Annotated in this window: 50 protein-coding genes and 4 pseudogenes (2 of these 54 running past the window's edge); 32 read left to right on the forward strand and 22 right to left on the reverse strand. The window is 69.4% G+C overall.

Annotated features, from left to right (window positions below; all coding sequences use genetic code 11):
- From DEW08_RS02560 to DEW08_RS02600, 9 genes and pseudogenes are all read left to right on the forward strand, one after another.
- On the forward strand, positions 1–525 hold the 3' portion of the coding sequence (locus DEW08_RS02560; RefSeq protein WP_245986088.1) for a chemotaxis protein CheW. The gene continues 9 nt to the left of window position 1, outside the view; 525 of the gene's 534 nt are visible here — the last part of the coding sequence; its start codon lies beyond the left edge, outside the window; it ends in the stop codon at positions 523–525.
- 301 nt (positions 526–826) lie between these two features.
- The gene (locus tag DEW08_RS02565; RefSeq protein WP_245986090.1) at positions 827–1,918 is read left to right on the forward strand and encodes a CheR family methyltransferase; all 1,092 of its coding nucleotides are present in this window, start codon (positions 827–829) and stop codon (positions 1,916–1,918) included.
- Positions 1,915–2,520: a chemotaxis protein CheW gene (locus tag DEW08_RS02570; protein WP_109324230.1), complete on the forward strand. Its 606-nt coding sequence runs from the start codon at positions 1,915–1,917 to the stop codon at positions 2,518–2,520. The genes DEW08_RS02565 and DEW08_RS02570 overlap by 4 nt, the downstream gene beginning before the upstream one ends.
- A gap of 27 nt (positions 2,521–2,547) precedes the next feature.
- On the forward strand, positions 2,548–4,224 hold the full coding sequence (locus DEW08_RS02575) for a methyl-accepting chemotaxis protein (protein ID WP_109324231.1): 1,677 nt from the start codon (positions 2,548–2,550) through the stop codon (positions 4,222–4,224).
- A gap of 16 nt (positions 4,225–4,240) precedes the next feature.
- Positions 4,241–4,471, forward strand: a pseudogene (locus DEW08_RS31905) (Hpt domain-containing protein); the annotation flags it as partial.
- A 365-nt stretch (positions 4,472–4,836) separates the two neighbouring features.
- A complete protein-coding gene (locus DEW08_RS31630; protein ID WP_245986093.1) occupies positions 4,837–6,513 on the forward strand; it encodes a hybrid sensor histidine kinase/response regulator in 1,677 nt (558 codons plus the stop codon).
- Positions 6,510–7,595, forward strand: coding sequence for a chemotaxis-specific protein-glutamate methyltransferase CheB (gene cheB / locus DEW08_RS02590; protein WP_109324240.1), 1,086 nt, complete (start codon positions 6,510–6,512; stop codon positions 7,593–7,595). Before DEW08_RS31630 ends, cheB begins: the two co-directional genes overlap by 4 nt.
- Positions 7,595–8,362: a response regulator transcription factor gene (locus tag DEW08_RS02595; protein WP_109324241.1), complete on the forward strand. Its 768-nt coding sequence runs from the start codon at positions 7,595–7,597 to the stop codon at positions 8,360–8,362. The genes cheB and DEW08_RS02595 overlap by 1 nt, the downstream gene beginning before the upstream one ends.
- Before the next feature lie 258 nt (positions 8,363–8,620).
- Entirely contained in the window at positions 8,621–10,183 is a 1,563-nt protein-coding gene (locus tag DEW08_RS02600) for an ATP-binding response regulator (RefSeq protein ID WP_245986098.1), read from the forward strand.
- Positions 10,184–10,252: 69 nt separating this feature from the next.
- Here the strand turns inward: DEW08_RS02600 and DEW08_RS02605 are convergent, their stop codons facing one another.
- Genes DEW08_RS02605 through DEW08_RS02625 form a run of 5 tightly spaced genes read right to left on the reverse strand, consistent with a single transcriptional unit; the run spans position 10,253 to position 14,505 of the window.
- Positions 10,253–10,945 carry a diguanylate cyclase domain-containing protein gene (locus tag DEW08_RS02605; protein ID WP_245986100.1) on the reverse strand — a complete coding sequence of 231 codons (693 nt, stop codon included), beginning with the start codon at positions 10,943–10,945 and terminating at the stop codon, positions 10,253–10,255.
- A gap of 20 nt (positions 10,946–10,965) precedes the next feature.
- Complete coding sequence (locus DEW08_RS02610) at positions 10,966–11,847, reverse strand: sensor histidine kinase (protein ID WP_109324246.1); 882 nt, start codon at positions 11,845–11,847, stop codon at positions 10,966–10,968.
- 32 nt (positions 11,848–11,879) lie between these two features.
- Positions 11,880–12,254, reverse strand: coding sequence for a biofilm regulation phosphoprotein SiaC (gene siaC, locus DEW08_RS02615; protein WP_109324247.1), 375 nt, complete (start codon positions 12,252–12,254; stop codon positions 11,880–11,882).
- Between the two features lie 14 nt (positions 12,255–12,268).
- Positions 12,269–12,814, reverse strand: a complete 546-nt coding sequence (locus DEW08_RS02620) for a SiaB family protein kinase (protein ID WP_109324248.1) — start codon at positions 12,812–12,814, stop codon at positions 12,269–12,271.
- Positions 12,811–14,505, reverse strand: coding sequence for a SpoIIE family protein phosphatase (locus tag DEW08_RS02625; protein WP_109324249.1), 1,695 nt, complete (start codon positions 14,503–14,505; stop codon positions 12,811–12,813). Before DEW08_RS02625 ends, DEW08_RS02620 begins: the two co-directional genes overlap by 4 nt.
- Before the next feature lie 503 nt (positions 14,506–15,008).
- On the opposite strand from DEW08_RS02625, the gene DEW08_RS02630 reads away from it, so the two are divergent.
- The 4 genes and pseudogenes from DEW08_RS02630 to DEW08_RS02645 all read left to right on the forward strand — a co-directional run bounded on the left by DEW08_RS02630 (position 15,009) and on the right by DEW08_RS02645 (position 18,005).
- Positions 15,009–15,779 (forward strand): type 2 periplasmic-binding domain-containing protein, encoded by a 771-nt coding sequence (locus DEW08_RS02630; protein WP_281262034.1) that lies wholly within the window; start codon positions 15,009–15,011, stop codon positions 15,777–15,779.
- 107 nt (positions 15,780–15,886) lie between these two features.
- Complete coding sequence (locus tag DEW08_RS02635) at positions 15,887–16,291, forward strand: response regulator transcription factor (RefSeq protein ID WP_342760727.1); 405 nt, start codon at positions 15,887–15,889, stop codon at positions 16,289–16,291.
- A 36-nt stretch (positions 16,292–16,327) separates the two neighbouring features.
- Positions 16,328–17,553, forward strand: a pseudogene (locus DEW08_RS02640) (ISAs1 family transposase).
- On the forward strand, positions 17,505–18,005 hold the full coding sequence (locus DEW08_RS02645; RefSeq protein ID WP_245986103.1) for a winged helix-turn-helix domain-containing protein: 501 nt from the start codon (positions 17,505–17,507) through the stop codon (positions 18,003–18,005). Before DEW08_RS02640 ends, DEW08_RS02645 begins: the two are co-directional and overlap by 49 nt.
- A 50-nt stretch (positions 18,006–18,055) precedes the next feature.
- Here the strand turns inward: DEW08_RS02645 and DEW08_RS02650 are convergent, their stop codons facing one another.
- From DEW08_RS02650 to DEW08_RS02660, 3 genes are all read right to left on the reverse strand, one after another.
- On the reverse strand, positions 18,056–18,628 hold the full coding sequence (locus DEW08_RS02650; RefSeq protein WP_109324251.1) for a TetR/AcrR family transcriptional regulator: 573 nt from the start codon (positions 18,626–18,628) through the stop codon (positions 18,056–18,058).
- A gap of 135 nt (positions 18,629–18,763) precedes the next feature.
- Positions 18,764–20,308, reverse strand: a complete 1,545-nt coding sequence (locus DEW08_RS02655; RefSeq protein WP_109324252.1) for a malonate--CoA ligase — start codon at positions 20,306–20,308, stop codon at positions 18,764–18,766.
- 93 nt (positions 20,309–20,401) lie between these two features.
- Positions 20,402–21,088 carry a GntR family transcriptional regulator gene (locus tag DEW08_RS02660; RefSeq protein WP_109325246.1) on the reverse strand — a complete coding sequence of 229 codons (687 nt, stop codon included), beginning with the start codon at positions 21,086–21,088 and terminating at the stop codon, positions 20,402–20,404.
- A 194-nt stretch (positions 21,089–21,282) separates the two neighbouring features.
- Between DEW08_RS02660 and DEW08_RS02665 the strand changes: the two genes are divergently transcribed.
- Both DEW08_RS02665 and mmsB read left to right on the forward strand, forming a co-directional pair.
- On the forward strand, positions 21,283–22,422 hold the full coding sequence (locus DEW08_RS02665) for an isobutyryl-CoA dehydrogenase (protein ID WP_109324255.1): 1,140 nt from the start codon (positions 21,283–21,285) through the stop codon (positions 22,420–22,422).
- A gap of 61 nt (positions 22,423–22,483) precedes the next feature.
- Entirely contained in the window at positions 22,484–23,452 is a 969-nt protein-coding gene (gene mmsB / locus DEW08_RS02670; RefSeq protein ID WP_109324256.1) for a 3-hydroxyisobutyrate dehydrogenase, read from the forward strand.
- On the opposite strand, the gene DEW08_RS02675 is transcribed toward mmsB, so the two are convergent.
- The 3 genes from DEW08_RS02675 to DEW08_RS02685 all read right to left on the reverse strand — a co-directional run bounded on the left by DEW08_RS02675 (position 23,419) and on the right by DEW08_RS02685 (position 26,037).
- On the reverse strand, positions 23,419–23,916 hold the full coding sequence (locus DEW08_RS02675; protein WP_109324257.1) for a PIN domain-containing protein: 498 nt from the start codon (positions 23,914–23,916) through the stop codon (positions 23,419–23,421). The two genes, mmsB and DEW08_RS02675, sit on opposite strands and share 34 nt — an antisense overlap.
- A gap of 7 nt (positions 23,917–23,923) precedes the next feature.
- Positions 23,924–24,205 carry a type II toxin-antitoxin system Phd/YefM family antitoxin gene (locus DEW08_RS02680; RefSeq protein WP_109324258.1) on the reverse strand — a complete coding sequence of 94 codons (282 nt, stop codon included), beginning with the start codon at positions 24,203–24,205 and terminating at the stop codon, positions 23,924–23,926.
- Between the two features lie 176 nt (positions 24,206–24,381).
- Positions 24,382–26,037 (reverse strand): AMP-binding protein, encoded by a 1,656-nt coding sequence (locus DEW08_RS02685; protein ID WP_109324259.1) that lies wholly within the window; start codon positions 26,035–26,037, stop codon positions 24,382–24,384.
- Positions 26,038–26,232: 195 nt separating this feature from the next.
- On the opposite strand from DEW08_RS02685, the gene DEW08_RS02690 reads away from it, so the two are divergent.
- From DEW08_RS02690 to DEW08_RS02760, 15 genes and pseudogenes are all read left to right on the forward strand, one after another.
- A complete protein-coding gene (locus DEW08_RS02690) occupies positions 26,233–27,111 on the forward strand; it encodes an ABC transporter ATP-binding protein (protein WP_211107100.1) in 879 nt (292 codons plus the stop codon).
- On the forward strand, positions 27,111–29,054 hold the full coding sequence (locus DEW08_RS02695) for a long-chain fatty acid--CoA ligase (RefSeq protein ID WP_109324260.1): 1,944 nt from the start codon (positions 27,111–27,113) through the stop codon (positions 29,052–29,054). Before DEW08_RS02690 ends, DEW08_RS02695 begins: the two co-directional genes overlap by 1 nt.
- Positions 29,055–29,156: 102 nt before the next feature.
- Entirely contained in the window at positions 29,157–30,044 is an 888-nt protein-coding gene (locus tag DEW08_RS02700; RefSeq protein ID WP_109324261.1) for a branched-chain amino acid ABC transporter permease, read from the forward strand.
- Between the two features lie 13 nt (positions 30,045–30,057).
- Positions 30,058–31,130, forward strand: a pseudogene (locus DEW08_RS02705) (branched-chain amino acid ABC transporter permease).
- Positions 31,131–31,176: 46 nt separating this feature from the next.
- Positions 31,177–32,457, forward strand: coding sequence for an ABC transporter substrate-binding protein (locus DEW08_RS02710; protein WP_109324262.1), 1,281 nt, complete (start codon positions 31,177–31,179; stop codon positions 32,455–32,457).
- Between the two features lie 70 nt (positions 32,458–32,527).
- Positions 32,528–33,385 carry an ABC transporter ATP-binding protein gene (locus tag DEW08_RS02715; protein WP_245986106.1) on the forward strand — a complete coding sequence of 286 codons (858 nt, stop codon included), beginning with the start codon at positions 32,528–32,530 and terminating at the stop codon, positions 33,383–33,385.
- Positions 33,386–33,510: 125 nt separating this feature from the next.
- Positions 33,511–34,740, forward strand: a complete 1,230-nt coding sequence (locus tag DEW08_RS02720) for a phenylacetate--CoA ligase family protein (RefSeq protein ID WP_109324263.1) — start codon at positions 33,511–33,513, stop codon at positions 34,738–34,740.
- 86 nt (positions 34,741–34,826) lie between these two features.
- A complete protein-coding gene (locus DEW08_RS02725; RefSeq protein WP_109324264.1) occupies positions 34,827–36,323 on the forward strand; it encodes an aldehyde dehydrogenase family protein in 1,497 nt (498 codons plus the stop codon).
- Between the two features lie 165 nt (positions 36,324–36,488).
- Positions 36,489–37,661 carry an isovaleryl-CoA dehydrogenase gene (locus DEW08_RS02730; protein ID WP_109324265.1) on the forward strand — a complete coding sequence of 391 codons (1,173 nt, stop codon included), beginning with the start codon at positions 36,489–36,491 and terminating at the stop codon, positions 37,659–37,661.
- Between the two features lie 76 nt (positions 37,662–37,737).
- Positions 37,738–38,919, forward strand: coding sequence for an acetyl-CoA C-acyltransferase (locus DEW08_RS02735; protein ID WP_109324266.1), 1,182 nt, complete (start codon positions 37,738–37,740; stop codon positions 38,917–38,919).
- Positions 38,920–38,966: 47 nt separating this feature from the next.
- Complete coding sequence (locus DEW08_RS02740) at positions 38,967–40,100, forward strand: acyl-CoA dehydrogenase (RefSeq protein WP_109324267.1); 1,134 nt, start codon at positions 38,967–38,969, stop codon at positions 40,098–40,100.
- A gap of 71 nt (positions 40,101–40,171) precedes the next feature.
- Complete coding sequence (locus DEW08_RS02745) at positions 40,172–41,779, forward strand: carboxyl transferase domain-containing protein (RefSeq protein WP_109324268.1); 1,608 nt, start codon at positions 40,172–40,174, stop codon at positions 41,777–41,779.
- A gap of 13 nt (positions 41,780–41,792) precedes the next feature.
- Entirely contained in the window at positions 41,793–42,575 is a 783-nt protein-coding gene (locus DEW08_RS02750; RefSeq protein WP_109325249.1) for an enoyl-CoA hydratase/isomerase family protein, read from the forward strand.
- 4 nt (positions 42,576–42,579) lie between these two features.
- The gene (locus DEW08_RS02755) at positions 42,580–44,583 is read left to right on the forward strand and encodes an acetyl/propionyl/methylcrotonyl-CoA carboxylase subunit alpha (RefSeq protein ID WP_109324269.1); all 2,004 of its coding nucleotides are present in this window, start codon (positions 42,580–42,582) and stop codon (positions 44,581–44,583) included.
- A gap of 3 nt (positions 44,584–44,586) precedes the next feature.
- Positions 44,587–45,486, forward strand: a complete 900-nt coding sequence (locus DEW08_RS02760) for a hydroxymethylglutaryl-CoA lyase (RefSeq protein WP_109324270.1) — start codon at positions 44,587–44,589, stop codon at positions 45,484–45,486.
- A 4-nt stretch (positions 45,487–45,490) separates the two neighbouring features.
- On the opposite strand, the gene DEW08_RS02765 is transcribed toward DEW08_RS02760, so the two are convergent.
- A complete protein-coding gene (locus tag DEW08_RS02765) occupies positions 45,491–45,829 on the reverse strand; it encodes an HNH endonuclease (protein WP_109324272.1) in 339 nt (112 codons plus the stop codon).
- 26 nt (positions 45,830–45,855) lie between these two features.
- Positions 45,856–47,193 (reverse strand): 30S ribosomal protein S12 methylthiotransferase RimO, encoded by a 1,338-nt coding sequence (gene rimO / locus DEW08_RS02770; protein WP_109324278.1) that lies wholly within the window; start codon positions 47,191–47,193, stop codon positions 45,856–45,858.
- Positions 47,194–47,583: 390 nt separating this feature from the next.
- Between rimO and DEW08_RS02775 the strand changes: the two genes are divergently transcribed.
- A complete protein-coding gene (locus tag DEW08_RS02775; RefSeq protein WP_245986108.1) occupies positions 47,584–47,976 on the forward strand; it encodes a MarR family winged helix-turn-helix transcriptional regulator in 393 nt (130 codons plus the stop codon).
- Positions 47,977–48,040: 64 nt separating this feature from the next.
- Here the strand turns inward: DEW08_RS02775 and DEW08_RS02780 are convergent, their stop codons facing one another.
- The 8 genes and pseudogenes from DEW08_RS02780 to DEW08_RS02805 all read right to left on the reverse strand — a co-directional run bounded on the left by DEW08_RS02780 (position 48,041) and on the right by DEW08_RS02805 (position 53,748).
- On the reverse strand, positions 48,041–50,032 hold the full coding sequence (locus DEW08_RS02780) for an MASE3 domain-containing protein (protein WP_168220243.1): 1,992 nt from the start codon (positions 50,030–50,032) through the stop codon (positions 48,041–48,043).
- Between the two features lie 144 nt (positions 50,033–50,176).
- On the reverse strand, positions 50,177–50,320 hold the full coding sequence (locus DEW08_RS31915) for a hypothetical protein (RefSeq protein WP_245986165.1): 144 nt from the start codon (positions 50,318–50,320) through the stop codon (positions 50,177–50,179).
- A gap of 74 nt (positions 50,321–50,394) precedes the next feature.
- Positions 50,395–50,544 (reverse strand): annotated as a pseudogene (locus DEW08_RS33385) (ribbon-helix-helix domain-containing protein); the annotation flags it as partial.
- A 110-nt stretch (positions 50,545–50,654) separates the two neighbouring features.
- Positions 50,655–51,293 (reverse strand): Crp/Fnr family transcriptional regulator, encoded by a 639-nt coding sequence (locus DEW08_RS02790; RefSeq protein ID WP_245986110.1) that lies wholly within the window; start codon positions 51,291–51,293, stop codon positions 50,655–50,657.
- 151 nt (positions 51,294–51,444) lie between these two features.
- Complete coding sequence (locus DEW08_RS02795) at positions 51,445–52,188, reverse strand: TfuA-like protein (RefSeq protein ID WP_109324282.1); 744 nt, start codon at positions 52,186–52,188, stop codon at positions 51,445–51,447.
- Positions 52,185–52,466 carry a YcaO-like family protein gene (locus DEW08_RS33075; RefSeq protein WP_281262037.1) on the reverse strand — a complete coding sequence of 94 codons (282 nt, stop codon included), beginning with the start codon at positions 52,464–52,466 and terminating at the stop codon, positions 52,185–52,187. The genes DEW08_RS02795 and DEW08_RS33075 overlap by 4 nt, the downstream gene beginning before the upstream one ends.
- On the reverse strand, positions 52,358–53,452 hold the full coding sequence (locus DEW08_RS02800; RefSeq protein ID WP_281262035.1) for a YcaO-like family protein: 1,095 nt from the start codon (positions 53,450–53,452) through the stop codon (positions 52,358–52,360). Before DEW08_RS02800 ends, DEW08_RS33075 begins: the two co-directional genes overlap by 109 nt.
- Before the next feature lie 98 nt (positions 53,453–53,550).
- Entirely contained in the window at positions 53,551–53,748 is a 198-nt protein-coding gene (locus DEW08_RS02805; protein WP_109324283.1) for a hypothetical protein, read from the reverse strand.
- Between the two features lie 108 nt (positions 53,749–53,856).
- Between DEW08_RS02805 and DEW08_RS02810 the strand changes: the two genes are divergently transcribed.
- On the forward strand, positions 53,857–54,189 hold the full coding sequence (locus DEW08_RS02810; RefSeq protein ID WP_245986112.1) for a ribbon-helix-helix domain-containing protein: 333 nt from the start codon (positions 53,857–53,859) through the stop codon (positions 54,187–54,189).
- A gap of 34 nt (positions 54,190–54,223) precedes the next feature.
- On the opposite strand, the gene DEW08_RS02815 is transcribed toward DEW08_RS02810, so the two are convergent.
- On the reverse strand, positions 54,224–56,482 hold the 3' portion of the coding sequence (locus DEW08_RS02815; protein ID WP_168220244.1) for an ATP-binding protein. The gene runs 474 nt beyond the window's last position; the window shows 2,259 of its 2,733 coding nt (coding positions 475–2,733); its start codon lies off the right edge, out of view; it ends in the stop codon at positions 54,224–54,226.

The following is a 56,482-nucleotide window of genomic DNA, read 5'->3' on the forward strand; positions in this document are numbered from 1 at the left end:
GCGCCCCCGCCATCGACGACCAGCCATGTCGTCTTCTCCATCGCCGGCGACCGGCTGGCGCTGCCGGTCGGGGCGGTGCGGCGGTTCCTGCCGCTGCCGCGGCTCGACCGGCTGCCGACCGCGCCGGCGCCGGTGGAGGGCATCTTCGTCTATCACGGCACGGTGGTGCCGGTGCTGAGGCTCGCGGCGATCCTCGGCCTGCCGGTGCGCGACGTCGGTCTCTATGCCCCGCTTCTCCTGGTCGAGCGGGCCGAGGGCCGGGCCGAGGGGCGGGCGGAGGGGATGCTGGCGCTGCTCGCCGGGCGGGTGCACGGGGTGGTGCCGGTCGCGCCGGAGGATCTGCTGCCGGCCGACCCGGCCCTGTCCTTCAACGGCTGCGCGGTCGGAGCCTTCCGCGACGCGCTCGGCACCGTCGCCGTGCTGTCGCCCGGCCGGCTGCTGACCGAGACGGAGACGAGCCTGCTCGACGCCTTCCGTGCGGCGGAGGAACGGCGCCTGTCGGGCTGGAGCGCGACGACGCCGTGACCCTCATCGACAGCATCCGGCATGACCCCGCCTTTCCGCGGGTCAAGGCGATGGTCATCGGCGCCACCGGCCTCGCCTATTACGCCGACAAGGACGCCGCCTTCGCCGAACGGATCGCGCGGCGGCTGCCGCAGTTCCAGCAGGCCAGCCTTCCGCATGGGGGGCCGAAGCCGACGCTCGGCGACTATCTCGGGCGGCTGGAGGAGGAGGGGCCGGCCGGCAGCGAGTTCCAGGCCCTGATCAACGAGCTGACGGTCGGCGAGACCTTCTTCTTCCGCTACATCGAACAGTTCGAGGCGCTGTGCGCCGTCGCCATCCCGAATGCCTGCGCCGGAACCAGTCGTCGCGGCTACTGCGGATCTGGAGTGCCGGCTGCTCCATCGGGCCGGAGGCCTATACGCTGGAGATCCTGCTGCGCCGGACCTTCGCCGAGCAGCTCGCCGGCTGGCAGGTCCACATCCTGGGCACCGACATCAACGGCGCCTTCATCGAGCAGGCGCGCCGCGCCACCTACGGCGACTGGGCGCTGCGCGGGCTGTCGCCAGACATCCAGGAGGCCGCCTTCGACCACCGGGGCAAGCAGTGGACGGTGAAGCCGGAGTTCCGCCAGTGGACCAGCTTCATGGTCTTCAATCTGGTGGACGGCGCCATCCCCTCCTACCCGCGGGGGATCGGGCATTTCGACATCATCCTGTGCCGCAACGTCATGATCTATTTCGACGAGGCGACGAGGCGCCGGCTGCTGGGCGACCTGCACGCGGCGCTGAACGACGGCGGCTGGCTGGTGGTGGGCCATGCCGAGGCGGGGCCGCAACTGAACGAGCTGTTCTCCCCGGTGCCCGTGCCGGGGGCCACGCTGTACCGCAGGCAGCTCCGGCCGGCGCCGCCGCAACCGGCCGTGCCGCCGCCGCCGAGGCCGCCGCGGTTCGTGAGGCCGGCGGCGCCCGCTCCCGCCGCGGCCTCCACCGCCGCTCCCGCGCCGGCTCCACCGCCGGCGAAGCCCGCGGCGCGCAAGGCCCCCCGGCGCGACGACGAGGGGGGGCGCGGCTCCGCCCTCGAAGCGGCGCTGGCGGAGGTGGAGCGCAGCCGGATGGATCCGGCGGCGCATTACCGGCTGGGGCTGCTGGAGGAGGATCTGGGGGTCGGCGATCCGGTGGCGGCCTTCAAGCGGGCGCTCTACCTCGACCCCGGCTTCGTGCTGGCCGACTATCACCTGGCGCTCGCCTACTGGCGGCGCGGCAAGCTCGCGGCGGCGCAGCGCCATTTCCGCAACGCCCGCGACGCCATGGCCGGCCGGTCCGACGACGATCCGGTGGCCGAGGGCGGCGGCCTGACGGTGCGCGAACTGCACGGCATGGTCGAGCTGTGGCTGTCGGGCGAGGAGGCGTCATGAGCGGCGGCCACGAACGCCGTCCGGTGGACTGGGGGGCGGTGCGCGCCCGGCTCGCCCGGCAGAACGCGGCGCTGGAGGACATCTTCTCCGGCCGCGGGCGCTGGGCCGACGCCGTGCTCGACCGGCGGGCGGCGGAACTGGCCGTGCCGCCGCAGATGACGCGCATCTCGCGCACCGCGGTGCTGATCGCCCGCGGGGCGGAGATGCGCTATGCGCTGGCGCTGCGCCACCTCGCCCACATCGTGCCGCTGCCCCGGCTCGCCCGCGTTCCCGGCGCGCCGCCGGCCGTGCTGGGGGTGATCGCCACCGGCGGGCGGGTGATGCGGCTGTTCGACCTCGACCGGCTGTGCGGCGGCGGGGCGGCCGACGGGACGGCGGCCGGCGACGGCTACGCCGTCGTGCTGCGCACCGGCGACCGGCGGCCGGCGGCGCTGCGGCTGGCGACGGTGGAACGGGTGGAGGAACTCGACCTGTCCACCTTCGCCGAAGCTCCACCGGAGCCGGACCAGAGGGCGGAGCAGAGCTATGTCCGCGGGCTGACCGCGGAGCGGGTGGCGATCCTCGACATGGCGGCGATCCTCGACGCCGTCACGGCGGCCTGACGGGCCTTAGGACTGGAGACCGAGAGAATGAACCTGAGAGTCGCGCACAAGCTGGTCCTGGGCTTCGGGGTGGTGTGCGTCCTGTCGGCGCTGCTGGCCCTGTTCCAGATGGCGCGCTTTTCCGATGCGCTGACCGTCATCATGGCGGTGTCGAAGTACGACACCGACGCCGCCGACATGGTGACCCGCGTGGTCGGCTATCAGGCGGACCTGCGCAGCACGCGCGAGACCGCGGTGAACACGGCCTCGCTGGCCGCCGCCGAGGGGCGCACCGTCGACATCGCCCAGTACCGCCAGCATTACGAGGAGACCGGCGTGCGCATGCGCGACACGCTGGGGCGGCTGCGCGCCATGATCGCGGAGCGTCAGGCGATGGCCGTCACCGACAGCCGGCGGCGCGGCTGGACCGAGCTGGATGCCGCGGTCGCCGAGATGACGCGTGCCATCGCCAATGTCGGCGAGGAGGCGCGGATGATCTACACGATGCTGGAGCGTGGGCAGATCGCCGAGGCGCTGCAGCACCGCGCCCGCGCCGACGACCTGCGCAAGGTGATGGAGGACCGCGTCGAGCAGGCCCAGAAGGCGATCGAGCGGCTGACCGCCGCCGGCCGCGAGGACATCCGCTCGATCTACGACACGGCGATCCAGTCCTCGATCGTGGCGCTGGTCATGGTGTTCCTGGTCGCGGTGTTCGTGATCTGGCTGATCGGCAGCTCCATCACCCGCCGGCTGGGTCGGGCGATCGACTTCGTCACCCGGGTCGGCCACGGCGACCTTACCCAGACCGTCGCCATCTCCGGCAGGGACGAGCTGGCGATCCTCGGCGAGCATCTGAACGAGATGGCCGGCCGGCTGAAGTCGATGGCGCGCACCACCCGCGAGACGGCGGAGAGCGTGCATGCGGCGACCGCCCAGATCCGCGCCTCCACCCAGCAGCAGTCGGCCAGCGTCGCCGAGCAGCTTGCCGCGGTCGAGCAGACCACCGCCACCCTGTCGGAGATCACCGAGTCCGGCGCCCAGATCAACCGCCGCGCCCAGGACGTCGCGCACAGCGCCCAGCTCGTCGTGGCCGACAGCCAGTCGGGGCTGCGGGCGGTGGACGACACCATCCAGGCGATGGACGCGATCCGCGAGCAGGCCGAGGCGGTGGCCGAGAACATCGTGATCCTGTCCGAGCGCACCCAGGCGATCGGCGAGATCATCGTGACGGTCAACGACATCGCCGAGCGGTCGCACCTGCTGGCGCTGAACGCCGCCATCGAGGCGGCGGCCGCCGGCGAGCACGGCCGGACCTTCGCCATCGTGGCCGGCGAGATCAAGAGCCTGGCCGACCAGGCGAAGGAGGCGACGGCGCAGGTGCGTTCCAACCTCAGCGAGATCCAGCACGGCATCAACGCCTCGGTCATGCTGACGGAAGAGGCGGTCAAGCGCGTCGCCGCCGGCAAGCGCCAGACCGACGCCACCCAGTCCACCATCCGCAACATGGCGGAGAACATCCAGGAGAGCGTGCAGGCCTTCCAGCAGATCGTCGCCGGCACCAACCAGCAGCAGATCGGGCTGGAGCAGGTCATCCAGGCGCTGCAGAACATCCGCGAGGCGAGCAGCCAGACCGCCGCCGGCACCCGCCAGCTCGAAGGGGCGGCGACCAACCTGAACAACCTCGGCCAGGGGCTGGTCGAGGCGGTGCGGAACTACCAGGTCTGACGGCCGGGACGCTCCGATGGACATCCGCCAGCGCCTCCTCGCCGCGTTCGAGTTCGAGCACAAGGATCACCTCTCGGCGATCCGGACGGCCCTGCGCGCGGCGGAGGAGACCGGCGCCCCGCCGGACATCGTCGACATCCACCGCCGCGCCCACAGCCTGAAGGGGGCGGCGCGCGCCGTCGACCTGCCGGAGGTCGAGGCGATCGCCCACCGCATGGAGGCCGCCTTCATCGCCGTCCAGCGCGGGGCGGCGGTGCTCGATCCCGACACGGTGGCGGCGGTGCGGCGGGCGCTCGACGCCATCGAGGACGTGGTCGCCTGGTCCACCCGCGGCGGCGGAGCCGGCGGCACGGGGGCCGGCCCGGACGAGGGCGGCGCGGTTGAGCTGTCCGGCGTCCTGGCCGACCTCGACCGCATCGCGGCGGTCCGGACGCAGTCCCCGGCGGGCGAGGGCGCTCCGGCGCCGCAGCCCCCGCGGCGGCGGCTGCCGGGCCGCCGCCCCGGGAGCCGCGCCGGCCGGCGCCGGCCGCGGGCGCCGCCCCGTCGCTCGTCCGCATCGCCGCGCAGGGGCTGGAGCAGCTGTCGGTCACCGCCGGCGCACTGCTGCCGGAGGTGGAGGCGCAGGCGGCGCTGGGCGAGGAGATGCGGGCGCTGCGCCAGGAATGGCGGGCGCTGGAGCGGGCATGGCGCCACATGCGGCCGCGGGTCCAGGGGGCGGGGGAGGGTGCCGACGCCATGCGTTCGGCCACCGCGGCGTTCGAACGGCGGCTGCGCGCGCTCGGGACGGCGCTCGACCATACCCACCGCGGGCACGACCGGCTGGTCTGGTCGATGCGGCGCTGGGGCGGCGGCCTGCAGGAGGACGTGCGGCGGCTGCGCATGCTGCCGGCGGAAAGCCAGTTCGGCGGGCTCGGCCGGATGATCCGCGACATCAGCCGCAGCCAGGGCAAGGAGGTGGAGGTCGACGTCCGCGGGCTGGAGGTGGAGGCCGACCGCAGCGTCCTGCAGCGGCTGAAGGACCCCGTGCTGCACATCGCGCGCAACGCGATCAGCCACGGCATCGAGCCGCCGGAGGAGCGGGTCCTGCGCGGCAAGCGGCCGGCCGCGCGCATCGCCGTCACCGCCGCGGTGGAGGGCGGGCGACTGCGCCTGACCATCGAGGACGACGGCCGCGGCATCGACGGCGCCGCCATCGCCCGCCATGCGGCGGAGGAGGGGCTGCTGACGCCAGAGGCGGCGGCGGAGGCGACGCCGGAGCAGCTCGTCGAGCTGCTGTTCCAGCCGGGCTTCTCCACCGCCGAGCGGACGACCGAGCTGGCCGGCCGCGGCATGGGGCTGGCCATCGCGCGGGCGGAGGTCGAGCGGCTGCAGGGCACCCTGGCCATCGCCGGGCGCGAGGACGGCCCCGGCGCGGTCGTCACCATCGAGGTGCCGCTCAGCCTGCTGAGCCAGCGCCTGATCTTCGTCGGCATCGAGGACGAGGTGATGGCGGTCCCCTCGGCCGACGTGGCGCGGCTGCACCGGGTCGCGGCGGAGGAGCTGTTCTCCGGCCTCGGCACCCCGACCGTCCGGCTGGAGGAGGAGGACGTGCCCGTCACCTCGCTGGCGGCGCTGCTCGGCATGGAGGCGGCGGCCCCGGCCGTCCTGCCCGGCCGGCGCCTGCCGCTGCTGGTGGCGAAGCTGGCGGGCGGGCGGCGGCTGGCGCTGGCGGTCGACCGCTTCATCGCGACGCGCGAGGCGGTGGTGACCGCCGCCGACGAGATCGGGCTGGACCCGGCGCGCTATCTCGGCACCGTGCTGCTGGACGACGGGTCGCCCGCCCTGGTGCTGAACGTTCCCCGCCTGGTGCCGGCGCCGGGCGACGGGCTGCCCGCCACCGTCCGGCGGAGCCCGGAGGCCCCGCGGCCGGTCCCGCACATCCTGGTGGTGGACGACAGCATCACCACCCGTACGCTGGAAAAAAGCATCCTCGAAGCCCATGGTTATCGGGTGAGCTTGTGCGTCGACGGGCGGGAGGCCCTGGAGCGCCTGACGGAAGCGCAGAGCGGCGAGGGCCCCGGGGTGGATCTCATCATCAGCGACGTCGAGATGCCCCGCATGGACGGCTTCGCCCTGCTGCAGGCGGTCAAGGCCGACCCGCGGCTGTCGGAAATCCCGGTCATCCTGGTCACCTCGCGCGCCAGCGACGAGGACCGCGAGCGCGGCCTGCGGCTGGGGGCCGACGCCTACATCGTCAAGACGCGCTTCGACCAGAACGAGCTTCTGGCCGGCATCCGGCGGCTGCTATGACGCTGCAGCGCAGGATCCGCGTCCTGGTGGTGGAGGATTCGCCGGTCATCCAGGCGCTGCTGGCGCACGTCATCGGCGAGGATCCGCGGCTGGAGGTGGCCGGCGTCGCCTCGTCCGGCGAGCAGGCCCTGCGCATGGCCGAGCGGCTGGGACCCGACGTGATCTCGCTCGACATCCGGCTGCCGGGCATCGACGGGTTCGAGGTGACGAACCGCATCATGCGCCAGCAGCCCACCCCGATCGTGGTGGTGGCCTCCGACGTCCGCGACCTCGACATTCCCATGCGGGCGCTGCAGGCGGGCGCGCTGGCGGTGGTGGAGAAGCCGGGCAGCGTGGCGCGGGCCGACTACCAGACGCTGGCCCGCCATCTCTGCACGCAGCTCGTCATCATGAGCCAGGTGAAGGTGATCCGGCGCCGCATCTCGCCGCGTACCGGGCGGGCCGGCACGGACGGGACCGCGCCGGGGAGCGACGGCTTCGCGCCGTCCGCGCCGCAGCCGGGCGGGCGGCGCTACCGCGCGCTCGGCATCGTCGCGTCCACCGGCGGTCCGGCGGCGCTGGTGAAGGTGCTGAAGGATCTGCCGAGGGATTTCGCGGTGCCGGTCTTCATCGTGCAGCATATCGGCGCGCCCTTCGTGGAGGGCTTCGCCTCCTGGCTCGGCTCCGTCTGCCCGCTGCCGGTGAGCCTCGCCGAGCAGGGCGGCAGCCCGCGGGCCGGCCATGTCTATGTCGCCCCCGGCGACCGGCACCTGCGGGTCGAGGGCGGCGCGATGCGTCTGGTGGAGGGCGAGATGGTCTGCGGCCAGCGGCCGTCGGGGGAGGTGCTGTTCCAGTCGCTCGGCACCTCCTACGGTCCGGCCGGGATCGGCGTGCTGCTGACCGGCATGGGCGAGGACGGGGCGCGCGGCCTCCTGGCGATGCGCCAGGCCGGCGCCTACACCATTGCGGAGCATTCCTCGACTGCGGTGATCCACAGCATGCCGGGGACTGCGGTACGATTGGGGGGAGCGGTGGAGGAACTGCCGGTGGACCGGGTGGCGCCCCGGCTTCTGCAACTGATCCGTGGCGAAGGGGTTGCCTGATGAACGGCGCGCGCGTCCTCGTGGTCGTGGCTTCACAGACCCAGGGCCTGCTCCTGAAGCTGTTGCTGGAGGAGCAGGGCATCGAGACTGCCTGCGTCGACGGCCTGGACGCCGCGCTCGCCGAGCTGGCGCAGAACGCGCCGGAGCTGGTGATCGCCGAGGGCGACACGATCGGCGCCGAGGGGCTGGACAGGCTGTCGGCCCGCGTCGCCGTCCCCGTCCTGGTGCTGGGGCGCGGCGAAGGGCGCTTCGATCCCGCCGATCCGCAGACGGTGGTGCGCGAGGCGCTGTCCCGCCTGCAGCGGCGCACAGCGCCGCCGACGCCGGAGGAGATCTTCCGCCGGGCCCGCATCCTGATCGTCGACGACAGCGCGACCTACCGCGAGTTCCTGCGCGCCGAGCTGGAGGACGAGGGCTGCAGCGTCACCGCCGCCCGCAATGCCGACGAGGCGGTGGCGGCCCTGTCCGAAGGGGGGCTGGACTGCGTCATCCTCGACCTCGTCATGCCGGGGACCAGCGGGACGCAGCTTTGCGAGCGGTTCGACCGCTTCCGGCGGCGGCGCGGCCTGTTCTTCCAGATCGTCATCCTGACCAGCCAGGACGACGAGGAGCAGCTCAAGCTCAGCCTCTCCGCCGGGGCGGACGATTTCGTCGGAAAGGGGCAGTCCATGGAGACGCTCAAGATCCGTCTGATGGCGTTGCTGCGGCGCAAATATTTCGTCGAGGATCATTTATTGAGGATGCCGCAAGCACAACTTTCCTCATAGGCGAGGTAGCGCGAATGTGCGGTTTCGCCTGAAAGTGCGAGTGACTATTATCGGCACCGCTTTCTGCGGTTCTTTCCCGGATCGTCGTCTGACATGGGACCGCAGCCGTCCGACCTCGCCGTGCCGCCGTTTTCGGGAACCACGACTGCAACCCCGACTGCAAGAGACTGTGACGTGAAACGCCGCCATTCGGAGAGTCCCGCGCCCGGACAGGGTGACCTGCGGTCGCAGCAAGACCGGCCGGCCGGTCCCGGCGGGATGTCTTCCGACGGTCTGGAGAACGCGCGACGGTTGTGTCTGGCGAGCAGCCTACCGGCCCTGCTGGTGGTCGGTCCGCCCGACGCGGCGACGGCCCTGTGCAACGACTCCCTGGCGGCGCTGCTCGACCGGCCGGAAGCGGTGCGGCGCAGCCGCGAGGAGGCCGAGGCCCCGCTGGTGCTGGGGGAGGCCTGGCCGGCCGTCGCGACGGCGCTGGTTCCTCTCTATGCCGGGCTGGCCGGCGGGACCGCCGACAGCGTCCTTCTGTCGTTGCCGCGGCCGGCGGACGGCGGCACGCTGGGGCTGCGTGCGGTTCCCCTGACGGAGCAGGGGCGGGTGGTCGGCGTGCTGGCCCAGGCGAGCATGGACGAGGCGATGGCGAACCTCGCCGCGACCATGCGGGCGGAGGTCGAGCGGACCACCGCCGCCCGCTCGCGCTTCCTCGCCTCGGCCAGCCACGACCTGCGCCAGCCCTTCCAGGCGATGCGGCTGTTCCTCGACGCGCTCGGCGCGCAGGTGGCCGGCAACGCGCGGGCGATGCGCACCACCGAGATGCTGGGCAACGCCATGACGGCGGGGGAGCAGCTCCTGAACGCGCTCCTCGACATTTCCACGCTGGACGCCGGTACGGTGACGCCGGATTTCCAGACCGTGTCGCTCGACGGCCTCGTGGAGTCGCTGGTCGAGGAGTTCCGCCCGCAGGCGGAGGAGAAGGGGCTGCGGCTGCGGGTGCATCTGGCCGGCGCGGTGACGCGCAGCGACCCGGTTCTGCTGGGGCGCATCCTGCGCAACCTGCTGTCCAACGCCATCCGCTATACCCGGCAGGGCGGCATCCTGATCGGCATGCGCCGGCGCGGCCCGCGCTGGCGGATCGAGGTGTGGGATACCGGCTACGGCATCCCCAAGGACAAGCTGGACGTCATCTTCGACGAGTTCCACCAGCTCACCAACCCCAGCCGCGATCCGACGCGGGGCCTCGGGCTCGGTCTCGCCATCGTCCGGCGCCTGTCGGCGCTGCTGAACGCGCCGGTCGAGGTGCAGTCGCGCTCCGGCCGCGGGTCGGTCTTCGCGGTGACGGTCGACGGGGCGGAGACGGACGCGGCGGCGGAGCCTGCCGGACCGGCCGCGGCGGACGGGGAGGGCCCCGCCGGGGTGCCGCTGGACGGCATGACGGTGCTGGTGGTCGACGACGACAGCATGGTGCTGACCGGGCTGCGGCTGACGCTGGAGTCCTGGGGGTGCGCCATCGTGTCGGCGGCGGACATGCGCGAGGTGTTCGCGGCGGTCGACGGGCTGACCGAGCCGCCGGACGTGATCCTGACCGATCTCCGCCTGCCGGGGAACGTCTCCGGCTTCGACGTGATCGACCGGGTGCGCCGGCTGTTCGCCACGGCCATCCCGGCGGTCGTGCTGACCGGCGAGACGGCGTCGGACGCGCTGCTGGAAGGGCAGCGCCGCGGCTGCAGCTTCCTGCACAAGCCGCTCCATCCCGGCGAGCTGCGCCGCGAGATGGAGGGCATCCGGGCCGCCCGGGGCAGGACCGGCGAGACGCGGCCCGGCTGACCGGCGGCCGGGTAGGGCTTCAGAGCGCCCCCCGCCTGCGGACGGGCCCGGAAGTCCTGCGAAACCTGCTCAGCCCCTCACCGCCCAGCGGTCGCGGCCGGCGCGCTTGGCCTCGTAGAGCGCGTCGTCGGCGGCCTGGATGCAGTCGTCGGCGCTGCGGCCGGGATGGTAGACGGTGATGCCGAGGCTGAGGGTCAGGCGGATGTCCCGGCCGTTGTGGACCGTCGGATGCGCCGCCGTGGCGACGCGCAGCTTCTCGGCCACCGCCCGCGCCTGATCGAGGTCGGCCGCCGACAGCAGGATCAGGAACTCCTCGCCGCCCCAGCGGGCGCACAGGTCGCTCGCCCGCAGGTTGGCGCGCAGCAGGGCGGCCGTCTCCACCAGCGCCAGATCGCCCACCGCATGGCCCCAGGCGTCGTTGATCGCCTTGAAATGGTCGATGTCCAGCATGATGAGGGCGAAGCCGCTGCCATAGCGCCGGGCGCGCGCCAGCTCGGCCTCCAGACGCTCGATCATGTGGCGGCGGTTGGGCAGGCCGGTCAGCGGATCGGTCTGCGAGGCGGCCTGCAGCGTCTGCGCCATCTGACGGGTGTCGGTCTGCATCCGGTCGCTGATCTTGGCGATCTTGGCCACCTGCCGCAGCAGCTTGCCATGCTCGGCCGCCAGGGCGCGGAACTCCTCCATCAGCGGATGGGCGGCGAACTCCTCCACCGCCGACAGCCGCTCGACCCAGTCCCGAAGCTTCTGCTCCTGCAGGATCATGCCTGTGGTCCCCCGTCGCCTCATGGGCGGGCGCGCCCGTCCGACGCGCCGTCGCACCGGTTGGAAGCGGGCAGGCGGACGGCGAAGGTGGAGCCCCGGTCGGGCACGCTGTCCAGCTCGATCGATCCGCCGTGCGCTTCCACGATGCGGCGGGCGAGATAGAGGCCGAGCCCGGCGCCGGTCGTGCCGGCGGCGTTGGAGGCCCGGTAGAACTTGTCGAACACCCGCTCCGCGTCGGCGGCGTTGATGCCGATGCCCTCGTCGCTGACGCGGACCACCGCGTATTCCCCCTCCCGCGACAGGGCGAGCCGGATGACCCCGCCGTTCGGCGCGTATTTGACGGCGTTCTCCACGAGGTTCGAAAAGACGACGGACAGCAGCTCGCGGTCGCCGGTGACGGGGAGCGGGTGGTCGCAGCCCGTCGCCTCGATCCGGTGGATGGGGCCGCCGGCCAGCGCGTCGGCCACCAGCCCGGTCAGCAGGGCCGGCAGGTCGAAGACGGTGGCCTCCCCGCTCCGGCCGAGCCGGTCGTCGGCAAGGCAGCGGTCGATCAGGTGCAGCATGCGGCCGACCGCGTTGCGGATCTTGCGCAGGCGCGGCACCACCGGGGCCGGCAGCTGCGGCTCCATCTCCATCATCTGCGAGGCGCTGTCGATGATGGCCAGCGGCGTGCGGAACTCGTGGCTGATCATCAGCACGAACTGCCGCTGCTGCTGCGCCATCGCCTTCGTCTCGCCCTGCAGCCGGTCGCTGATCTTGGCGATCTTGGTCAACTGGCGCAGCAGCTTGACGTGCCGGTCGGCGAGGCTGCGGAACTCCGCCAGCAGCGGGTTGTCCGCATGGGCCGGATCCTCGGCCAGACGCTGCACCCACCGGTGGATGTCCTGCTCCGACGACCGCATGGAGCCGTTCTCCCGTGTGATGCGCGCCGCGGTCAGCGGGCGAGGATCTCGAAGGGCAGCGAGACGTCCTCCCTGAACTCCTCGGCCATGTCGAGGGCACGGTCGTTCTCGCTGTCGTAGTGCCACTCGACGCAGGCCGGCCGGCCGGCGCCATGGGCGGCGTCCAGCATGTCCAGCACGTCGATCATGCACTTGATGCTGCTGGTGTTGAGGTAGCTGAGCCCGACGCTCAGCACGATCCGGCCGGCCGGCTGCCGCAGGAACTCCTCCAGCCAGGCGAAGACCGGCGCATAGAACTCGAAGGAGTTCTCGGGGTAGGATTCCCCTTCGATGCGCAGGATGCCCGTGGCCGGGTCGAAGTCGATGAGCGGCGAGCAGGAGGTCGCCGCGATCCGCAAACTGTCCATGTCGTCGCGCGCCCTTAAATCCGCACTTCGAGGCTGAAGAAGTAATAGCGGTCGTCGATGGGACGGACCGAATATTCCAGCGGCTGGCTGGCCTTGCGCGCCATGTCGATCAGGCCGAGGCCGGCGCCGGTGCCGCCAGGGTCCCGCGGCTTGCGCGACTGCTCCTTGTAGGCCGCCTTCAGCCCGGCCTTGTCGAGGCCGCGCAGCCGGTCGAGCAATGCCGTCAGCGCCGGCACGTCCTCCGCCTCCACGAGGTTGCCGGAGCTGACGGCATAGCGGTCGCCGTCCTTGCCGATCACCACGATGCCGCTGCTGCTGGGGACCGGCCGGCCCATCGCCTCGCGCGAGAGGGCGTAGTTGCGGACGTTCTGCGCCTGCTCGACATAGACGGAGAAGACGTCCATCACCGCGGACTTCTCGATCCGTTCATGTTCGAGGTGGTTGCGGACCGCCTTGCCCAGCTCCTCGATCACGCTGTGGCTGAAGGGGCCGCTGAAGCAGATCAGCAGCTTCTGCTGGGACAACAGGCCCTGCAGGTCGAACAGGTCGGTGCCTTTCATCGGGTCGCTTCAAGGTCAGGGGTCGAAGGGGAGGGCCGGTGGCCCCGCAGGGTCGGCGTGAAGCCGATCACGGTGATGTCGTCGCGCTGCGGCCGGTCGCCCTGCCAGTCGGCGAGGGCGGCCAGCAGGTGGGCGCGCCGCTCCGCCGGCGGCAGGGCGCCGGCCTCGCGCAGCAGCGCGTGGAAGCGCTGGTTGCCGAAGCCGAAGCCGCGCGGGCCGCCGGCCTGGTCGAGGAAGCCGTCCGTCGTCAGGTAGAAGCTGCGGCCCGGCAGCAGCGGCACCCGGTGGGTGGCGAAGCGGTGGTCGGTGCGCGAGCGGCGGTAGCCCAGGCTCTGCGCGTCGCCCTTGACCTCCCGCACGGCGCCGCCGGCATCCACCACCAGCAGGCCGATGCGCCCGCCGGCGAACAGCAGTTCTCCCGCTGCCGGACGGACGAGGCACAGCCCGATGTCGAGCCCGTTGTCGAAGCGCGGATTGTCCCGGCCGCGCGACAGCGTCGCCCGCACCATGCGGTTCAGCCGGCCCAGCACCGCCGCCGGATCCTCCACCGGAGCCTCGGCCAGCACATGGTCGAGCACCGCGCTGACCATCATGGTCATGAAGGCGCCCGGCACGCCGTGGCCGGAACAGTCGACGACGCCGATCAGGAACCCGTCGCCGAGGTCGTGGAAGACGTAGAAGTCGCCGCCGACCACGTCGCGCGGGCGCCAGACGGTGAACAGCCCGTCGAACCGGCGCGCCATCACCCGCTCGTCGGGCAGGATCGCGGACTGCAGCAAGCTGGCGTACTGGATGCTGTCCATCACCTGGCGGTTGACGATGCCCAGCCGCTCGTTGGACTGGCGCAGCGCCTCCGTCCGTTCGGCGACGCGCTGTTCCAGCGTCTCGGTATAGTCGTGGACCGTCTCCGCCATATGGTTGAAGGCGCGCGTCAGCAGGCCGATCTCGTCGGTGCGCGTCTCGGCGAGGCGGACGCGGTAGTCGCCGGTGGCGATCACCCCGGCCGACTGGGTCAGCCGGGCCAGCGGCGCCAGCACCAGCCGGTTCAGCAGAAGGCTGATCATGCCGATGACGCCGGCCAGCGAGAAGAAGACGAGCCCGGCCATCGGCGCCAGCGCGGCCAGCGTCGCCGTACGCGCCTCCTCCAGCGAATAGTCGAGATGGAGCAGCCCGACCATCTGCTGCTCGCCCGAAGCGCCGGTCAGGATCACCGGCCGCTCCACCGTGGTGACCGCCGCGCGGCCGGCCGGCCGTTCGAGGGCGGCGAGGGGAGAGCCCTGGCGGCCGGCGCTCGCCCAGACCTTGACGGCGCGCACCGCCGGATCCTGGCTCATCAGGCCGCGGAACATCGCCTCCACCGCGCGGTCGTCGAACTCCCAGACGGCCTGGGCCAGCGCGCTGCCCTGCAGGGAGGCGACCAGTTCGGCCTTGCGCATCACCGACTCGCGCTGCTGCTGCTCGACCAGGACGGCGGAGACCGCCATCGACACGGCGCCGACCAGCAGCGTGCAGCCGACGATCATCGCGATGACCCGCGTCAGCAGCGATGCCGGCCGGCCGGACATCCCCTGTCCGCGGATGGGCCCATGGGAGTCCTGCTCATGCCCCTGCTGGCCCTGCGACCCCGCCCCCGGGTTCTCCTGGGGAGGCGGGCCGTAGGACCGAACGTCGTCCCAGCCGGTCACCGTCATCCATAGGCTCCTGATCCAGGTCACGGCACCCGGTGTCCAGTGGGCCCGAGGGGTGACGCTGCGCCGGCCCGGTTGCGGCTTCTGCCGCATTGTGCCGACGATTGTCTGTCTCCCAAGCAATATCACCTTGCCTTGACGGGTCGTTGCGCAATGGCACGTCCGGGAAGGCGAGAAATATGACGTGAGATCAGCAACGATATAGAGGCGCAATTATTTGGAGTTGTCCAGGCATTTTCGTATAACGTGCATATGATATTGGTAAGGTCGGGGATATATTATTGGCGAATAGTAACGATCGAGCGCGGATTGTGACGATGTGTGACGCGCAAGGTAAGACACGCTGCATTTGAGTATGGAAATGATAAAAATTTGGACGAATTGCGCCGATGACGGGGATGCCGTGCGTGCTAAGCTCCCGGCTGATCGAGCCGAGGGGGGTGACGATGCGGAAAACGGGTAGCCGCCGGGCGGCGAAGCGGGCAGCGCCGGCCCCGGTTCTGGCTTTGGCTCTGGCCTTGGGGGCGGCGCCGGCCTCCGCCCGGACGGTGACGATCCTGGCGCCGGAGCTGCCGCCGATGATGACCGCCGAGGGCAAGGGGCACGAGGCCGCCATCATCGGCGAGACGCTGGAGGCCTGCGGCCATACGGCCAGTTTCCGCGTCGTGCCGTTCGGCCGGCACTGGATCGACTTCCGGGACGGTGCCCAGGCCGGCGCCGCCGCGGATGCGGTGACCACCGTTCCGACGGGCATGGAGCTGCCGGGTGCCCGCTCCGTCCCTTACATCCGCTATCAGAACGGCGCCTCGGTCCTGAAGCGGAGCAGGCTGTCGGTCGCCTCGCTGGCCGATCTCGCCGGCAAGCGCGTGGTGACCTTCGCCGGGGCGCTGGACGTGCTGCCGGGACTGCGGGAGGCGGTGCCGGGCTTCGCCGATTTCCGCGAGCGCTCGGACCAGCTCGTCCACTCCAACCTGCTGTTCGCCGGCCGGGTGGATGCGGTGCTGGCCGACGGCCTGATCTTCGCGGAGCACAACCGCCTGCTCCTGGCCAAGGCGGAGATGGGCGGGACGCTGCCCTTCGACCCCCGGCAGGAGGTGGTCTTCGCCGCCATCTTCCCGCCGACGCCCTACACGATGATGTTCCGCGACGCCGCGCTGCGTGACGCCTTCGACCGTTGCTTCTCGGACCTGGAGAAGAAGGGCAGGATCGATGAGATCAACCGCGCGGCCGTCGAGCCTTACCGGGCGACCGTTCGCAACCAGTACTTGCGGTATTGATTTGCGATCACTTCCATTTTGACTGATCGTTGAAACGAATAGTTGGCTATCCCGTGCGATGGCGATAACATCGGACGAAACGGGGCCGTATCGAGGGTAATGCTACTGTGGCGCGCATCGTCGTCGTTGAAGATGAAGCCGACCTGCGTGACGATCTGGTCGAGTACCTCGAGCGGTGCGGCTATGAGGTGCGCGGGGCTGCCAGCGGAAGCGAACTGGACGCGGTGCTCGAGCAGGGCACGGCGGACGTCATCATCCTGGACGTCAACCTGCCGGACGAGGACGGATTCTCGATCGCCCGCCGCATCCGCACCGCCAGCAATGCGGCGATCATCATGCTGACCGCGCGGTCGAGCCTGATCGACCGGGTGATCGGGCTGGAGCTTGGGGCCGACGTCTATCTCGTGAAGCCCGTCAACTTCCGCGAGGTGGAGGCGCAGATCAAGGCGCTGCTCCGGCGCCAGGGCTCCGAAGTCGGGTTAACGCTGGTTTACGAACGGCACGGTTTCTGATTCGGTGGGGCCGAACCGGATCGGGGGTGCCGTGCCATGAGTTCCATCGCAGCCGAATTTGGTCAGAAATCGCGTCTGAAGGCGCTGCTGGATCATTTTTCGCTGATCGACGATCCGCGCGATCCGTGGCGGGTGGCCTATCCCTTGCCGGAGATTCTGCTTCTGGCGGTCTGTGGGACGATCGCCGATTGTGAGGATTATGAGGCGATCGCAGCGTGGGGCGAAGCCCGGCTCGATTTTCTGCGGCGGTTTCAGCCCTACCATCACGGGGTGCCGAGCGGACGCTGGCTGACCGTGTTCATGAACCGGATCAACCCGTGCCTGTTCCAGGACTGCTTCACAGCCTGGGTGCGCGAGGCTTGGCCCGACCGCCCCGAGCTTGTCGCCATCGACGGCAAGACCTCGCGGCGCAGCCATGACCGCAGCCGCGCTCAAGCCCCTCTCCACTTGGTGTCGGCCTTCGCCACCACCAGCCGTCTGGTGCTCGGGCAGGAAGCCGTCGAAGACAAGGCTGGCGAACTCGCGGCCATTCCCGTTCTTCTGGAGCGCCTGGCGGCCGACGGCGGCCTCACGGGAGCGATCGTGACCATCGACGCCATCGCCTGCAACGCCACCATCGCCCAAGCCATCCGCGACGCCGGGGCCGACTACCTGCTGGCGGTCAAGGCCAACCAGCCGACCCTGCGCGATGAGATCGAAACTTACTTCGCCGAGGCCCCGGACGTGGCCCTCGAGCACGCCACCGACATCGACAAGGGCCATGGCCGGATCGAGCAGCGCACGGTCACGGTCGCCCGCGAGGTCGATTGGCTGACCGGCGAGCGCCGCTTCCCCGGCGAGGTGCGTCTGCCCGCCGTCGCCTCGATCATTCGGGTTGGCAGCAAAGCCGAGTTGAAGGACCGCTGCCGCTTCGACACCCGCTACTACGTTTCTTCCGCCACGCTGAGCGCCCAGGCAGCGGCTGAGGCCATTCGGGGCATTGGGGCATCGAGAACCGGCTGCATTGGGTTCTCGACGTCGTCTTCACCGACGACCAGTCCCGCTTGCGCAAGGGACATGGCGCTCAGAACATGGCCGTCGTCCGCCATTTCGCCATCAATCTCGTCCGCAAGGCCGAGGAACCCGCCCGGCCGCGCTCGGGACTGCGGCGCGCCACCAAAAAACCGGCCAAACCCAAAGCGACAAGCATCAAGCTCCGACGAAAGCTGGCGGGATGGGACACCGATTACCTCGACGCCATCCTTGCCGCCAAAATCCGTTAACCTGGATTCGGAGCCCTGTCCGGCGCATCCAGAAGCCCGCCGCCGGTGCGGCCTCGCCGCAGCCTTTCCCCCAGGCGCCCTCCGCGCCGCTGCCCGAGAGCCGGCACGAGAGCCGGTCCGACACCCGGAAGACCTGGCTGTTCGACGACACGGAGTGGCGCATCCAGCCGCCGGCCGGCCCGGCGGTCTCGCTGACGGCCGCGGAGTACAAGTTCCTCTCCTTACTGGTGGTCGCGCCGGGAGAGCCGGTGAGCCGCCAGGACATCTCGCTGGCCCTGACCGGGCGCGACTGGGATCCCTACAGCCGCTCGATCGATTCGCTGGTGCGGCGCCTGCGCATGAAGGTGGAGGAGCGCGCCGGCGCCCCGCTGCCGGTGCAGGCGGTCCACGGGGTCGGCTATGCCTTCGTCGGCGCGGTCCAGCGCAGCGGCCAGGAGGGACCGGCCGCCTGAGCCCCGGATTCCCCGGCGCCGGTATCCTTGGGTGTAGGTTTCTTTGGACGTCAGGCTTCGGGGCTGCGCGGTTCCGGCACCAGGACCGTGCCGCAGATGGCGTGGGCCGTCGCGATCCCCTGCTGCACCGCCGTCTGGGCGATCAGCCCCTGGCCGAAGGCGAAGGAATAGAACAGGAAGGCGCGGGCCGACGCCTCCTGCTGCGGCAGTCCCAGCGCGATGAACAGGTCGGCGACGCAGCGCAGGCGCTCCTGGTCGACCTCCGCCACCACCGCGGCCGCCTCGGGCGCCCGCCGCGCCCAGTCGCGCACCGCCAGCTCGATGGCGAGGCCGCGCGGGTTGGCGCCATTGTAGAGCGCCAGCAGGTCGTGCAGCCGCTGCGCCGGCTCGTGGCCGTCCAGCCGGGTCTGTTCCTTGATCGCCGCGATGCGGCCCTGCTTCCACTGGTCGAGCAGGGCGGCCATCAGGTCGGTCCGGTCGCGGAAGTGCCAATAGAAGCTGCCCTTGGTGACCTTCAGCTTCTTCGCCAGCAGCTCGACCCGCACCTGGTCGACCCCGCCTTCGGCAAGAGCCGAGAAGGCGGCGGTCAGCCAGGACTCGCGGTTCATCGTCTTTGCTTCCATCACCGGATCCCGAACGGCCATACGCCCGCGTATCGAAACGCGTTCGGCGATTTATAAACGATCGGATCGGTTTTGGGCAGGATTGTTGCCGGTCCGACCGTTCGCAGGCTCGTCTTTCCGGGGCCGTCCGGCCGGTCAGCCGGTGAAGAGGGCCTTGTGCTGGTCGCGCAACAGGTTCTTCTGCACCTTGCCCATCGCGTTGCGCGGCAGCTCGTCCATGAAGAAGACGCGCTTGGGCACCTTGAAGTTGGCGAGCTGCGCCTTGCAGGTGGCGATCACCGCCGCCTCGTCCGGGCTGGTCAGGCCGGGGCGGCGCAGGACGACGGCGGTCACCGCCTCGCCGAAATCCGGGTGCGGCACGCCGACCACCGCCGACTCGACCACGCCGTCGATGGCGTCGATCACCGTCTCGACCTCCTTGGGGTAGACGTTGAAGCCGCCGGAGATGATCAGGTCCTTGGCCCGGCCGACGATGTGGACATAGCCGCGCCCGTCGATCCTGCCGACGTCGCCGGTGATGAAGAAGCCGTCGTGCCTGATCTCCTGCTTCGTCTTCTCGGGCATCCGCCAGTAGCCGGAGAAGACGTTCGGCCCCTTCACCTCGATGATGCCGATCTCGTCGGTGCCGAGGGTCCCGCCCGTCTCCGGATCGACGATGCGCAGCTCCACCTCGGGCAGCGGGAAGCCGACCGTGCCGGGGATGCGGTCGCCGTCCAGCGGGTTGCTGGTCAGCATGCCCGTCTCCGTCATGCCGTAGCGCTCCAGGATGGCGTGGCCGGTGCGGGCGGAGAATTCCTTGTGCGTGTCGGCCAGCAGCGGCGCCGAGCCGGAGATGAACAGGCGCATGTGCGACGTCGCCTCGCAGGTCAGGCCGGGATGGGCGAGCAGGCGGGTGTAGAAGGTCGGCACGCCCATCATCACCGTCGCCTTCGGCAGCAGCCCCATCACCTGGTCCGCGTCGAACTTCGGCAGGAAGATCATCGAGCTGCCGTTCAGCAGCACGCAGTTGGTCGCGACGAACAGGCCATGGGTGTGGAAGATCGGCAGGGCATGCAGCAGCACGTCGTCGGGCTGGAAGCCCCAGATCCGGTGCAGCGTCAGCGCGTTGGAGGCGAGGTTGCGATGGCTCATCATCGCCCCCTTCGACCGGCCGGTGGTGCCGGAGGTGTAGAGGATGGCCGCCAGATCGTCGGGCGCCGCCGGCACGGTGTCGAAGGCGCCGTCGCGGTCCGCCGCCTGCGCGGGCAGGGTGCCGTCGCCCCGGGTGCCGAGCGTCAGCAGATGGGCGACCTTCGCACCGTCCGCGACCCCGCGCAGATCGTCCGCCGTCTCCGGACGGCAGATGAAGACGTGCGGCTCGGCGTCGGTCAGGAAATACTCGACCTCCGCCCGGGTGTAGGCGGGATTCAGGGGCAGGTAGACGCCGCCAGCCCGCACGGTGGCGAGATAGAGGACGATGTTCTCGGCGGACTTCTCCACCTGCACGGCGACCCGGTCGCCCTTCTTCAGGCCGAGGTCGGCCAGCAGCCGGGCGTAGCGCCCGACCATGCTGTCCAGCTCGCCGTAGGTGACGGTGCGGCCGTCGTCGGTGACGATGAAGGGGCGGGACCGGTCGGCCGGAAAGCGCGAGCGGAGCAGGTCGTAGAGGTTGTCGCTCGCGGGAGCGGTGGCGTCGGCCATGGTTGCGAATCCCCCTGGGAAGTATTTTGCTTGTTGCATTGGCGGATACCACAAGGCCGGGTCCCGCCGCCACGGTTTTGTATCCGCTGGAGCCTATTCCTGTATACGGTCGCCGCCCATGATCGACACGAACTCCGTGAAGATGTCGATCTGGATGGTGACGTGACGGCGCATCGCCTGATAGGCGCGCTCCGGATCGCCGGCCAGCACCGCCTCCACCACGGCGTCATGCTCGACGAAGCTGTCGTCGACGCGGGCGGGGTGGTTCAACTGGTACCGCCGGTAGGGGGCGAGGCGGACGAACAGGCTGCGCGCGATCTCCTGCAGCGGCTCGTTGTGGCTGCCGGCCTGCAGCGCCTCGTGGAAGGCGCGGTTCAGGGCATAGTAGGCGTCGAGGTCGCGGGCCCGCATGTGGGCCTTCGACTCCTCGTGGATGCGCTTCAGCGCCTGCTTCTCCTCCTCCGACATGCGGCGGGCGGCGTAGCGGCAGCACAGCCCCTCGATCTCCGACATCACCTCGAACATCTGCACCATGCGGTGCAGCTTCAGCGGCGCGACCACCGCGCCGTGGCGCGGCTGCTTCTCCACCAGCCCGGCATGGACGAGCTGCAGGATCGCCTCGCGGATCGGCGTGCGGGAGATGTTGAAGCGCTGCGCCAGACTCTCCTCGTCCAGGCGGCTGCCGGGGCGCAGGCGGCCGAGGAAGATGTCCTCCTCGATGGCGAGCCGAACCTCGTCGGCACGGGTGGCGCCCTTCCTGTCGGGCTGGTGGTCCGGCATCAGCACTCTTGTCTTTCCCTTCCTCGATCCCTGTCCGATCCCGTCGGACCATCTGGTGCGGCCACGTTCGGGACACAACTCGATACGGTTCCGTATACAAAGATTGGACAGGCAGTATGCGTTGTGCTAGGCCTGAACGCCAAGAAAGAACGCGGGGGCGCGCTCGCGACGCCCCGAGCCCTGGGGAGAAAACCATGGATTTCACGCTGTCCGAGGATCGGCAGGCCTTCCGCGACGCCGCGCGCGACTTCGCCGTGAACGAGATGGCGCCGCAGGCGGCCCGCTGGGACGAGGAGTCGGTCTTCCCGGTGGAGACGCTGCGCCAGGCGGCGGCCCTGGGCTTCGCCGGCATCTATGTGCGCGAGGACGTCGGCGGGTCGGGGCTCGGCCGCCTCGACGCCGCGGTGATCTTCGAGGAACTGGCCGCCGCCTGCCCGTCCACCGCCGCCTACATCTCCATCCACAACATGGCGTCGTGGATGATCGACCGGTTCGGCAGCGACGAGCAGCGCCGCCGCTGGCTGCCCGACCTGACCGGCATGACCCGCTTCGCCAGCTATTGCCTGACCGAGCCGGGGGCGGGATCCGACGCGGCCTCGCTGCGCACCCGGGCGGAGCGCGACGGCGACCATTACGTGCTGAACGGCTCCAAGGCTTTCATCTCCGGCGGCGGCACCTCGGACGTCTATGTCTGCATGGTGCGCACCGGCGAGGCGGGGCCAAAGGGCATCTCCTGCCTCGTGGTGGAAAAGGACACGCCCGGCCTGTCCTTCGGCAAGCAGGAGCACAAGCTCGGCTGGAAGAGCCAGCCGACCGCCGCGGTGATCTTCGAGAACTGCCGCGTCCCGGTGGCCAACCGCATCGGCGCCGAGGGCGAGGGCTTCTCCATCGCCATGAAGGGGCTGGACGGCGGGCGTCTGAACATTGCCGCCTGCTCGGTCGGCGGCGCCCGCTTCTGTCTGGAGCAGGCGATCGCCTACACGGCCGAGCGCAAGCAGTTCGGCAAGCCGCTGAACGCCTTCCAGGCCCTGCAGTTCAAGCTGGCCGACATGGCGACGGAGCTGGAGGCGGCACGGCTGATGCTGCACCGCGCGGCGGTCAGCCTGGACAACGGCTCGCCCGATGCCACGATGCACTGCGCGATGGCCAAGCGCTTCGCCACCGACGTCGGCTTCCAGGTGGTGAACGAGGCGCTGCAGCTCCACGGCGGCTACGGCTACATCAGGGAATATCCGATCGAGCGGATTTTCCGCGACCTGCGGGTGCACCAGATCCTGGAGGGCACCAACGAGATCATGCGCGTCATCATCGCGCGCAAGCTGACCGGCGGTTGATCGCGCCGCCCGGTCCCGCTGGCCTGCATACAACGACAAGACCACACAAGGGGGAAACGCCATGGCGACCATCGCCTTCATCGGACTCGGCAACATGGGTGGCCCGATGGCCGGCAACCTGCTGAAGGCCGGCCACGCCGTCCGCGGCTTCGACCTGTCGGAGGCCGCCTGCGCCGCCGCGAAGGAGGCGGGCGCCACCATCGCCGGCAGCCCGGGCGACGCCGCCAAGGGTGCCGAGGTGGTCGTCACCATGCTGCCGAGCGGCGCCCATGTCCGCCAGGTCTACACCGGCGAGGGCGGGGTGATCGCCTCCGCCGGTCCCGGCAGCCTGTTCATCGACAGCTCGACCATCGACGTCGCCTCCGCCCGCGCGGTGGCCGAGGCCGCCACGGCGGCCGGCCACGTCATGGTGGACGCCCCGGTGTCGGGCGGCGTCGGCGGGGCCGCGGCCGGCACCCTGACCTTCATGGTCGGCGGCAGCGACGCGGCCTTCCAGCGGGCCGAGCCCTTCCTGCAGGTGATGGGCAAGACCATCGTCCACGCCGGCGCCGCCGGCGCCGGGCAGGCCGCGAAGATCTGCAACAACATGATCCTCGGCATCTCGATGATCGCGGTGTCGGAAGCCTTCGCGCTGGCCGAGAAGCTGGGCCTCGACGCGCAGAAGCTGTTCGACATCTCGTCGAAGTCGTCGGGCCAGTGCTGGTCGCTGACCAGCTATTGCCCGGTTCCCGGCCCGGTGCCGGCCAGCCCGGCCAACCGCGACTACCAGCCGGGCTTCGCCGCCGCAATGATGCTGAAGGACCTGAAGCTGGCGGTCGAGGCCGGCCAGACCTCCGGCGCCTCGCTGCCGCTGGGGGCCGAGGCGGCGCAGCTCTACTCGCTGTTCTGCAACGCCGGCAACGGCGGCATGGACTTCTCCGGCATCGTCACCATGCTGCGCGGAAGGTCTGACGCGGATCGGCCGGGGAGGGGGCTCGCGGGTTCCTCCCCGGTCCGTCATAGGAGCCGCAAAATCGGATCGCGGCTGTAGTCGTCGTCCCAACTGTCGGGATCGAAGGGATTGACCAGCAAAACGCCGAGGGCGCGGAAATCGCCGAGGTTCCTGGTAGCGACAGCATAGCCTTTGACCAGGGCGGTTGCGGCGATCACCTTGTCCCCGTCCCGCAAGGACGGGAAGCGGACGGAGATTTCCGCCCACTTGTCGGCCACGGCGACGTCGATCGGGAGGATCCGGTCGGCGAAGCTGTCCGTCAGTTCCCTGTACCACGCCGTCTTGAACGCCAGCCTGTCCAGGTTCCGGGCCCTGACCCTGGGATCCTTGTCCCTGGCGGCCGTCTGCTCCAGCAGAGCGAGGCCACGACGCATCTCCGCCACCGTGATGGCGCTGAGATAGACGAGGCCCGCATAGCGTTGCAGCCACTCCGCGACCGGGGAACTGCCGGCCGTCGGGTTGGACACGATGTTGGTGTCGGCGATGTATCCGGGAATCGCCATGCCGGCCTCAACCGGCGACCCGGTGCTGGTCCGCCCTGTCCTCCCGCTCCTCCCCGCTCTCCAGCTCGGCGGTCATGCCTGCCAGTTCCTCGGCTGAAAAGGGCGAGGAGGTAAGCAGCCGGGAGAAGTTCGTTTCCGCCTGCCGGACCAGCCTCCGGTAATCGTCGGCCGAGAGCATCACTGCCACCGGTTCCCTGTGACGCATGATCACCTGGGGCCCCTGTTCCACGGCCGTCGCCACCAGTTGGGTGAATTGCTGCTTGGCATCGGCCGTCTGCCACTGTGCCATGTCGCACCTCCGCTTTCATTTATGTCCATAATGGACATTGTCGCGCCCGGCATCAAGCGGCGGGCTTGCTGCGCTGGTGTCGGACGAGTGCGAACGGGAGGAGGCGGGACCATTCTTCCGGCCGGCCTCCGACGCGCGGCTTCCCGCGCGCCGGGGCGCGGTCCGACCGCCGCGGCTCAGTCGCTCTGCTGCATCATGATGGCGTCGGACTCGCGGCCGCGGAAGTGGATGTTGCCGTCGGCGTCGAGGAAGGCCCAGTCGCCGGTCAGGTAATAGCGGCGGCCGTGGCGGAAGCGGCGGGCGGTGCGCTCGGGGTCGTTGGAATAGGCCTCGAACCAGAAGAGCGGCGAGTGGTCGACGTCGATGGCGATCTCGCCGGCGCCGCCGACCGGCGCCTCCCGGCCGTCCTGGTCGAGGATCACCACGCGGAATCCCGGCATGGGCCGGCCGAGCGAGCCGTCGCCCGGCTCCTTTCCGCCGTCCGGGTCGTAGCGGTTCATCATGAAGATGCCGGTCTCGCGCTGGCCGTACTGGTCGAGCAGCGGGACCCTCACCACGCGGTTGGCCCAGCCGATCAGCTCCGGCGGCAGCGGCTCGCCCACCACCGACAGGATGCGCAGGGCGAGCTGGCGCGGGCCGCCTTCCGGGTCGGCGCTGTGCCAGGCGCGGATCTGCGAAGGGGCGGCGGTCAGGTTGGTGACTCCGAACTTGGTCAGCACCCGGTAGCCCTGCCGCACGTCGTAGGGGCCGTCGCAGAAGATGGTGGTGCGGCCGAGCAGCAGGGGCCCGACCAGCCCGTAATAGGCGCCGTAGGCCCAGCCCGGGTCGGCCATGTTCCAGTAGATGTCGTCGTCGCGCAGGTCGAGGCCGATGCGCATGTACTGCTCGATCCCCGACAGCGCCTTCACCGGCAGGCAGACGCCCAGCGGCTTCGGCTCCGATTCCGAGGTGTACATCAGGGCGAAGGGGTCGCGGTCGGCATAGCGGGCGACCTCCTCCAGCGGCGACGCCTCGTGCAGGGCCGACCAGAAGGGCACCGCGTCGGCGCCCGGCCCGAAGGCCTCGTCGCCCTCCACCGTCACCACCGGCCGGGCGTTGTCGCGCGGCACCTTGCGGCGCAGGAAGCCGTTGGTGACGATGGCGCGGGCATCGCTGTCGGCCAGCCGGTAGGACACGGCGGCCGGTGTGTAGGTGGTGAAGAGCGGCATGTAGACCCCGCCCAGCCGCCAGATCGCCAGCGCCGCGATCAGCAGCTCCGGCCCCTTGGGCAGCAGCACCGCCACCCTGTCGCCGTGGCCGACGCCCAGCCGCCGCAGCACGGCGGCGAAGCGCGCGGAATCATGCTCCAGCCGGGCGAAGCTCAGCTCCGTCGTCTGGCCGGCGACGCTCTCGTGCAGCAGGGCGGCGCGCGCGCCGTCGGCGCGGGCATGGCGGTCGCACAGCAGGTCGGCGAGCGGGATGGCGTCGCCCTGGTATTCCGGGCGCAGGAAGGCGGTCGGGCGCACCGCGGCGGCGCCGGACAGGCTCTCCGCCGGCCCGTCGATTCCGTGGCGGGCGGCGGCGATGCGGCCGAGCAGGTCGAGCTCCGGTCCCAGATGGTAGCGGCGGCTGCGCGGATCCTGGTCGACGAAGCGCTCCCGCGCCAGCGCGGTCAGCAGCCGGTGGGCCGTCGCCTTCGACAGGCCGGTGTCGGTCATCAGGTCGGCCAGCCGCGCCCCCTCCGCCCCATAGGCCGCGACGGCACGCAGCAGGGCCAGCGCCCGCTCCAGGCTCTGCGTGCCGCCGGGGGAGGAGGCGCTCTCGCGATAGGCGGTGTCGGTGTCGCTCGTCATCGTCTCATAATATGGACCTTGCGACCGCTTGTCGCCGGAAAAAACATGCAAGGACGGAATGTCAGTGTTGATAACAGAGCGATATACGGTATATAGTGGCCGCGTTGCTCAGAGGACGGTCCATCATATGGACCAGTTCGGCCGACAAACGATCGGCCCAACAAAAAAGCAGAGCCACCAGCAACGGAGGAGGAAATGTCAGGCGCGCCCGTCGCATCGCCACGAGGTTACGCCCAACCGGCCGACGCCGCCCAACCGGAGGTCATCTTCGAAGCCCGCGGCGTCTCACTGCGCTTTGGCGGCGTGCAGGCCCTGACCGACGTCAGCTTCGGGATCCGCAAGGGAGAGCTGTTCTCCATCATCGGACCGAACGGCGCCGGCAAGACCTCGATGGTCAACTGCATCTCCGGCCGTTACCGTCCCACCGACGGCAAGGTCTATTTCAAGGGCCGCGACGTCACCGGCATGACGCCCAACCACCGGGCGTCGCTGGGCATCGGCCGCACCTTCCAGAATCTGGCTCTGTTCGGCCACATGACGGTGCTCGACAACATCATGGTCGGGCGCCATCACCTGCTGAAGAACAACTTCCTCACCGGCTCGCTCTACTGGCTGACCGGCGCGCGCAAGGAAGAGCTGGCGCACCGCCGCGAGGTCGAGGAGATCATAGACTTCCTCGAAATCCAGCATGTCCGCAAGGCGACCGCCGGCACCCTCTCCTACGGCCTGCGCAAGCGCGTGGAACTCGCCCGCGCCATCGCGCTGAAGCCCGACCTGATCCTCCTGGACGAGCCGATGGCCGGCATGAACCTGGAGGAGAAGGAGGACATGGCCCGCTACATCGTCGACCTGAACGAGGAGTGGGGCATGACCGTCGTGATGATCGAGCACGACATGGGCGTCGTCATGGACATCTCGCACCGCGTCATGGTGCTGGAGTTCGGCAAGAAGATCGCCGAGGGCGCGCCGGAAGAGGTGCTGGCCGATCCGCGGGTCCGCCGCGCCTATCTGGGCGAGGACGACGAGGAAGACACCACCCCCGTCCAACCCGCCCCCCGCCAGGAGGTCGCGTGATGGCTTCCGCATCCAACCTGCCCGACCTGTCCGTCCACGACACGCTGCCCAAGCTGCTGTCGCTGCACGCCAGGCAGCACCCCAACGACGTCGCGCTGCGCGAGAAGGACTTCGGCATCTGGAAGCCGCTGACCTGGGCGCAGTATCACGCCCGCGTCCGCGCCTTCGCGCTCGGCCTCCTGAAGATGGGGGTGGTGCGCGGCGAGGTGGTCGGCCTGCTCGGCGACAACCGCCCGGACTGGGTGGGCGGCGAGGTCGCCTCCCATGCCATCGGCGCCATGAGCCTCGGCATCTACCGCGACGCTCTGGACGAGGAGGTCGCCTACCTCATCACCTACGCCGACGTGAAGGTCGTCTTCGCCGAGGACGAGGAGCAGGTGGACAAGCTGCTGAACCTGGGCGAGCGCCTGCCCACGCTGCAGCACATCATCTATTCCGACCCGCGCGGCATGCGCAAATACCACGACCCGCGCCTGATGCCGGTCACCGACCTGATCGCGCTGGGCGAGGAGCTGCACGCCGCCCAGCCGGACCTCTACGAGGATCTGGTCGGCCAGACCCGCGGCGAGGACGTGGCGGTGCTCTGCACCACCTCGGGCACCACCTCCAACCCGAAGATGGCGATGCTGCCGGCCGGGCGCCTGCTGCGCCATTGCGCCAGCTACCTGTCGGTCGATCCCAAGGGGCCGGAGGACGAGTATGTCTCGGTCCTGCCGCTGTCCTGGATCATGGAGCAGGTCTATGCGGTCGGCATGGCGATGCTCTCGCGCATGCGCGTGAACTTCGTCGAGGAAGCCGAGACGATGATGCACGACTTCCGCGAGATCGGGCCCAGCTTCGTGCTGTTCGCCCCGCGCCTGTGGGAGGCCATCGCCGCCGACGTGCGCGCCCGCATCATGGACGCCTCGCCCTTCAAGCAGAAGATGTTCGACCTCGGCATGAAGCTGGGGCTGGAGGCTCTGGCGCAGGGCCGGCGATCCTGGGTGGCCGACCAGATCCTGTTCCGCCCGCTGCGCGACCGGCTGGGCTTCACCAACCTGAGGTCGGCGGCGACCGGCGGTGCCGCCCTCGGTCCCGACACCTTCAAGTTCTTCCAGGCGCTCGGCGTTCCGCTGCGCCAGATCTACGGCCAGACCGAGACGATGGGCGCCTACACCGTCCATCGCGGCGACGACGTCGACTTCGACACGGTCGGCGTGCCGTTCGACGGCGGCATCGAGGTGAAGGTGATCGACCCCGACCACAACGGCGTCGGCGAGATCGTCACCCGCCACCCCAACATGTTCGCCGGCTATTACCGGAACGAGAAGGCCACCGTCGCCGACATGCGCGACGGCTGGATGCACACCGGCGATGCCGGCTTCTTCGACAAGAAGGGCCATCTGGTCATCATCGACCGCATCAAGGACATCGCCACCACCGCCAACGGCGACCGCTTCAGCCCGCAGTACATCGAGAACAAGCTGAAGTTCAGCCCCTATGTCGCCGAGGCGGTGATCCTGGGCGACAAGCGGCCCTACCTGTCGGCCATCGTCTGCATCCGCTTCTCCATCGTGTCGAAGTGGGCGGAGAAGAACCGCATCGCCTTCACCACCTATTCCGACCTGTCCTCCAAGCCCGAGGTCTACGAACTGCTGCGGGCGGAGGTGGAGAAGGTCAACGCGACGCTGCCGGAATACCAGCGCATCTCGAAGTTCCTGCTGCTCTACAAGGAGCTGGACGCCGACGACGGCGAGCTGACCCGCACCCGCAAGGTGCGCCGCGGCGTCATCTCCGAGAAGTACGGCACCATCATCGACGCGATCTACGACGACAAGCCGAAGATCGACGTCGACACCACCATCACCTTCCAGGACGGCACCAAGCAGCGCATCCGCACGACGCTGACCGTGATCGACCTGCTGCCGACCAAGGCCGCGACGGCCGAGCCGGTCGCCGCGTGAGGGGGATGCGATGCCTGCACTTGAACGTCCTCTTCCCCTCACCCTGACCCTCTTCCCGGCGGGGGGAGGGGATACCGCGATCCTGACGGGCGAGGCCACGCCATGACCCTGTTCTTCCAGCTTCTCGTGAACGGACTGATCGTCGGGGCGCTGTACGGCGTCGTCGCGATGTCCTTCGTCCTGATCTACAAGGCCAGCCGCATCGTGAACTTCGCCCAGGGCGAGTTCCTGCTGATCGGCGCCTGGACCTGCTGGTGGCTGCTGACCAAGTTCCAGATTCCCTTCTACCTGGGTTTCCCCATCACGCTGGTCTTCATGCTGATCTTCGGCGTGGTGCTGCAGGTGGTGGTGCTGCGCCCGATGATCGGCGAGCCGATCATCTCCGTCATCATGGTCACGATCGGCCTGTCGATCGTCTTCCAGGCGATGATGAAGTGGATGTTCGGCGTGTTCGCCAAGCCCTTCCCGCCGATCTTCGCCAGCCCGACCGTCAACGTGCTGGGGCTGGAGGTGCAGACGGTCTACGTCGTCTCGCTGGCGATCTCGATATTGATCATGGCGGGCTTCGGCTGGTTCTTCAAATACTCGCGCCTCGGCCTCGCCATGCGGGCGACCGCCTTCGACCAGCAGGTGGCCCAGTCGCTCGGCATCTCGGTCCGCCAGATGTTCGCCATGAGCTGGGCGATCTCCGCCATGGTCTCCGCGGTGGCGGGCGTGGTGGTCGGCGTGGTCAACGGCGTGTCCTCGGCGCTCTCCTTCTTCGGCATCAAGGTCTTCCCGGCGGTCATCCTCGGCGGCCTCGACAGCGTCATCGGCGCGGTGCTGGGCGGCCTGATCGTCGGCGTGCTGGAGAACCTGGCGCACTATGTCGACAGCCAGTGGCTGAACTTCGGCAACATGTACGAGATCGCGCCCTTCTACGTCCTGATCATCATCCTGATGATCAAGCCGTACGGCCTGTTCGGCACCAAGGACATCGAGCGCGTGTAAGGAGGCCGCACCCATGGCGAACGCAAGCATCATCCCGTGCGGCGACTTCAAGACGAGCTACGCCGCCGACACCACCGTCTTCCCGACCACCACCAGCCGCAACTTCGCCATCCTCGGCATCATCCTGCTGCTGGCGGCCCCGGCCTTCATGGACCGCTACTGGCTGAACCTGCTGATCCAGATCGGCTATCTCGGCATCGCGGCGCTGGGCCTGAACATCCTGGTCGGCTTCACCGGCCAGATCTCGATCGGCCATTCCGCCTTCTTCGGCTTCGGCGCCTTCGCCTCGGCCTGGCTGAACAACAGCCTGGGCATCCCGGTGGTGCTGGCGATCCCGCTGGCCGGCGTGGTGACCACCGTGGTCGGGCTGATCTTCGGCATGCCGGCCGCCCGGCTGAAGGGCCTCTACCTCGCCATCGCGACGCTGGCGGCGCAGTACATCCTGCAGGACTTCTTCTCGCGCGCCGACTGGTTCACCGGCGGCACCAACGGCACCATCGCCGAGGCGCTGACCATCTTCGGCTTCGCCTTCGACACGGACGAGCGCTACTTCTACGTGGTGCTGGTGGCGATGGTGGTGATGTACCTGCTGGCCACCAACCTGATGCGGACCCGCGACGGCCGCGCCCTGGTGGCGGTGCGCGACCACTACCTGTCCGCCGAGATCATGGGCATCAACCTGACGAAGTACCGGACGATGTCCTTCGGCATCTCCGCCTTCTATGCCGGCATCGGCGGCGCTCTCTACGCCCACTACCTGCAGTTCGTCTCGGTGGAGGGCTTCACCATCCTCTTCTCGATCCAGTTCCTCGGCATGATCATCATCGGGGGCTGGGGTCGATCATGGGCACGCTGATGGGCACCGCCTTCATGGTCCTCCTGCCCGAGGCCATGCAGGCCGCGACCAAGCTGGTCAGCGGCACGTCCATCGATACCGCGCTGAACCTGAAGGAGAACATCGCCTTCCTGCGCGAGATGTCGATCGGCATCGTCATCATCCTCTTCCTGGTGTTCGAGCCCGACGGGCTGGCCCACCGCTGGAAGCAGATCAAGGCCTACTGGAAGCTCTACCCGTTCTCGCACTGACGTTCCGAGATCACCCAAAACAGAACGAACTAGGGAGAAACGCACCATGACGCTGAAGACCGCGCTGTTCGCGACGGCCGCCCTGATCGCCGCCACCGGCGCCGCCTCCGCCCAGTCGATCCCGGTCGGCCATCTCGCCGACCAGTCGGGCGCCACCTCGGACGTGGGCGTGCCCTATGCCCAGGGCGTCGCGGACGCGCTGGCCTACATCAACGCCAAGGGCGGCGTGAACGGTACCAAGCTGGCGGTCGACACGGTCGACTACGGCTATCAGGCGCCGCGCGCCATCAGCCAGTACAAGAAGTGGTCGTCGGGCAGCGACAAGATCGCAGCACTCCAGGGCTGGGGCACCGCCGACACCGAGGCGCTGACCGGCTTCGTCGGCAAGGACGAGATCCCCGCCTATTCCGGCTCCTACTCCGGGCACCTGACCGACCCGACCGGCAAGGGCACCCACGGCTCCAAGCCGGCCCCCTACAACTTCTTCTACGGCCCGTCCTACTCCGACGCGCTGCGCGGCATGCTGATGTGGGCGGCCGAGGACTGGAAGAAGAAGGGCGGCCAGGGCAAGCCGAAATACGTCCACATGGGCGCCAACCACCCCTATCCGAACGCCCCGAAGGAGGCCGGCGAGGCACTGGCCAAGGAACTGGGCTTCGACGTGCTGCCGGCCGTGCAGTTCGCCCTGACCCCCGGCGACTACACCGCCCAGTGCCTGACGCTGAAGGAGGCGGGCGCCAACTACGCCTATCTCGGCAACACCGCCGGCTCCAACATCTCGGTGCTGAAGGCCTGCCAGACGGTCGGCGCCAAGGTGCAGTTCATGGGCAACGTCTGGGGCATGGACGAGAACGCGGCGAAGGCCGCCGGCGCCGCCGCCGACGGCGTCGTCTTCCCGCTGCGCACCGCCGTCACCTGGTCGGGCGAGGCGCAGGGCATGAAGACCATGCAGGAGATCTCGAAGATCTCCGACGCGGCCGGCACCGCCTACCGCCCGGTGCATTACCTGGCCGGCGTCTGCACCGCCTTCTACATGAAGGAGGCGATGGACTGGGCGGCGAAGAACGGCGGCGTCACCGGCCCGGGCATCCGCAAGGGCATGTACCAGAAGAAGGACTGGGTGCCGGCCGGGCTGGAGGGCGTCTGCGTGCCGTCCACCTGGACCGAGACCGACCACCGCGGCATGACGGCGGTCAACATCTACCGCGCCTCGGTCAAGGGCGACACCGGCGCCAATGTGGACGAGCTGGTGAAGGCCGGCACGATCAAGCTGGAGAAGATCGCCACCGTCGACGTCCCGCGCAAGCCGGAATGGCTGGGCTGGTAAGACCCGCCGACACGCCTCCCCCGTCCCGGCGGGGGAGGCGCCTTCCGCATCCCTTCGTTTCAGGTGCCGCATGCTGAACGCCGCCACGGCCACTCCCGCCCAACAGGTCAACGGCGCCCCGCCGGTCGCCCCGGCCAAGCGCACGCTGCTTTCCGTCAACAACATCGAGGTCGTCTACAACGACGTGATCCTCGTGCTCCGCGGGCTCAGCCTGGAGGTGCCGGAGGGCGAGATCGTGGCCCTGCTGGGCGCCAACGGCGCCGGCAAGTCCACGACGCTCAAGGCGATCTCCGGCCTGCTGAAGACGGAGGACGGCGAGGTCACCCGCGGCGACATCACCTTCGCCGGCGAGCGGATCAACGGCATCGACCCGGACAGCATCGTCCGCAAGGGCATCTTCCAGGTGATGGAGGGTCGCCGGATCATCGGCGACATGACCTGCCTGGAGAACCTGCGCCTGGGCGCCTTCACCCGCCGCGACAACGGCGTGAAGGACGACCTGGACATGGTCTTCCACTATTTCCCCCGCCTGAAGGAACGCACCGGCCTTGCCGGCTACCTGTCGGGCGGCGAGCAGCAGATGCTCGCCATCGGCCGCGCCATGATGGCCCGCCCGAAGCTGATCCTGATGGACGAGCCGTCCATGGGCCTGTCGCCGCTGATGGTGAAGGAGGTCTTCGGCATCATCCGGCAGATCAACAAGGACCTGGGCGTCACCATCCTGCTGGTCGAGCAGAACGCCCGCATGGCCCTGCAGGCGGCCAGCCGCGGCTACATCATGGAAAACGGCAAGGTGGTGCTGGACGGCACGGCCGACGAGCTGCGCAACAACGAGGACGTGAAGGAATTCTACCTCGGCGGCGGCAACGAAGAGCGCAAGAGCTTCAAGAACCTGAAGAGCTTCAAGCGCCGCAAGCGCTGGATCTGAGCGGGCGCGGCCGCGCGCGGCCGGTCTCCCCCCCTCCATCCTTGCCGGACTGCCGCCGCAGGGTCCCTGCACGACCCGCAAACGGACGCCTGCAGAACCGACGCCCGCAGAACGGACGAACGACCATGACCGACTTCTACGACGACCTCGAGACGCGCTCCCCGGCCCGGCGCGAGGAGGAGCTGTTCGCCGCCCTGCCGGCCCAGCTCGCCCATGCCAAGGCCAACGCCCCCTATTTCAGCCGCCTGCTGGCGGAGGTCGATCCCGCGTCGGTCCGCGACCGCGCCGGCCTTGCGGCCCTGCCGGTGACCCGCAAGTCCGACCTGATCGCCCTGCAGAAGGACGCGCCGCCCTTCGGCGGGCTGGCGGCCCTGCCGGTCGGCCAGCTCGCGCGGGTCTTCGCCTCGCCCGGCCCGATCCACGACCCGGAGCCCTACGGCGCCGATCCCTGGCGCAGCGCGCGGGCGCTGTTCGCCGCCGGCTTCCGCAAGGGCGACCTCGCGCAGAACTGCTTCGCCTACCACATGACCCCCGCCGGCTCGATGTTCGAGACCGGGGCCCATGCGGTCGGCTGCGCCGTCATCCCGGCCGGCACCGGCAACACCGAGCTGCAGGCCCAGGTGGTGGCGGCGCTGAAGCCGCGCGGCTACATCGGCACGCCGGACTTCCTGAAGATCATCCTGGAGAAGGCGGACGAGCTGGGGCTCGACAGCGCCTCGCTGAAGATCGGCAGCGTGTCGGGCGGCCCCTACCTGCCCGACGCCCGCGCCTTCTACGAGGCGCGCGGGCTCGACATCTACCAGTGCTACGGCACCGCCGACCTCGGCATCGTCGCCTACGAGACGCCGGCCCGCTCCGGCCTCGTCGTGAACGAGGGGGTGATCGTCGAGATCCTGCGGCCCGGCACCGGCGATCCGGTTCCCGACGGCGAGGTGGGGGAGGTGGTGGTGACCCTCTTCTCCGAGGCCTATCCGCTGGTCCGCTTCGCCACCGGCGACCTCTCGGCGGTGATGCCCGGCGAGAGCCCCTGCGGCCGCACCAACGTCCGGCTGCGCGGCTGGCTCGGCCGGGCCGACCAGACGACCAAGGTCAAGGGCATGTTCGTCCACCCCTCGCAGGTGGCCGAGGTGCTGCGCCGCCACCCGCAGCTTCGCCGGGCGCGGCTGGTGGTCGGGCGGGCCGACGCCAGCGACACCATGACTCTGCGCTGCGAAGCGGAGGAGGGCGGGGAGGCTTTGGAGGCTGCCGTGCGAGAAACGCTTGCGTCGGTAACAAAATTGCGCGGTACTGTCGAGCTCGTCCCGCCCGGCAGCCTGCCCAACGACGGCAAGGTGATCGAGGACGCCCGCGCCTGACGGTTCTGCCGGGCGCCGGCCGGCGATGCCGGTCCGGGACACGGAAACGCCACCAGACAAAGCAGCCAACCAAGGACACTCATCCAATGAGCGCCACCATCGCCCTCCAGCTCGATCCCTTCGCCCTGGCGAAGGAGTTGTCCGGCAAGCAGTTCATCGACGGGGAGTTCCGCCCCGCCTCCTCCGGCAAGACCTTCCCGGTGATCAACCCCGCCACCGGCGAGGAGGTCGCCCAGGCCGCCTTCGGCGAGGCCGCCGACGTCGAGGCCGCGGTCGCCGCCGCCGTCAAGGCACAGAAGGAGTGGGCGAAGAGGGGGGCGCGCGAGCGCGGCAAGCTGGTCGCCGCCTGCGGTGCGGCGCTGGGCGAGCGGGTCGAGGAGCTGGGCCGCCTGCTGGCGCTCGAGACGGGCAAGGCGCTGCGCACCGAATCGCGCGTCGAAGCCGGCGTGCTGGCCGACATGTTCACCTTCTTCGGCGGGCTGGCGCCGGAGCTGAAGGGCGAGACCGTGCCTTTCAACCCGACCATGCTGACCATGACGGTGCGCGAGCCGATCGGCGTCGTCGGCGCCATCATCCCGTGGAACGTGCCGCTCCTGCTGATGGCGATGAAGATCGCCCCGGCGCTGGTCGCCGGCAACGCGGTGGTGGTGAAGTCGGCGGAAGAGGCGCCGCTGACCGTGCTGCGCGTCATCCAGATCATGAACAGCATCCTGCCGCCGGGGCTGGTCAACATCCTCTCCGGCTTCGGCCCGGAATGCGGCGCGCCGCTGGTGGCGCACCCGAAGGTCGGCAAGGTGACCTTCACCGGCTCGGTCGAGACCGGCAAGATCGTCTACAGGACCGCCGCCGACAAGCTGATCCCGGTCACGCTGGAGCTGGGCGGCAAGAGCCCGATGATCGTCATGGCCGACGCCGATCTCGACCAGGCGATCGGCGGCGCCATCGCCGGCATGCGCTTCACCCGCCAGGGCCAGAGCTGCACCGCCTCCTCGCGCATCTTCGTCCATGACAGCATCCACGACGTCTTCGTCGAGACGCTGAAGGAGAAGGTGAACGCGCTGAAGATGGGCGACCCGCTGGACGAGGCGACCGACATCGGCACCATCGTCTCGCCGCAGCAGATGGACCGGGTGCAGAGCTACATCGCGCTTGGCAAGGAGACGAAGGGCGCCACCGCCCACGCCCTGTCGGCGATGCCGGCCGACCCGAAGCTGGCCAAGGGGCTGTTCGTGCAGCCGCACCTGTTCACCGGCGTCACCAATGACGACCGCATCGCCCGCGAGGAGATCTTCGGCCCGGTCTGCTGCGTCATCCGCTGGACCGATTACGAGGAGGTCATCGCCGCCGCCAACGACAGCGAATACGGTCTCGCCGCCACGGTGTGGACGCGGGACCTGAAGGTGGCGATGGATGCGGTGCACCGGCTGGAAGCCGGCTTCGTCCAGGTGAACCAGAACCTGGTGGTGCAGCCCAACCTCAGCTATGGCGGGGTGAAGACCTCCGGCCTCGGCAAGGAGGCCACGCTGGAGTCGATGCTGGAGCACTTCACCCACAAGAAGACCATCATCATCAACATGAAGTGATGGTTCCGGAGCCCCCTCGCCGGCAGCGGCGAGGGGGTTTTCCGTTTCAGGCCAGGGGCTGAACAAGTTCGCCATCCGGATGATGGAAAGCACTTGCCATACCTCCACCCATACGGTACCGTACGGACAACGAGAAAACGCCGCTTTGAGGGGAGCGAACAGCCCATGCTGTCCAACCAGTATCCGTCGCTGAACTTCGACCTGGGCGAGGCCGCCGACATGCTGCGCGATTCGGTGCGCAGCTTCGCCGCCGCCGAGATCGCCCCCCGCGCCGCCGAGATCGACCAGACCAACGAGTTCCCGAACGAGCTGTGGCGCAAGCTGGGCGACCTCGGCGTGCTGGGCATCACGGTCGAGGAGGAGTATGGCGGCGCCGGCATGGGTTATCTGGAGCATGTCGTGGCGATGGAGGAGATCTCCCGCGCCTCGGCCTCCGTCGGGCTCAGCTACGGCGCGCATTCCAACCTCTGCGTCAACCAGATCCGCAAGAACGGCACCGCCGAGCAGAAGAGCCGCTACCTGCCGAAGCTGATCTCCGGCGAGCATATCGGCGCGCTGGCCATGTCCGAGCCGAACGCCGGCTCCGATGTCGTGTCGATGAAGCTGCGCGCCGAGAAGAAGGGCGACCGCTACGTCCTCAACGGCACCAAGATGTGGATCACCAACGGCCCGGACGCCGACACGCTGGTGATCTACGCCAAGACCGACGTCAACGCCGGCCCGCGCGGCATCACCGCCTTCCTGGTCGAGAAGGGCTTCAAGGGCTTCTCGGTCGCGCAGAAGCTGGACAAGCTGGGCATGCGCGGCTCCAACACCGGCGAACTGGTGTTCGAGGACTGCGAGGTCCCGGAGGAGAATGTGCTGGGCGGCGTCGGGCGCGGCGTCAACGTGCTGATGTCCGGCCTCGACTACGAGCGCGCGGTGCTGGCCGGCGGCCCGCTCGGCATCATGCAGGCCTGCATGGACATCGTCATTCCCTATGTCCATGACCGCAAGCAGTTCGGCCAGCCGATCGGCGAGTTCCAGCTCATGCAGGGCAAGCTCGCCGACATGTACACCATCATGAACGCCGCCAAGGCCTATGTGTACACCGTCGCCAAGGCCTGCGACCGCGGCGAGACCACCCGCAAGGACGCCGCCGCGGCGATCCTCTATTCCGCCGAGAAGGCGACCTGGATGGCGCTGGAGGCGATCCAGTGCCTGGGCGGCAACGGCTACATCAACGAATACCCGACGGGCCGCCTGCTGCGCGACGCCAAGCTCTACGAGATCGGCGCCGGCACCAGCGAGATCCGCCGGATGCTGATCGGCCGCGAGCTGTTCAAGGAAACGGCCTGAGCCGGTCAGGTTCTGGCAAACGGGTTTGGGCCAAAACGGGTTTGGGGCCAAAACGGGTTTGGGGAAGGAAAGAGCCATGACGGATACGGTTGTCATCGCGGGCGCCGCCCGCACGCCGATGGGCGGGTTCCAGGGCGACCTGCAGGGCCTGACCGCCCCGCAGCTCGGCTCCGTCGCCATCAAGGCGGCGCTGGAGCGGGCCGGCGTGAAGCCGGAGGCGGTGGACGAGGTCTTCATGGGCAACGTGCTGCCGGCCGGCCTGGGCCAGGCACCCGCCCGCCAGGCCTCGATCGGCGCCGGCATCCCCGAGGCGGCGGGCTGCACGACCATCTCCAAGGTCTGCGGTTCGGGCATGAAGGCGGTCATGCTCGCCCATGACCTGATCAAGGCCGGCTCGGCCGAGGTCATGGTTGCCGGCGGCATGGAGAGCATGTCCAACGCGCCCTACCTGCTGGACCGCGCCCGCGGCGGCTACCGCATGGGCCACGGCCGCGTGCTCGACCACATGTTCCTCGACGGGCTGGAGGACGCCTACGACCGCGGCCGCCTGATGGGCACCTTCGCCGAGGAGTGCGCCCAGCACTACCAGTTCACCCGCGAGGCGCAGGACGCCTACGCCATCGAGAGCCTGAACCGCGCCAGGCGCGCGACCGAGGACGGGAGCTTCGCCAAGGAGATCGTCGCCGTCACGGTCAAGGGCCGCAAGGGCGACACGCTGGTCGAGCGGGACGAACAGCCGCTGAAGGCCGACCCGTCCAAGATCCCGACGCTGAAGCCGGCCTTCGCCAAGGACGGCACGGTGACCGCGGCCAACGCCTCGTCGATCTCGGACGGTGCGGCGGCGCTGGTGCTGACGACGCGGTCGAACGCGGAGAAGCAGGGGCTGCCGATCCTGGCCGAGATCAAGGCCCACTCCAACCACGCCCAGGCTCCGGCCTGGTTCACCACCGCCCCGGTGGGCGCCATCCAAAAGGTGCTGGAGCGTGCCGGCTGGTCGGCCAAGGACGTCGATCTCTACGAGCTGAACGAGGCGTTCGCCGTGGTCGCCATGGCGGCGATGCGCGAGCTGGACATCCCGCACGACAGGATCAACGTCCATGGCGGCGCCTGCGCGCTGGGCCATCCGATCGGCGCCTCGGGCGCCCGCATCCTGGTCACGCTGATGTCGGCGCTGGAGAAGAACGGCCTGAAGCGCGGCGTCGCCTCGCTCTGCATCGGCGGCGGCGAAGCGACCGCCGTGGCGCTGGAGCTGGTCTGACGGAATACCCCCCTCCCCTCCGGGGGAGGGGAACGGGGAGGAAAGACATGCGGCTGACGGAAGAGCAGCAGATGGTCCGCGACATGGCCCGCGCCTTCGCGCAGGAGCGGCTGGCGCCGACCGCCGCCGGGCGCGATCGCACCGGGGCCTTCCCGAAGGAGGAGCTGGCCGAGATGGGCAAGCTCGGCCTGATGGGCATGCTGGTCCCGGAGGATCTCGACGGCGCCGGCTCCGACCATGTCGCCTACGCCCTGGCGATCGAGGAGATCGCCGCCGGCGATGGCGCCATCTCGACCATCATGAGCGTCCACAACTCGGTCGGCTGCATGCCGATCCTGAAGTTCGGCAGCCGCGAGCAGCAGGAGCGTTTCCTGAAGCCGATGGCGCGCGGCGAACTGCTGGGCGCCTTCTGCCTGACCGAGCCGCAGGCGGGCTCCGACGCCTCGGCGATCAGGACGCGGGCGCGGCGCGACGGCGACCATTGGGTGCTGAACGGCACCAAGCAGTTCATCACGTCGGGCAGGAACGCCGACGTCGCCATCGTCTTCGCCGTCACCGATCCGCAGGCGGGCAAGAAGGGCATCAGCGCCTTCATCGTCCCGACCGGCACCCCCGGCTATCAGGTGGCGCGGGTCGAGGAGAAGCTGGGCCAGCACTGCTCCGACACCTGCCAGATCGTGTTCGAGGAATGCCGCGTCCCGGCCGACCTGATGCTGGGCGCCGAAGGCGCCGGCTACAAGGTGGCGCTCGCCAACCTGGAGGGCGGGCGCATCGGCATCGCCTCGCAGTCGGTCGGCATGGCCCGCGCGGCGCTCGATCACGCCGTCCGCTATGCGCAGGAGCGGCAGAGCATGGGCGTGCCGATCATCCAGCATCAGGCCATCGCCTTCCGGCTGGCCGACATGGCGACGAAGGTCGAGGCGGCCCGCCAGATGGTGCTGCATGCCGCCGCGCTGCGCGATGCCGGCGAGCCCTGCCTGAAGGAGGCCGCCATGGCGAAGCTGTTCGCGTCGGAGGCGGCGGAGAGCGTGTGCTCCGACGCCATCCAGATCCATGGCGGCTACGGCTACCTCGCCGACTTCCCGGTCGAGCGCATCTACCGCGACGTCCGGGTCTGCCAGATTTACGAAGGGACGAGCGACATCCAGCGGCTGGTGATCAGCCGCGCGCTGGTCCAGTGACGACCATCACAGTCGATCCCACACGCAGCCCATCCGACAAGACGTCCGAGTAACGGGGGAGGACGACGGCCATGACCGTCCTGAAGAGCGCCCTGAACGCGCGCTCCGCGGAATTCCAGACCAATGCCGACGCCATGGCGGCGCTGGTCGCCGACCTGCGCCAGAAGGTGGCGGCCATCCAGCAGGGCGGCGGCGCCAAGGCGCGCGACAAGCATCTGGCGCGCGGCAAGCTGCTGCCGCGCGAGCGCGTCCGCCAGCTCCTCGACGTCGGCTCGCCCTTCCTGGAGCTGTCGCAGATGGCGGCCTACAAGGTGTACGAGGATGACGTGCCGGCCGCCGGCATCATCACCGGCATCGGCTCGGTCGCCGGACAGGAATGCATGATCGTCGTCAACGACGCGACGGTGAAGGGCGGCACCTACTATCCGCTGACGGTCAAGAAGCACCTGCGCGCGCAGGAGATCGCCCAGCAGAACAACCTGCCCTGCATCTATCTGGTCGACAGCGGCGGCGCCAACCTGCCGAACCAGGACGAGGTCTTCCCCGACCGCGACCATTTCGGCCGCATCTTCTTCAACCAGGCCAACATGTCGGCCCAGGGCATCCCGCAGATCGCGGTGGTGATGGGAAGCTGCACGGCCGGCGGCGCCTATGTGCCCGCCATGTCGGACGAGGCGATCATCGTCCGCAACCAGGGCACCATCTTCCTCGGCGGTCCGCCGCTGGTGAAGGCGGCGACCGGCGAGGTGGTGTCGGCCGAGGATCTGGGCGGCGCCGACGTGCATTCCCGCACCTCCGGCGTGACCGACCATTATGCGATGAACGACGCCCATGCGCTGGCCATGGCCCGGCGGGTTGTGGAGAACCTGAACCGCAGCAAGCGGATCGACCTCGACCTCCGCCGGCCGGAGGAGCCGCACTATGACCCGCGCGAGCTCTACGGCGTCATCCCCAGCGACGCGCGCAAGCCTTTCGACGTGCGCGAGGTGATCGCCCGCATCGTCGACGGCTCGCGCTTCGACGAGTTCAAGCCGCTCTACGGCACCACGCTGGTCACCGGCTTCGCCCACATCTTCGGCTATCCGGTCGGCATCATCGCCAACAACGGCATCCTCTTCTCGGAAAGCGCGCTGAAGGGCGCCCATTTCGTCGAGCTGTGCTGCCAGCGCCGCATCCCGCTGGTGTTCCTGCAGAACATCACCGGCTTCATGGTCGGCCGCAAGTACGAGGCCGGCGGCATCGCCAAGGACGGCGCCAAGCTGGTGACCGCGGTCGCCTGCGCCCAGGTGCCGAAATTCACCGTCATCATCGGCGGCAGCTACGGCGCCGGCAACTACGGCATGTGCGGCCGCGCCTACAGCCCGCGCTTCCTCTGGATGTGGCCGAACGCCCGCATCTCCGTCATGGGCGGCGAGCAGGCGGCCGGCGTGCTGGCCCAGGTGAAGCGCGACGCGCTGGAGGCCCAGGGCAGGAGCTGGCCGGCCGAGGAGGAGGACGCCTTCAAGGCGCCGATCCGCGCCCAGTACGAGACGCAGGGCCATCCCTACTATGCCTCCGCCCGGTTGTGGGACGACGGCATCATCGACCCGGCGGACACCCGCATGGTCCTCGGCCTCGGCCTGTCGGCGTCGCTGAACGCCCCGGTGCCGGAGACGAAGTTCGGCGTGTTCCGGATGTGAGGGGGACACGATGATGAAGCATCTTCTGATCGACGTCGCCCCCAGCGGCGTCGCCGCCGTCACGATGAACCGCGGCGACGTCCACAACGCCTTCAACGAGGAGGTCATCGCCGAGCTGACGGAGGCCTTCCGCAGCCTGGGCGTCAACCCCGAGGTGCGGGCCATTCTGCTGCGCGGCGCCGGCAAGAGCTTTTCGGCCGGGGCGGACCTCGGCTGGATGAAGAAGATGGCGGGCTACTCCCACCAGGAGAATGTCGAGGACGCCATGGGGCTCGCCACCATGCTGCGCACGCTCGACGAATGCCCCAAGCCGACGGTGGCGGTGGTGCAGGGGCCGGCCTATGGTGGCGGCGTCGGGCTGGTGTCCGCCTGCGACATCGCCGTTGCCGCCGACAGCGCGAGCTTCGCCCTGACCGAGGTGAGGCTGGGCCTGATCCCGGCGGTCATCAGCCCCTATGTGATCGCCGCCATCGGCGAGCGGGCCTGCCGCCGCTACTTCCTCACCGGCGAGCGGTTTTCCGCCGCCGAGGCGCTGCGGCTCGGCCTGCTGCACCAGACCGTCAAGGCCGACGAGCTGGACGCCTGCGTCGAGGTGATGGTGCACAACCTGCTGCAGTGCGGCCCGGACTCGCAGACCGCGGCCAAGGAGCTGATCCGCGCCGTGGCGCGCCGCCCGCTGAGCGATGCGGTGGTGCGCGACACGGCCGAGCGCATCGCCCGCCAGCGGGCGAGCGGCGAGGGCAGGGAGGGCGTCGGCGCCTTCCTGGACAAGAGAGACCCTGCGTGGCGGAGCTGACCAGATGTTCGACAAGATCCTGATTGCCAACCGGGGCGAGATCGCCTGCCGCGTCATCCGCACCGCCCGCCGCATGGGCATCCGCACCGTCGCCGTCCATTCCGAGGCCGACGCGCGCGCCATGCATGTCCAGATGGCCGACGAGGCCGTCTGCATCGGCCCCGCCCCGGTCGGCGAAAGCTATCTGCGCGGCGACGTGATCCTGGAGGTCGCGAAGCGGACCGGCGCCCAGGCCGTCCATCCCGGCTACGGCTTCCTGTCGGAGAATGCCGCCTTCGCCGCCGCCTGCGCCGAGGCCGGCGTCGTCTTCATCGGCCCGCCGATCGAGGCGATCCGCGTCATGGGCTCCAAGGCGGAATCCAAGCGGGTGATGTCGCAGGCCGACGTGCCGCTGGTGCCGGGCTATCACGGCGAGGCGCAGGACTTCGCCACCCTGTCGGCCGAGGCCGAGCGCATCGGCTATCCGGTGCTGGTGAAGGCGTCGGCCGGCGGCGGCGGCAAGGGCATGCGCGTCGTCCGTTCGGCCGGCGAGCTGGCCGACGCGGTGGCCGGCGCCCAGCGCGAGGCCAAGGCCGCCTTCGGCGACGACAGCCTGCTGCTGGAAAAGTATCTCGGCCGGCCGCGCCATGTGGAGATCCAGGTCTTCGCCGACACCCATGGCAACGCGGTCTATCTGTTCGAGCGCGACTGCTCGGTCCAGCGCCGTCACCAGAAGGTGATCGAGGAGGCGCCGGCCCCCAACCTGCCCGACGAGATACGACGTCGTATGGGCGAGGCCGCGGTGGCCGCCGCCAAGGCGGTGAACTATGTCGGCGCCGGCACGGTCGAGTTCCTCTATGAGGATGGCGGCTTCTACTTCATCGAGATGAACACCCGCCTGCAGGTGGAGCATCCGGTGACGGAGATGATCACCGGGCTCGACCTCGTGGAGTGGCAGTTGCGCGTCGCGGCCGGTGGTGAACTGCCGCTGCGCCAGGACCAGCTCACCCGCCGCGGCCACGCCTTCGAGGCGCGGCTCTATGCCGAGGATCCGCAGCGCGAGTTCCTGCCGGCCATCGGCCGTCTCGTCCACCTCAAGCCGCCGGCCGAGACCGCCCATGTCCGCGTCGACACCGGCGTGCGCCAGGGCGACGAGGTGACGATGTTCTACGACCCGATGATCGCCAAGCTGATCGTCTGGGACGAGGACCGCGACGCCGCCCTGCGCCGGCTGCGCGTTGCGCTGTCGCAGTACGAGGTGGTGGGCGTCACCACCAATGTCGGCTTCCTCGGCGCCATCGCCGGGCATCCCGCCTTCCGCGCGGTGGAGCTCGACACCGGCTTCATCGAACGGCATCGGGCCGACCTGCTGCCGCCGCCGGCCGCCGTGCCGGACCGCGGGCTGGCCGTCGCGGCGCTGGCCGTGCTGCTGCGCCGCCGGGCGGAAACCAAGGCCGCGCCGCGCGCCGCGGGCGATCCGAACTCGCCCTGGCTGTTCGCCAACGGCTGGCGCCTGAACGAGGAGACGCACTACGACCTGCGCCTGATGGACGGCGAGACGGCGCGCGAGGTGACGCTGCATTTCCGCCCCGACGGCTATGAGGTCGCGGTGGACGGTGGCGCGCCGCTGGCGGCGACCGGCATCGCGCTCGCCGACGGCGTGCTGACCGGCAGCATCGGCGGCGCCAAGGTCCGTGCCACCGTGGTGCAGCAGGGGCTGGACCTGACCATCCTCAGCGAAGGGGCGGTGTGGCGGCTGAAGCTGGACGATCCCAGCGCCCGCGCGGCGGAGCAGGAGGGCGGGTCGGGCCGCCTGACCGCGCCGATGCCGGGCACCGTCGTCCGCGTGCTGGTCGAGCCGGGGCAGGCGGTGGAGGCGGGCGCCCCGCTGATGCTGCTGGAAGCGATGAAGATGGAGCACACCATCAAGGCCCCGGCCGCCGGCACCGTCTCCGCCGTCAATTTCGCGGCGGGCGACCAGGTGTCGGAAGGCGTCGACCTGCTGGTGCTGGACATCGCGGAGGGCTGAGGAATGAAGCTGCCGACCTTTGTGCGCATGGTGGATGTGGGGCCGCGCGACGGCCTGCAGAACGAGAAGACCATCGTGCCGACCGCGGTGAAGGTGGAGCTGGTCGACCGGCTTGCCGACGCCGGCCTGCCGGTGGTCGAGGCCGGCAGCTTCGTCTCCCCCAAATGGGTCCCGCAGATGGGCGACAGCGCCGACGTCTTCGCGGGCATCGCCCGCAAGCCGGGCGTGCGCTACGCCGCCCTGACCCCGAACCTCAAGGGGCTGGAGGGCGCGCTGGCCGCCAGGGCCGACGAGGTGGCGGTGTTCGGCGCCGCGTCGGAGAGCTTCAGCCGGAAGAACATCAACTGCTCCATCGCCGAGAGCCTGGAGCGCTTCGCCCCGGTGATGGAGCAGGCCAAGGCGGCCGGCGTGCCGGTCCGCGGCTACGTGAGCTGCGTGCTCGGCTGTCCCTATGAGGGCGAGATCGCGCCGGCGGCGGTGGCCGACGTGGCGGCGAAGCTGTTCGCCATGGGTTGCTACGAGATCTCGCTGGGCGACACCATCGGCACCGGCACCCCGGCCAAGGCCCAGGCGATGATCGCCGCGGTGGCGGAGAAGGTGCCGATGGACAGGATCGCCGTGCATTTCCACGACACCTACGGCCAGGCGCTGGCCAACATCCTGGCGGCGCTGGAGATGGGAATCGCGGTGGTGGACAGCTCGGTCGCCGGGCTCGGCGGCTGCCCCTATGCCAAGGGGGCTTCGGGCAACGTGGCGAGCGAGGACGTGCTCTACATGCTGAACGGGCTGGGCATTACGACCGGCGTCGACCTCGACAAGCTGGTCGCCGCCGGCGCCTTCATCAGCGAGGCCATCGGCCGCCCGACCGCGTCGAAGGTCGCGCGGGCGCGGGGCTGCGCGTAACCCGTCAGGTCCGCAGGTCGGCGATGGCCCGGGCGACGGCGATCCACTCGTCGCCGGGCTCGGCGTCGCGCAGGGCCTTCAGCGGCGGCCAGATGCCGAGGCGGCTGCCGCGGCGCTCCTGAAAGAAGCGGTCGAGTTCCCCGGGCGAGGGCAGGCGGTCGCCCTTGCGCTGGTTGCAGCGGCGGTGGGCGAGCACGACGTTGGCCGGCTCGTCCGCGCCGCCGTAGGCCTGCGGGATCAGATGGTCGAAGGTCGCCTTGGCGCCGACCGGCTCGCCGCAATAGAAGCAGCGCCCGCCCTGCAGGATGTCCATCAGCGTGGCGTCATCCTGCGTGACGGGCATGGCGCGGCTCCGGTCCCGGGCTCAGGTTACAGGTCGCGCTCGACGCTGCCCCACAGGTCGTACTCGTCGGCGTGCTCGATCGTCACGTCCACGAGGTCGCCGGGCTTCAGGTTGGTCTCGCCGTTCAGGAAGACGTTGCCGTCGATCTCCGGCGCGTCGGCGTAGGAGCGGCCGATGGCGCCTTCCTCGTCGACCTCGTCGATCAGCACGCCGAGCGTCCAGCCGACCTTCTGCTGCAGCCGCTCGGCACTGATCGCCTTCTGCGTCTCCATGAAGCGCTCCCAGCGCTCCTGCTTGACCTCTTCCGGCACCGCCCCGGGCAGCGCGTTGGCGGTGGCACCGTCGACGGGCTCATACTTGAAGCAGCCGACGCGGTCGAGCTGGGCCTCCTTCAGCCAGTCCAGCATGAACTGGAAGTCCTCCTCCGTCTCGCCGGGGAAGCCAGTGATGAAGGTGGAGCGCAGCACCAGATGCGGGCAGTCCTGCCGCCACTTGCGGATGCGGTCGAGCTGCTTTTCCTGGGCGGCCGGACGGCGCATCGCCTTCAGCACGGTGGGGGAGGCGTGCTGGAACGGGATGTCGAGGTAGGGGAGGATGCGCCCTTCCGCCATCAGCGGAATGACCTCGTCGACATGCGGGTAGGGGTAGACGTAGTGCAGCCGCACCCACACGTCGAAATTCGCCAGCTCGCGGCACAGGTCGATGAAGCGGGCGCGGACCTGCCGGCCGTACCACGTCTCCTCCGCATACTTGCGGTCGACGCCGTAGGCGCTGGTGTCCTGGGAGATGACCAGCAGCTCCTTCACGCCGGCGGTCGCCAGCTTCTCCGCCTCGCGCAGGACCGAGACGACCGGGCGGCTGACCAGGTCGCCGCGCAGGCTGGGGATGATGCAGAAGCTGCAGCGGTTGTTGCAGCCCTCGGAAATCTTCAGATAGGCGTAGTGGCGCGGGGTGAGGCGCAGCCCTTCCGGCGGAACCAGATCGACGAAGGGGTCGTGCTGCGGCGGCACCGCCTCGTGCACGGCGCTGACCACCTGTTCGTACTGGTGCGGCCCGGTGACCGCCAGCACGTCCGGATGGACCTGCCGGATCATGTCCGATTCGACGCCCATGCAGCCGGTGACGATGACCCGTCCGTTCTCCTTGATCGCCTCGCCGATCGCGTCGAGCGATTCCTTCTTGGCGCTGTCCAGGAAGCCGCAGGTGTTCACCAGCACGACGTCTGCCCCGTCGTAGCTGGGGGAGATCTCGTATCCCTCCGCCCGCAGACGGGTCAGGATACGCTCCGAATCGACGAGCGCCTTCGGGCAGCCGAGGCTGACGATGCCGACCTTCGGGGCGGCCTTGGACGGGAATGTGGTCATGGCGCGGATATATAGGGCAGAGGGCCGGTTGCGCCAGCCAAAACGCACCGCGATGCATGCGCGATTTGCAAGGCGCTCCGGCGGGTGGACGGGCGGGTGGACGGGTAGTGCGACATTTCGCTGCTCGGGTCCTTCGTATAGGGGCTTCCCCTTACGAAAGGCATAGCCTAAAGTGTGACAAATTTCGGCGGTTATGGATAGACAGAAGCATGAAACGATGCTAAATTAAATGTATAGTTTCTAAATGTTATGGACAGCAATCGAGTATCTGTGCAGCCTGCCGCTGTATTGGGCTCGATTGGCTGATGTAGTCCGACCCTGTCCAGCTAGAACCCGGTGGATATGTCGAACAATAATCCTTCCGCATCTGCACAGGCCATTGCCGAAGTCATGATGCACATCGGGCACATCGCCGACAGCCTGGGCTACACGCAGGGCCTGAAGCCTTCGCAATGGACCGCTCTGCGCTATTTCGCCAGCGCCAATGCCAGCCAGCGCACCGTGTCCGCCTTCGCCGACTTCCACGCCACGACCCGCGGCGCCGCCTCGCAGATGGTCGAAGTGCTGGTCAACAAGGAACTGCTGACCCGCGTGCCGGTTCCGGAAGACCGCCGCGTCGTCCAGCTCCACCCGACGGCCCGTGCGCTCGACCTGCTGCAGCACGACCCGATGAAGGACTTCGCCGCGGTCATCGCCGCGCTGCCGCCCAACGACCAGTATCATCTGGCCGAGACGCTGACCCGCGTGCTGCGCGGCCTGCTGGCCAAGCGCCAGGCCGCCTGATCGCGGCTTGCCTCCTGCCGGCCGCCCCGCTCCGCGGCCGCCAGCCTCAGCCCCAGCCTCAACTTCAGTCGGAGTCGCCGGGCCGCGTCACCGGCAGGTCGAGGATGAAGGTGGAGCCGCGCCCGACCGCGCTGCGCACCGTGACGTCGCCGCCGCCGTTGCGCAGAATCCCGTAGACGACCGCGAGCCCGAGGCCGGTGCCTTCGCCGACCGGCTTGGTGGTGAAGAAGGGCTCGAACACCCGCTGGCGGGTCTGCTCGTCCATGCCGATGCCGGTGTCGCTGACGGTGAGGCGAATGTAGCGACCCTCCGCCAGCCCCTGATGGCTGGCTTCCGCCTCGCTCATCGTCAGGCTTTCCGCCTGGATGGTCAGCAGCCCGCCCTCCGGCATGGCGTCGCCGCCGTTCTTGATCAGATTCAGCAGCACCTGCGCCAGTTCGGTGGCGGTGATGGTGACCGAGGGCAGGTTCGGCGGAAGCTGGACCTTCACCTCCACCCCCGGCGGCAGGGCGGGGCGGGCCAGCGCCACCGCGGACCGCACCGCCTCCACCAGATCGCCCGGCGGCGATTCGGCGACCTCGATCCGGGCGAAGCGCAGCACATCGCGCAAGACGTCGCGCGCCTTCAGCCCGCTGTCGTGGATGGTGAAGAGGTAGGTCTTCAGGCGGGCGTCGCCGTTCACCCGCTTCACCGCCATCTCGGACAGGGTGACGATGGGCTGCAGCAGGTTGTTGACCTCGTGCGCCAGGCCGCCGACCAGACTGCCGAGCGCCGCCATGGTCTGCTTGCGCCGCGCCGCCTCGGACGCCTGGCGGCGGGCGGTGATGTCGCTGGAGGTCCCACGGTAGCCGAGGAACCCGCCCTGGCCGTCGAAGCGCGGCACGCCGCTGACCATCACCCAGCGCGGCTCCGCCCCCTCCGGCCCGACCAGCGGGAAGGACAGGCGGCGGAAGGGCTTGTGCTCGCGCTGGGCCTCGACCATGGCGTCGAAATCCTCGGTCGGCCGCGAGCGGTCGAGCAAATCCTCGTGCCGGAAGCCGAGCAGGTCCTTGCCGCCGCGGCCGGTGGATTCCTGGGCGCGGGCCGACAGCGCGGTGAAGCGGCCGTCCCTGTCCGTCTCCCAGAACCAGTCGTTGGAGCATTCCAGCAGGGCCCGCCAGCGCGCCTCGCTCTCGCGCAGCTCCGCGGTGCGGGTCGCGATGATGGACTCCAGATTGTTCAGATGGTCGCGCAGGGCCTCCTCGCTGCGCCGCATGCGCAGGAAGACGAGGTCGTAGGGGTGTTTCAGCGCCGAGACGACGATCGCCTTGTAGAGCAGGTAGAAGGACAGGACCTTGAAGAAGTGCCCGACCGCGTTCATCGGCCCGTGCGGGTCGTCATAGAGCGTGAAGGCCAGTTCCTGGGGGATCATCAGCCCGACGCCGAGAAGCACCATGACGAAGATGCCCCGGCTGAACTGCCGGCGCCGGCGCCAGATGACGAGGCAGGCGGCGGCGGCGATGGCGATGATCACGTATTCGGCGGCCAGCTTGAAGCCGGTCAGCCCGTCGCCGGGGGTGAATCCGTCCGGCACGATGTCGAACAGGAAGATCGCCATGAAGGCGGCGAGGAAGGCCGCCGCCTGGGCGATCAGCACGTCGCCGCTGCGCAGCGTCCGGTCGGCGAGCAGCGGTGCGCCGAGGAAGGCCAGCGACTGGATGAAGCGCGCCGCCAGCCAGAGCTGGATCGACAGGTTCGGCGTGCCGTCGCCGAGGATGCCCATGCCCGGATAGGCCGCGATGTGCAGCAGGTCGAGCGTCCCGACCGCCGGGAAGGACAGGCCGACGCAGGCCAGGAAGGGTGACTGGTTGGCGTCGCGCGTGTTCCAGGCGACCGCGAAGGTCGTGAAGGCGACGATGACCGCGAACAGCTCGACACAGAGATGGAACAGCAGGTAGTTCCGGTCGAAGACCGCGGACAGGACGCCGAGCGTGCCGCCGACGAAGGCGATCTCGGGCCAGTAGCCGGCAAGCCAGCTCCGGTAGGAGCTGCGGGATGGGAAAGCCGCTGAATCCACCGGCGTCATGCGCGAACCAGCCACTTGCTGCAAACCAAGGCGCGCATCATGACCTGCTTCTGCTTAACGCCTGACTAAGCCGTCAGGGATCGTTGGTGCCGCCAAGCAAGAGCGTCGTCATGTCGCAGCAGGCGACGAAGGGCCTCAGCCCTCGCTGACCGCCGTGTCGAAGGGGGTGCAGATGAAGGGGTCGCCCCGTCCGTGGCCGGCGCGGGCATGGCCGCGTTCCGTCGCCGCCTGCCGGTAGTAGCCGACGACGAACACCCGCACCGCATTGGCCAGCGACACGCCGTTCGCCCGGCCTGCTGGTGATCCATGCGGTCCTTGATGTCCGAGCAGAGATCCTCGGAGGTAAGATCCTCCCGCTGCGCGATCTCGTCCAGCGCTTCCCAGTAGGACGGCTCCAGCCGCAAGGTCACTGCCTGACCGGACACCGTCATCGTGCGCGAAACCAGGGACGCCACCCCCTTGGACTGCTTTTCCGACGCCGCCCGCGCCGTCTCTTCCGTCATCGTCCGCCACCTTCTGTCAACCGCCGGCCCGCCAGCCCACGATGGTCGTATACAATAAACCGATTGCAGGAGCCCGGGGCTATAAAACTTTCGACATGTGACGATCGGATTCAGGACACGCTTTCCGTATCTCCGGCCATGTCGCGCAGCAGGGCCGGGTTGTTGATGACGATGAAGCCCTTGGTATAGGTTACAATCTCCGACTTCTTCAAAGCCTTCAGGCTCTTGTTCACCATCTCGCGGGTGACGCCGAGCATGCTGGCGAGCGCTTCCTGGGAGATCGACTGGTTGATCCGCAAGCCGGCCGGGGTCTGCTGGCCGTAGCTGTCGGCGAGCAGCAGCAGCCGGCGGGCGAGCCGGCGCGGCACGTCGTGGAAGACGGCATCCTCGATGTTCTCCGACACCCAGCGCAGCCGTTCGCACAGCACGATCATCAGCCGGGTGCACAGCGCGGGGTGGCGTTCGAGGAAGGGGATGAAATCGGACCGGTCGATGCGGAACAGCATGCTGGGCCGCAACGCCTCGGCGGCGGCGGTCCGTTCGCGCCCGTCGATCAGGGCGATCTCGCCGAGCACGTCGCCGGCGTCCAGGATGTTGAGCAGCATCCGCTTTCCGTCGGCGGACGAGGTGCTGATGCCGATCTGCCCCTTGAGAATGGCGTAGAGGCAGTCGCCGGGGTCCCCCTTGTGAAAGACCGGCTGGTCGGCGTCGAAGCTCTGCGGCCGGCCGAGCGAGACCAGTTCGGCCATCTCCGTCCCGGTGAGTTCGCCGAGGAGCCTGTTGCGCCGTAAGATTGCCGTTACGTCCGATAAGCCGGCCATGAAGTGATCCGCGTACACTTAAAGCGGCGCACGGGGCCGGGTTGCCTCGTGCGCCGCGATCACTGTAGCGGATCGGACATCACACTGCGAGAGTGGAGGCCTCGCGCACGGCACGGTCCCACAGGGTGGTGCGTTCGAAATGGAACTGCGCCTCGGGCAGGGCGGCGTTCTGGCCCAGCTTGCGCCGGATGGTGCGGAGCATCCGCCGGGCGTCGTCGCGCTTCTGGTCGAAGCGGCCGGTGGGCAGCCAGGCGCGGAAGGCCTCCAGTTCGCGCGCCGGCAGGCCGAGGTCGCCGGCCAGCCGCAGCATCCGGCCATAGCCGCGCTCGCGGTAGGGCAGCTCCTTGCCGATCGACTCCAGCCGGAAGCCGGTTTCGCGCGACAGCACCCCGTCGGCGACCGCGTCGGCCAGCGTGCGGCGGATGTTCACCATGGCTTCCGACAGGGCGGGATAGCCGAGCTCGGCCGGCCCGTGGATGACCGCCACCTCGTCGTCGTCCTCCAGCCGGCCGTCGCGGTAGGCTTCGAAGATGGCGCCGACGCCGATCATGCCGAAGGGATGCAGCTCCGCCGCGCGCAGCGCGCCCATGCTGGCGGCGCCGAAGACGGGGATGCCCTCGCGGATGGCGAACAGGATTTCCTTGTGCCAGACGGCCGGCACATTCTCGAAGAAGCCGTCGACGATGCCGATCGCCCCGGGCTTTTCGGCGCACAGGCGCAGCACGTCCCCCTGGGAGACGGGGGGCAGGTAGACGGCGTCCAGCTCGCGGGCCGCTTCCTCCTGCGGCAGGGTGGGGCCGAGGAAGACGTAGGTGGTGCTCATGCCGCGGCCTCCGTGGCGAGGTCGATGATGCGGCGCCCCCGCTCGCCGATCAGATAGTCGGGGGAATCGTCCAGCCCCTCCAGCCCGGGGATGACGACGCGGACGACCGGGATGCCGAACTCCGGCTTGGTCAGGTCGACCGCGACGGCCTCGGTGATGCCGGCGGCCTTCAGCCGGTCGATCTGGTGGCGCAGGTCGGCCTCGACGGTCGGGGTCGAGGCGGTGGGGCAGCGGGTGAAGTCGCGGGTGCCGGCGCTTCCGTCACCATCGCCCGCCAGCGGGCATAGCGCGAGGGGTCGAGGTGGCGGACATACTCCTCGCGCGGCATGTCGTCGCGCGCGCCGGCGATGAAGGTCAGGCGGCTCTGCGCCGCCTCGGTCAGGGCGCGGGACAGGGCGACCTCGCGCGAGACGTGGCAGCCCATGCCGGTGGCGGGCCGGACCGAGTGCTGCGGCAGCTCCTCCCGCTCGACGATGCGGCAGAGGAAGGCGGGCAGGCCGATGTCGCTGGTGATCTCCCACACGCCGACCTCGATCCCGGCGGAGTCGAAGCGGTCGAGCAGGGAACGGCAGACGGGATCCTCCACGCTGTCGAGCGCGATGCGGCTGGCGGCCTGGGCGGCGGGCCCGGACAGGTGCCAGAGGGTGGTGGCGTCGCGCTCCACCAGTTCGGTGATGGCGTGGCTGACGGCCTCCAGCCTGTGGTTGCCGGAGGCGAGGCCGTTGGAGCCGGCCATGAAGCAGCCCTGGCCCGGCGCCATCGGGGCGGCGAAGTTCAGGTGGACCATCTCGAACGGCACCCACCTGGGGCCGCCGCCGATCAGATCCTCGCCCTCGATCCACAGGATCGGGGTGTGCGGGGTATAGGCGCTGCCGGCCAGACGCGGCAGGCGGTCGACGTCGACCACCGGATGGGTCCAGCGCAGCTCCTCGAAGCTGGCGAACTTCAGCGGCAGCGTGATCCGCTCCGCATGGTAGCTCTCGATCGATTCCATGACGCCCGAGGCCTTGGCGGCGGCCAGCGTCACGCCCTTGCCCTGCGAGACCGAGATGGAGCGCGAGTTGGGCCGGGTCACCATCACCACGGGGATCCCGACGGTGTCGAGCCCGGTGACGTTGGCCACCCGCGTGATTCCCATCACCGGCAGGAACGGCTGCACGCGCGCCAGCGTCTGTTCCGGCGCCATCACCCGGTGGGTGCCCGTGGTGTGGGCCTTAACCGCGTCGGCCGCGGCGGTGCGGACATCGATCAGGTCGAAGGGCATCGCGGCTTACTCGTCCTGCGAAGGGGCGGGGGAAGGCGGGACCGGGTCCGTGGCCGGCCGATGATGACGCCACCGGCCGCCACGGTCCGATCGGGTACTCAGGCGCCGGGGGTGATGCTCATGCGGCCCGACTCATGGTCGATCGTGTCGAACGAGGGCTGGTCGCCGGCACGCTTCGCAGGGGTGGCGGCCGTGCCGCCCATGTCGGCCACGACGGACACGCCGCCGTTGGAGATGGCATACAGCCGGCCGTCGGCGCCACGCATGGTCAGGGTCTGGGAAACGTTCGTGTTCATGATTGCTCCTTTCGATGCGACAGTGACGTAATTCTTCGAGGTCGAAGGGCTTTCGCGCTGTGAAGTGCTTCACATCCCAGCCGGCCCGGCCCGCGCTAGATGTGCTCCGTGAAACAGTTTGCCGGATCGGGGCAGGAGGCCGGGATCATGCATGCGCAGAAAAAGGCGATGGAGGCTGGCGCCGCCAAGGCTGGCTTATCCGCGCTGATGTCCTGGCCCGTCATGGTGTCGCGGACGGTTTCCCTCGGCAGCCGCATGGCCACGGTGAGGCTTGAGCACGTCGTTTGGGAGGGGTTGGACGAGATCGCCCAGCGGGAAGGCCGGCCGGTCAAGGATCTGTGTCAGGAACTGGACGGTTCGAGGTCCGATGCGACGCCGCTGACCAGTGCGATCCGCAGTTACGTGCTCGACTACTTCCGTCGTTCCGAAGCGGCCGATTGAGAGCCCGAAGGCTCTGCTTCAGGACCATTGTGGTTCAGGACAGCGAAAACACGCGTTCCGTCAACAGGCGTTCGCACTGCTGTTGAAGCGGCTTCATTGCAAGACGCGTGGCAAGATCCAGCGCGCGTCTGGCCATGGTTTCCCCATCGGAGTCGCCGCGGCCGGAAAACCGTCGGCGATACTTGGCGATGAGGAACATCGCCCTCGCCTCATACACGTGCTGTCCTGTTGAAACCGCGCTCTCGAAGGCATCCTGGGCGAGTGCAGCAGCTTTCTCCAGGTCGCCAATCTCCGCCAAAGCCTCGGCGTACCAGAGCTGGACCTGGGCAAAGCTGACACGAGGGTGGATGCGGTCGAACTGGTGGGACTGCCGCCCGAAACTGCGGAAGCTCTCATCGAAGAGCTTGAGCCCCTCGGCGTGCTGCCCGCTCTTGACACGGGCAAGAGCCAATCCGCCACAGATCAGCGGACGCCAAAGGGGAGAGCGGATCCCGTCGCACATCAGAAGAGCATATTCCAAGGGCGGAACGGCTTGATCGTGATGTTCACGGATCAGATTGACCCAGCCCAGGTGTGCGTTCGCGAAAAGCTGCGAGAACGCATGTCCGCTATCCATCGCGGCTTCAAGTCCTTTCCGAGCCGAAGCGAGCGCCTGGTCGTTCCGGCCGATCTCCGCATAGCATCGCGCGATGATGCTGTTGTAATGCACGAGCGCGACGGTCGCCAATCCGTAGCGGCTGTAGGAACGATCCTGCATCAACTGGACGCCCGCGGTGTCGAGCGCGTGGATCGCTTCCAGGAAATGCCCCTTGTCCGCCTGAATGCCGCCGAGCCGCAGCGTCAATTGGATGCGGGTCTGCCTGTCGTTGCGGCTGTCAAGGACGGTGAGTGCTTCCCGACACAGGCTGATGCCCGTGTCGACTTCGGCGAATGCCCAGGAGAAGGAGGCCAGCATCGAGGAGGTCCGGGCGAGTCTGACCAGGTCTTTCTGTTGAAGGGACAGGTCGCGTGCCCGGGTCAGATGGTCATGCACGTTCACCGCGCCACGCGGCAGCATGCTGCGGGGCAGAGCGATCAGCAGATCGATCGTGCGAAGCGTGTTCCTCCGGGTGTCCGGCAGATTGTGGATGGAGGAGATCGCCTTCCGGTAGAAGTCGCTCGCGTCCTCCAGCCGCGACCGCTCCTCCGCCCGCTGGCCGGCCCGGCGGCCGAAGGCATAGGCGATGGGCCAGTCCTCCGCCATGAAGGCGTGGTAGGCGGTCAGCTCGACCCGGTTGGGCAGGTCGGAGTCGCGCCGCGTCCGCAGCGCGGCGACCAGCTGCACGTGCATCGCCTTGCGGTCGCCCTTGGTCAGGGTGACATAGGCGACCTCGCGGATCAGGGCGTGACGGAACACATATTCCAGGTTCGGCAGCAGGCGGGCGCGCGCCACGAACCCCGCCTGTTCGAGATAGGCGAGCTGGTCGGCCAGCGCCGTCTCCGGCACCGCGCGGAGGACCTGGAGAAGGCCGACGTCGAAGGTGTTCCCAACCACCGCGGCGCGCATCAGCACGCGGCGCGGGTCGCTGTCCAGCAGGTCGATCCGCGCGGCGAGCAGGCCGTGGACCGAGCGGGGAAGGCGCAGCGTCACCTCGTCCTTGACCAGCCGGAAGGCGCCGGGGCCGCCGGTGATGTCGCCGGCCGCCTCCATGGTGCGTAGCGTTTCCTCCAGATAGAGCGGCACGCCCTGGCTGCGGTCGGACACCCGCGACTTCAGCTCGGCCAGCGAGGGATCGTCGCCCAGCCAGTGGTCGAGGAAGCGCCGCGCCTCCTCGGTGTCGAGTGCGCCGAGCTCGATCCGGCGGGCGATCCGCGGCTCGACCCAGCCCTCCGGACCGCTGCTGGCGGCCCCGAGCGAGGGCGGGCGGGAGGTCGCCAGAAGCAGGACCGGGCAGCCGCCGGACACCGCCCTGGCCGGGCCGGACAGGGCGGCGGCCAGCATGTCGAGAAAGCGCACCATGACCGGCCGCGCCCAGTGGGCGTCCTCGACCAGGATCATCAGGCAGCGTCCCTGGCAGGCCGTGACGGCGAAGAGCACCGCGGCCACCAGCCCCTCGACCGCGAGCGTCATGCGCTGGGCGGGATCGAGGCCGCTCCACAGCGGGTCCTCCGCCGGCAGGCCGAACAGGCCGCGCACCGCGTCGCCGGCGAGGCGCCCCCCGGCAGCGTCCGCGGCGGCGGCGAGCTGGGCCGGCGCCTCGCCGTCGGTGCGGCCGGACAGGTGGATGGCGAGGCTCTGGGCCACCGCCTCCAG

It is taken from the genome of Azospirillum thermophilum, assembly GCF_003130795.1.
Classification (GTDB): Bacteria; Pseudomonadota; Alphaproteobacteria; order Azospirillales; family Azospirillaceae; genus Azospirillum; species Azospirillum thermophilum.

Excerpts from the sequence above, each read along its gene's own strand:
- DEW08_RS02570 (WP_109324230.1), top strand. The coding sequence starts at position 1,915 with ATGAGCGGCGGCCACGAACGCCGTCCGGTGGACTGGGGGGCGGTGCGC.
- DEW08_RS02575 (WP_109324231.1), top strand. The coding sequence starts at position 2,548 with ATGAACCTGAGAGTCGCGCACAAGCTGGTCCTGGGCTTCGGGGTGGTG.
- cheB (WP_109324240.1), top strand. The coding sequence starts at position 6,510 with ATGACGCTGCAGCGCAGGATCCGCGTCCTGGTGGTGGAGGATTCGCCG.
- DEW08_RS02595 (WP_109324241.1), top strand. The coding sequence starts at position 7,595 with ATGAACGGCGCGCGCGTCCTCGTGGTCGTGGCTTCACAGACCCAGGGC.
- DEW08_RS02600 (WP_245986098.1), top strand. The coding sequence starts at position 8,621 with ATGTCTTCCGACGGTCTGGAGAACGCGCGACGGTTGTGTCTGGCGAGC.
- DEW08_RS02605 (WP_245986100.1), bottom strand. The coding sequence starts at position 10,945 with ATGATCCTGCAGGAGCAGAAGCTTCGGGACTGGGTCGAGCGGCTGTCG.
- DEW08_RS02610 (WP_109324246.1), bottom strand. The coding sequence starts at position 11,847 with ATGCGGTCGTCGGAGCAGGACATCCACCGGTGGGTGCAGCGTCTGGCC.
- siaC (WP_109324247.1), bottom strand. The coding sequence starts at position 12,254 with ATGGACAGTTTGCGGATCGCGGCGACCTCCTGCTCGCCGCTCATCGAC.
- DEW08_RS02620 (WP_109324248.1), bottom strand. The coding sequence starts at position 12,814 with ATGAAAGGCACCGACCTGTTCGACCTGCAGGGCCTGTTGTCCCAGCAG.
- DEW08_RS02625 (WP_109324249.1), bottom strand. The coding sequence starts at position 14,505 with ATGACGGTGACCGGCTGGGACGACGTTCGGTCCTACGGCCCGCCTCCC.
- DEW08_RS02645 (WP_245986103.1), top strand. The coding sequence starts at position 17,505 with ATGGGACACCGATTACCTCGACGCCATCCTTGCCGCCAAAATCCGTTA.
- DEW08_RS02650 (WP_109324251.1), bottom strand. The coding sequence starts at position 18,628 with ATGGAAGCAAAGACGATGAACCGCGAGTCCTGGCTGACCGCCGCCTTC.
- DEW08_RS02655 (WP_109324252.1), bottom strand. The coding sequence starts at position 20,308 with ATGGCCGACGCCACCGCTCCCGCGAGCGACAACCTCTACGACCTGCTC.
- DEW08_RS02660 (WP_109325246.1), bottom strand. The coding sequence starts at position 21,088 with ATGCCGGACCACCAGCCCGACAGGAAGGGCGCCACCCGTGCCGACGAG.
- DEW08_RS02665 (WP_109324255.1), top strand. The coding sequence starts at position 21,283 with ATGGATTTCACGCTGTCCGAGGATCGGCAGGCCTTCCGCGACGCCGCG.
- mmsB (WP_109324256.1), top strand. The coding sequence starts at position 22,484 with ATGGCGACCATCGCCTTCATCGGACTCGGCAACATGGGTGGCCCGATG.
- DEW08_RS02675 (WP_109324257.1), bottom strand. The coding sequence starts at position 23,916 with ATGGCGATTCCCGGATACATCGCCGACACCAACATCGTGTCCAACCCG.
- DEW08_RS02680 (WP_109324258.1), bottom strand. The coding sequence starts at position 24,205 with ATGGCACAGTGGCAGACGGCCGATGCCAAGCAGCAATTCACCCAACTG.
- DEW08_RS02685 (WP_109324259.1), bottom strand. The coding sequence starts at position 26,037 with ATGACGAGCGACACCGACACCGCCTATCGCGAGAGCGCCTCCTCCCCC.
- DEW08_RS02690 (WP_211107100.1), top strand. The coding sequence starts at position 26,233 with ATGTCAGGCGCGCCCGTCGCATCGCCACGAGGTTACGCCCAACCGGCC.
- DEW08_RS02695 (WP_109324260.1), top strand. The coding sequence starts at position 27,111 with ATGGCTTCCGCATCCAACCTGCCCGACCTGTCCGTCCACGACACGCTG.
- DEW08_RS02700 (WP_109324261.1), top strand. The coding sequence starts at position 29,157 with ATGACCCTGTTCTTCCAGCTTCTCGTGAACGGACTGATCGTCGGGGCG.
- DEW08_RS02710 (WP_109324262.1), top strand. The coding sequence starts at position 31,177 with ATGACGCTGAAGACCGCGCTGTTCGCGACGGCCGCCCTGATCGCCGCC.
- DEW08_RS02715 (WP_245986106.1), top strand. The coding sequence starts at position 32,528 with ATGCTGAACGCCGCCACGGCCACTCCCGCCCAACAGGTCAACGGCGCC.
- DEW08_RS02720 (WP_109324263.1), top strand. The coding sequence starts at position 33,511 with ATGACCGACTTCTACGACGACCTCGAGACGCGCTCCCCGGCCCGGCGC.
- DEW08_RS02725 (WP_109324264.1), top strand. The coding sequence starts at position 34,827 with ATGAGCGCCACCATCGCCCTCCAGCTCGATCCCTTCGCCCTGGCGAAG.
- DEW08_RS02730 (WP_109324265.1), top strand. The coding sequence starts at position 36,489 with ATGCTGTCCAACCAGTATCCGTCGCTGAACTTCGACCTGGGCGAGGCC.
- DEW08_RS02735 (WP_109324266.1), top strand. The coding sequence starts at position 37,738 with ATGACGGATACGGTTGTCATCGCGGGCGCCGCCCGCACGCCGATGGGC.
- DEW08_RS02740 (WP_109324267.1), top strand. The coding sequence starts at position 38,967 with ATGCGGCTGACGGAAGAGCAGCAGATGGTCCGCGACATGGCCCGCGCC.
- DEW08_RS02745 (WP_109324268.1), top strand. The coding sequence starts at position 40,172 with ATGACCGTCCTGAAGAGCGCCCTGAACGCGCGCTCCGCGGAATTCCAG.
- DEW08_RS02750 (WP_109325249.1), top strand. The coding sequence starts at position 41,793 with ATGAAGCATCTTCTGATCGACGTCGCCCCCAGCGGCGTCGCCGCCGTC.
- DEW08_RS02755 (WP_109324269.1), top strand. The coding sequence starts at position 42,580 with ATGTTCGACAAGATCCTGATTGCCAACCGGGGCGAGATCGCCTGCCGC.
- DEW08_RS02760 (WP_109324270.1), top strand. The coding sequence starts at position 44,587 with ATGAAGCTGCCGACCTTTGTGCGCATGGTGGATGTGGGGCCGCGCGAC.
- DEW08_RS02765 (WP_109324272.1), bottom strand. The coding sequence starts at position 45,829 with ATGCCCGTCACGCAGGATGACGCCACGCTGATGGACATCCTGCAGGGC.
- rimO (WP_109324278.1), bottom strand. The coding sequence starts at position 47,193 with ATGACCACATTCCCGTCCAAGGCCGCCCCGAAGGTCGGCATCGTCAGC.
- DEW08_RS02775 (WP_245986108.1), top strand. The coding sequence starts at position 47,584 with ATGATGCACATCGGGCACATCGCCGACAGCCTGGGCTACACGCAGGGC.
- DEW08_RS02790 (WP_245986110.1), bottom strand. The coding sequence starts at position 51,293 with ATGGCCGAACTGGTCTCGCTCGGCCGGCCGCAGAGCTTCGACGCCGAC.
- DEW08_RS02795 (WP_109324282.1), bottom strand. The coding sequence starts at position 52,188 with ATGAGCACCACCTACGTCTTCCTCGGCCCCACCCTGCCGCAGGAGGAA.
- DEW08_RS02800 (WP_281262035.1), bottom strand. The coding sequence starts at position 53,452 with ATGCCCTTCGACCTGATCGATGTCCGCACCGCCGCGGCCGACGCGGTT.
- DEW08_RS02805 (WP_109324283.1), bottom strand. The coding sequence starts at position 53,748 with ATGAACACGAACGTTTCCCAGACCCTGACCATGCGTGGCGCCGACGGC.